54 protein-coding genes (2 of these 54 cut by a window edge) are annotated in these 57028 nt (G+C 62.9%); 29 read left to right on the top strand and 25 right to left on the bottom strand.

The annotated features are described in order from the left end of the window. On the bottom strand, nucleotides 1-898 hold the 5' portion of the coding sequence (locus RX331_RS23000) for a HAMP domain-containing sensor histidine kinase (RefSeq protein WP_317252189.1). It extends 707 nt beyond the left edge of the window; 898 of the gene's 1605 nt are visible here — the first part of the coding sequence; the start codon lies at nucleotides 896-898; its stop codon lies off the left edge, out of view. Nucleotides 899-1099: 201 nt separating this feature from the next. Continuing rightward, complete coding sequence (locus tag RX331_RS22995; protein WP_317252188.1) at nucleotides 1100-1972, bottom strand: NAD(P)-dependent oxidoreductase; 873 nt, start codon at nucleotides 1970-1972, stop codon at nucleotides 1100-1102. A gap of 173 nt (nucleotides 1973-2145) precedes the next feature. Here RX331_RS22995 and RX331_RS22990 point away from each other — a divergent pair, with 173 nt between their 5' ends. The 4 genes from RX331_RS22990 (at nucleotide 2146) to RX331_RS22975 (ending at nucleotide 6428) form a co-directional block, all read left to right on the top strand. After that, nucleotides 2146-2583, top strand: coding sequence for a VOC family protein (locus RX331_RS22990; protein ID WP_317252187.1), 438 nt, complete (start codon nucleotides 2146-2148; stop codon nucleotides 2581-2583). 177 nt (nucleotides 2584-2760) lie between these two features. Further along, the gene (gene apbC / locus RX331_RS22985) at nucleotides 2761-3897 is read left to right on the top strand and encodes an iron-sulfur cluster carrier protein ApbC (protein WP_317252186.1); all 1137 of its coding nucleotides are present in this window, start codon (nucleotides 2761-2763) and stop codon (nucleotides 3895-3897) included. A 185-nt stretch (nucleotides 3898-4082) separates the two neighbouring features. After that, nucleotides 4083-5171 (top strand): TRAP transporter substrate-binding protein, encoded by a 1089-nt coding sequence (locus RX331_RS22980; RefSeq protein ID WP_317252185.1) that lies wholly within the window; start codon nucleotides 4083-4085, stop codon nucleotides 5169-5171. Between the two features lie 168 nt (nucleotides 5172-5339). Next, on the top strand, nucleotides 5340-6428 hold the full coding sequence (locus RX331_RS22975; protein ID WP_317252184.1) for a TRAP transporter substrate-binding protein: 1089 nt from the start codon (nucleotides 5340-5342) through the stop codon (nucleotides 6426-6428). 208 nt (nucleotides 6429-6636) lie between these two features. On the opposite strand, the gene RX331_RS22970 is transcribed toward RX331_RS22975, so the two are convergent. The 5 genes from RX331_RS22970 to RX331_RS22950 form a co-directional block, all read right to left on the bottom strand. After that, entirely contained in the window at nucleotides 6637-8238 is a 1602-nt protein-coding gene (locus RX331_RS22970) for a TRAP transporter large permease subunit (RefSeq protein ID WP_317252183.1), read from the bottom strand. Next, nucleotides 8235-8774 carry a TRAP transporter small permease subunit gene (locus RX331_RS22965; RefSeq protein ID WP_317252182.1) on the bottom strand — a complete coding sequence of 180 codons (540 nt, stop codon included), beginning with the start codon at nucleotides 8772-8774 and terminating at the stop codon, nucleotides 8235-8237. The genes RX331_RS22970 and RX331_RS22965 overlap by 4 nt, the downstream gene beginning before the upstream one ends. Before the next feature lie 381 nt (nucleotides 8775-9155). After that, complete coding sequence (gene moaA, locus RX331_RS22960) at nucleotides 9156-10184, bottom strand: GTP 3',8-cyclase MoaA (protein WP_317252181.1); 1029 nt, start codon at nucleotides 10182-10184, stop codon at nucleotides 9156-9158. A 117-nt stretch (nucleotides 10185-10301) separates the two neighbouring features. Next, nucleotides 10302-10727 carry a hypothetical protein gene (locus tag RX331_RS22955; protein WP_317252180.1) on the bottom strand — a complete coding sequence of 142 codons (426 nt, stop codon included), beginning with the start codon at nucleotides 10725-10727 and terminating at the stop codon, nucleotides 10302-10304. A gap of 144 nt (nucleotides 10728-10871) precedes the next feature. Then, entirely contained in the window at nucleotides 10872-11558 is a 687-nt protein-coding gene (locus RX331_RS22950) for an HAD hydrolase-like protein (RefSeq protein ID WP_317252179.1), read from the bottom strand. Nucleotides 11559-11678: 120 nt separating this feature from the next. Here RX331_RS22950 and rpiA point away from each other — a divergent pair, with 120 nt between their 5' ends. From rpiA to RX331_RS22930, 4 genes are all read left to right on the top strand, one after another. Then, the gene (gene rpiA / locus RX331_RS22945) at nucleotides 11679-12377 is read left to right on the top strand and encodes a ribose-5-phosphate isomerase RpiA (protein ID WP_317252178.1); all 699 of its coding nucleotides are present in this window, start codon (nucleotides 11679-11681) and stop codon (nucleotides 12375-12377) included. Nucleotides 12378-12401: 24 nt separating this feature from the next. Further along, nucleotides 12402-12950: a DUF2059 domain-containing protein gene (locus tag RX331_RS22940; RefSeq protein ID WP_317252177.1), complete on the top strand. Its 549-nt coding sequence runs from the start codon at nucleotides 12402-12404 to the stop codon at nucleotides 12948-12950. Nucleotides 12951-12984: 34 nt separating this feature from the next. After that, on the top strand, nucleotides 12985-14370 hold the full coding sequence (gor, locus tag RX331_RS22935; RefSeq protein ID WP_317252176.1) for a glutathione-disulfide reductase: 1386 nt from the start codon (nucleotides 12985-12987) through the stop codon (nucleotides 14368-14370). Nucleotides 14371-14504: 134 nt separating this feature from the next. Continuing rightward, on the top strand, nucleotides 14505-15356 hold the full coding sequence (locus RX331_RS22930) for a 3-hydroxybutyryl-CoA dehydrogenase (protein WP_317252175.1): 852 nt from the start codon (nucleotides 14505-14507) through the stop codon (nucleotides 15354-15356). A 101-nt stretch (nucleotides 15357-15457) separates the two neighbouring features. On the opposite strand, the gene RX331_RS22925 is transcribed toward RX331_RS22930, so the two are convergent. Next, nucleotides 15458-16534: a flavodoxin family protein gene (locus RX331_RS22925; protein WP_317252174.1), complete on the bottom strand. Its 1077-nt coding sequence runs from the start codon at nucleotides 16532-16534 to the stop codon at nucleotides 15458-15460. Between the two features lie 70 nt (nucleotides 16535-16604). Next, nucleotides 16605-17195, bottom strand: a complete 591-nt coding sequence (locus RX331_RS22920) for a cysteine hydrolase (protein ID WP_317252173.1) — start codon at nucleotides 17193-17195, stop codon at nucleotides 16605-16607. A 254-nt stretch (nucleotides 17196-17449) separates the two neighbouring features. Here RX331_RS22920 and RX331_RS22915 point away from each other — a divergent pair, with 254 nt between their 5' ends. Beyond that, nucleotides 17450-17806 carry a hypothetical protein gene (locus RX331_RS22915; protein WP_317252172.1) on the top strand — a complete coding sequence of 119 codons (357 nt, stop codon included), beginning with the start codon at nucleotides 17450-17452 and terminating at the stop codon, nucleotides 17804-17806. Nucleotides 17807-17944: 138 nt separating this feature from the next. Here RX331_RS22915 and RX331_RS22910 read toward each other — a convergent pair whose 3' ends face one another. Beyond that, a complete protein-coding gene (locus RX331_RS22910) occupies nucleotides 17945-18850 on the bottom strand; it encodes an alpha/beta fold hydrolase (RefSeq protein ID WP_317252171.1) in 906 nt (301 codons plus the stop codon). A gap of 166 nt (nucleotides 18851-19016) precedes the next feature. On the opposite strand from RX331_RS22910, the gene RX331_RS22905 reads away from it, so the two are divergent. The 3 genes from RX331_RS22905 to RX331_RS22895 are packed head-to-tail and all read left to right on the top strand — an operon-like array spanning nucleotide 19017 to nucleotide 22557. After that, nucleotides 19017-20405 carry a class II 3-deoxy-7-phosphoheptulonate synthase gene (locus tag RX331_RS22905; protein WP_317252170.1) on the top strand — a complete coding sequence of 463 codons (1389 nt, stop codon included), beginning with the start codon at nucleotides 19017-19019 and terminating at the stop codon, nucleotides 20403-20405. Nucleotide 20406: 1 nt separating this feature from the next. Continuing rightward, on the top strand, nucleotides 20407-20760 hold the full coding sequence (locus RX331_RS22900) for a diacylglycerol kinase (RefSeq protein ID WP_317252169.1): 354 nt from the start codon (nucleotides 20407-20409) through the stop codon (nucleotides 20758-20760). 45 nt (nucleotides 20761-20805) lie between these two features. Continuing rightward, entirely contained in the window at nucleotides 20806-22557 is a 1752-nt protein-coding gene (locus RX331_RS22895; protein ID WP_317252168.1) for an NAD+ synthase, read from the top strand. Between the two features lie 102 nt (nucleotides 22558-22659). On the opposite strand, the gene RX331_RS22890 is transcribed toward RX331_RS22895, so the two are convergent. The 7 genes from RX331_RS22890 to RX331_RS22860 form a co-directional block, all read right to left on the bottom strand. Then, nucleotides 22660-23199, bottom strand: a complete 540-nt coding sequence (locus tag RX331_RS22890) for a cytochrome c (protein ID WP_317252167.1) — start codon at nucleotides 23197-23199, stop codon at nucleotides 22660-22662. Continuing rightward, a complete protein-coding gene (gene soxC / locus RX331_RS22885; protein ID WP_410708304.1) occupies nucleotides 23186-24346 on the bottom strand; it encodes a sulfite dehydrogenase in 1161 nt (386 codons plus the stop codon). The genes RX331_RS22890 and soxC overlap by 14 nt, the downstream gene beginning before the upstream one ends. A 375-nt stretch (nucleotides 24347-24721) precedes the next feature. Beyond that, nucleotides 24722-25120 carry a cytochrome C oxidase subunit IV family protein gene (locus tag RX331_RS22880; protein ID WP_317252165.1) on the bottom strand — a complete coding sequence of 133 codons (399 nt, stop codon included), beginning with the start codon at nucleotides 25118-25120 and terminating at the stop codon, nucleotides 24722-24724. 9 nt (nucleotides 25121-25129) lie between these two features. Further along, entirely contained in the window at nucleotides 25130-25852 is a 723-nt protein-coding gene (locus RX331_RS22875) for a heme-copper oxidase subunit III family protein (protein ID WP_317258215.1), read from the bottom strand. A gap of 11 nt (nucleotides 25853-25863) precedes the next feature. After that, nucleotides 25864-26568, bottom strand: a complete 705-nt coding sequence (locus RX331_RS22870) for a cytochrome c oxidase subunit 3 (protein ID WP_317252164.1) — start codon at nucleotides 26566-26568, stop codon at nucleotides 25864-25866. Next, nucleotides 26565-28340 carry a cbb3-type cytochrome c oxidase subunit I gene (locus tag RX331_RS22865; protein ID WP_317252163.1) on the bottom strand — a complete coding sequence of 592 codons (1776 nt, stop codon included), beginning with the start codon at nucleotides 28338-28340 and terminating at the stop codon, nucleotides 26565-26567. The genes RX331_RS22870 and RX331_RS22865 overlap by 4 nt, the downstream gene beginning before the upstream one ends. 96 nt (nucleotides 28341-28436) lie before the next feature. Further along, a complete protein-coding gene (locus RX331_RS22860) occupies nucleotides 28437-29270 on the bottom strand; it encodes a cytochrome c oxidase subunit II (RefSeq protein WP_317252162.1) in 834 nt (277 codons plus the stop codon). Between the two features lie 520 nt (nucleotides 29271-29790). On the opposite strand from RX331_RS22860, the gene RX331_RS22855 reads away from it, so the two are divergent. After that, nucleotides 29791-30705 carry a DUF2189 domain-containing protein gene (locus RX331_RS22855; protein ID WP_317252161.1) on the top strand — a complete coding sequence of 305 codons (915 nt, stop codon included), beginning with the start codon at nucleotides 29791-29793 and terminating at the stop codon, nucleotides 30703-30705. Between the two features lie 51 nt (nucleotides 30706-30756). Here the strand turns inward: RX331_RS22855 and RX331_RS22850 are convergent, their stop codons facing one another. Together RX331_RS22850 and RX331_RS22845 are read right to left on the bottom strand one after the other, a co-directional pair. Next, nucleotides 30757-31920, bottom strand: coding sequence for a DUF2865 domain-containing protein (locus tag RX331_RS22850; protein WP_317252160.1), 1164 nt, complete (start codon nucleotides 31918-31920; stop codon nucleotides 30757-30759). A 189-nt stretch (nucleotides 31921-32109) separates the two neighbouring features. Then, nucleotides 32110-32421, bottom strand: coding sequence for a hypothetical protein (locus tag RX331_RS22845; RefSeq protein ID WP_317252159.1), 312 nt, complete (start codon nucleotides 32419-32421; stop codon nucleotides 32110-32112). A gap of 466 nt (nucleotides 32422-32887) precedes the next feature. Between RX331_RS22845 and cysS the strand changes: the two genes are divergently transcribed. The 4 genes from cysS (at nucleotide 32888) to RX331_RS22825 (ending at nucleotide 37033) form a co-directional block, all read left to right on the top strand. Continuing rightward, entirely contained in the window at nucleotides 32888-34303 is a 1416-nt protein-coding gene (cysS, locus tag RX331_RS22840) for a cysteine--tRNA ligase (RefSeq protein WP_317252158.1), read from the top strand. 118 nt (nucleotides 34304-34421) lie between these two features. Beyond that, a complete protein-coding gene (locus tag RX331_RS22835) occupies nucleotides 34422-34934 on the top strand; it encodes a GNAT family N-acetyltransferase (protein WP_317252157.1) in 513 nt (170 codons plus the stop codon). Beyond that, a complete protein-coding gene (cimA, locus tag RX331_RS22830) occupies nucleotides 34931-36529 on the top strand; it encodes a citramalate synthase (RefSeq protein WP_317252156.1) in 1599 nt (532 codons plus the stop codon). Before RX331_RS22835 ends, cimA begins: the two co-directional genes overlap by 4 nt. Nucleotides 36530-36655: 126 nt before the next feature. Next, nucleotides 36656-37033, top strand: coding sequence for a VOC family protein (locus RX331_RS22825; RefSeq protein WP_317252155.1), 378 nt, complete (start codon nucleotides 36656-36658; stop codon nucleotides 37031-37033). A gap of 9 nt (nucleotides 37034-37042) precedes the next feature. Here RX331_RS22825 and RX331_RS22820 read toward each other — a convergent pair whose 3' ends face one another. Beyond that, nucleotides 37043-37648, bottom strand: coding sequence for a TIGR00730 family Rossman fold protein (locus RX331_RS22820; RefSeq protein ID WP_317252154.1), 606 nt, complete (start codon nucleotides 37646-37648; stop codon nucleotides 37043-37045). 213 nt (nucleotides 37649-37861) lie between these two features. Here RX331_RS22820 and RX331_RS22815 point away from each other — a divergent pair, with 213 nt between their 5' ends. From RX331_RS22815 to RX331_RS22760, 12 genes are all read left to right on the top strand, one after another. After that, nucleotides 37862-39856, top strand: coding sequence for an ABC transporter ATP-binding protein/permease (locus RX331_RS22815; protein ID WP_317252153.1), 1995 nt, complete (start codon nucleotides 37862-37864; stop codon nucleotides 39854-39856). A gap of 57 nt (nucleotides 39857-39913) precedes the next feature. Then, a complete protein-coding gene (locus RX331_RS22810; RefSeq protein ID WP_317252152.1) occupies nucleotides 39914-40612 on the top strand; it encodes a phosphatidylserine decarboxylase in 699 nt (232 codons plus the stop codon). Between the two features lie 75 nt (nucleotides 40613-40687). After that, nucleotides 40688-41572 carry a phosphatidylcholine/phosphatidylserine synthase gene (locus tag RX331_RS22805; RefSeq protein WP_317252151.1) on the top strand — a complete coding sequence of 295 codons (885 nt, stop codon included), beginning with the start codon at nucleotides 40688-40690 and terminating at the stop codon, nucleotides 41570-41572. Between the two features lie 262 nt (nucleotides 41573-41834). After that, nucleotides 41835-42506: an RraA family protein gene (locus RX331_RS22800; protein ID WP_410708303.1), complete on the top strand. Its 672-nt coding sequence runs from the start codon at nucleotides 41835-41837 to the stop codon at nucleotides 42504-42506. A gap of 37 nt (nucleotides 42507-42543) precedes the next feature. Next, entirely contained in the window at nucleotides 42544-43512 is a 969-nt protein-coding gene (locus RX331_RS22795) for a Bug family tripartite tricarboxylate transporter substrate binding protein (protein WP_317252150.1), read from the top strand. A 341-nt stretch (nucleotides 43513-43853) separates the two neighbouring features. Next, complete coding sequence (locus RX331_RS22790) at nucleotides 43854-44627, top strand: motility protein A (RefSeq protein ID WP_283028368.1); 774 nt, start codon at nucleotides 43854-43856, stop codon at nucleotides 44625-44627. A gap of 37 nt (nucleotides 44628-44664) precedes the next feature. Further along, entirely contained in the window at nucleotides 44665-45492 is an 828-nt protein-coding gene (locus RX331_RS22785) for a flagellar motor protein MotB (RefSeq protein ID WP_317252149.1), read from the top strand. Nucleotides 45493-45651: 159 nt separating this feature from the next. Beyond that, complete coding sequence (locus tag RX331_RS22780; RefSeq protein WP_317252148.1) at nucleotides 45652-47550, top strand: potassium transporter Kup; 1899 nt, start codon at nucleotides 45652-45654, stop codon at nucleotides 47548-47550. Nucleotides 47551-47703: 153 nt separating this feature from the next. After that, nucleotides 47704-49629, top strand: a complete 1926-nt coding sequence (locus RX331_RS22775) for a potassium transporter Kup (RefSeq protein WP_317252147.1) — start codon at nucleotides 47704-47706, stop codon at nucleotides 49627-49629. Between the two features lie 274 nt (nucleotides 49630-49903). Further along, entirely contained in the window at nucleotides 49904-50494 is a 591-nt protein-coding gene (locus RX331_RS22770; protein ID WP_317252146.1) for a hypothetical protein, read from the top strand. A 107-nt stretch (nucleotides 50495-50601) separates the two neighbouring features. Further along, nucleotides 50602-51525 carry a complex I NDUFA9 subunit family protein gene (locus RX331_RS22765; RefSeq protein ID WP_317252145.1) on the top strand — a complete coding sequence of 308 codons (924 nt, stop codon included), beginning with the start codon at nucleotides 50602-50604 and terminating at the stop codon, nucleotides 51523-51525. Nucleotides 51526-51955: 430 nt separating this feature from the next. Continuing rightward, nucleotides 51956-53464 carry an amidohydrolase family protein gene (locus RX331_RS22760; RefSeq protein ID WP_317252144.1) on the top strand — a complete coding sequence of 503 codons (1509 nt, stop codon included), beginning with the start codon at nucleotides 51956-51958 and terminating at the stop codon, nucleotides 53462-53464. Between the two features lie 81 nt (nucleotides 53465-53545). On the opposite strand, the gene RX331_RS22755 is transcribed toward RX331_RS22760, so the two are convergent. From RX331_RS22755 to RX331_RS22735, 5 genes are all read right to left on the bottom strand, one after another. Next, the gene (locus RX331_RS22755; protein ID WP_317252143.1) at nucleotides 53546-54262 is read right to left on the bottom strand and encodes a hypothetical protein; all 717 of its coding nucleotides are present in this window, start codon (nucleotides 54260-54262) and stop codon (nucleotides 53546-53548) included. Beyond that, a complete protein-coding gene (locus RX331_RS22750) occupies nucleotides 54190-55485 on the bottom strand; it encodes an alpha-amylase family glycosyl hydrolase (protein WP_317252142.1) in 1296 nt (431 codons plus the stop codon). The genes RX331_RS22755 and RX331_RS22750 overlap by 73 nt, the downstream gene beginning before the upstream one ends. A gap of 93 nt (nucleotides 55486-55578) precedes the next feature. Continuing rightward, complete coding sequence (locus RX331_RS22745) at nucleotides 55579-56385, bottom strand: substrate-binding periplasmic protein (RefSeq protein WP_317252141.1); 807 nt, start codon at nucleotides 56383-56385, stop codon at nucleotides 55579-55581. Beyond that, nucleotides 56378-56587, bottom strand: coding sequence for a cytochrome c (locus RX331_RS22740; RefSeq protein ID WP_317252140.1), 210 nt, complete (start codon nucleotides 56585-56587; stop codon nucleotides 56378-56380). Before RX331_RS22740 ends, RX331_RS22745 begins: the two co-directional genes overlap by 8 nt. A 210-nt stretch (nucleotides 56588-56797) precedes the next feature. Continuing rightward, on the bottom strand, nucleotides 56798-57028 hold the 3' portion of the coding sequence (locus tag RX331_RS22735) for a pyrroloquinoline quinone-dependent dehydrogenase (protein ID WP_317252139.1). Its footprint extends 1506 nt past the window's final position; the window shows 231 of its 1737 coding nt (coding positions 1507-1737); its start codon lies off the right edge, out of view; the stop codon is at nucleotides 56798-56800.

Below are 57028 nucleotides of genomic sequence, written 5' to 3'. Positions count from 1 at the left end.
CCACCGCATGCGCGCCGAAGATCTCGCTCTTCATCACTTCGGAGAAGCCGAGGATCGCATTCAGCGGCGTGCGCAGCTCATGGCTCATCTGCGCCAGGAAGCGCGACTTGGCGACGTTGGCGGATTCGGCCCGGTGCCGCGCCTCGTCGGAGATCGCCTTGGCCTGCTCGAGTTCGCCGATCAGCGCATCCTTTTCGGCGCGCGCTTCCAGCGTCTGCAGTGTCGTCGAATGGAGCTGGTGCGCGAGCAGGGCGAAGTAGGCTTCGGCGGCGACCGCCAGCAGCGCCAGCGCGTAATTGTCGAAAGTGCCCCCCATCACGAAGTTGAGCGCGATCGCCGCCGTCACCGGTGCGGTCGCGGCCACCGCGGCTATCGGCAGCGTTGCCGCCAGCATGCTCGACACTGCGATCACCAGCAGCATCAGGAACATCATCATCGTGTTCGAGACGGTGTCGAGGCCGGCCGGGTGCAGCAGGATCGCGGTCCAGCACAGGCCGTAGAGCAGGTCGAGCAGGACGAAGCGGGTCTGCCATTTCTTCGTCGCGGCAAGCGACGGCTGCTCGTTGAGGAAGCGCCGGCAGTTGCGGATGATCGCGGCGTGGATGCAGAGCATGCCGCAGGTCCAGACCGCGGCGGGCACGGCATACTTCCAGAGGCCGAACAGCACGCCGGTCGAGACCACCAACAGTATGATGACGAAGGAGGCCGATACCCGGGTCGTGGCGTATTGCCGGAGCAGTTCGGTGTCGAAGGCGGGGCGCGTTCCGCTGGTTGATGTTAACCGATCCCGCGCCTCGCGCACCCGTTGTGCCGCCACGCGCCGCGTATTCACCGGTGGCGTCACCGGCGCCTCGGCCGGAAGCTGGACAACCTCGGGCTTTTCTGCGGGGTTACTCATCAAACAACACAAATCCTGCCCGCGAACTGCGCGGGCTTTTGCATTGTCTATCTGTGCCGCTAAATCATTAAGCGATGACTTAAAGAGCTAAAAATTCTCGTTAACGGGAGGTTAAAATTAACCAGCCCGTGGATGGAACCCCCGCTCCTGACGAGACATGAAGCGGGGGCCGTCGTGGTGGCCTTAACCTGTTTCCTTAACTCACCGCTCCAGGCGGGCGAGCAGGCTGGAGGTATCCCAGCGCTTGCCGCCCATCTTCTCGACCTCGGCATAGAACTGGTCGACGAGCGCGGTCACCGGCAGGTTGGCGCCGTTGCGGCGGGCCTCGGCGATACAGATCGAGAGGTCCTTGCGCATCCATTCCACCGCAAAGCCGAAATCGAACTTGCCCTCGTTCATGGTCTTGTAGCGGTTCTCCATCTGCCAGGACTGCGCCGCGCCCTTGGAGATGGTCTCGATGACAGCGGAAACGTCGAGGCCGGACTTCTTGGCGAAATGAATGCCTTCCGACAGGCCCTGGACGAGACCGGCGATGCAGATCTGGTTGACCATCTTGGTGAGCTGGCCGGCACCGGCCGGCCCGAGCAGCTTGCACATCCGAGCATAAGCGCCGGAAATGATCGGCTCGGCAGCGGCATAGGCGTCTTCCTTGCCACCGCACATCACCGTCAGCACGCCGTTTTCCGCGCCGGCCTGGCCGCCGGACACAGGTGCGTCGATGAACTTGAAGCCGGCCTTGACGGCGGCGGCGTCGAGCTCGCGGGCGACCTCGGCGGAGGCGGTGGTGTGGTCGACGAAGATGGCGCCCTTCTTCATGCCGGCGAAGGCGCCGTCAGTGCCGATCGTGACCGCGCGCAGGTCGTTGTCATTGCCGACGCAGCACATCACGAAATCCTGCCCCTCGGCCGCGGCCTTCGGCGTCGGCGCGGTGCGACCGCCGAACTTGTCCGCCCACTCCTTCGCCTTGGCTCCGGTCCGGTTGTACACGGTGACCTCGTGGCCGCCTTTTTTCACCAGATGTCCTGCCATGGGGAAGCCCATAACGCCGAGACCGAGAAAAGCGACTTTAGCCATGTGTGTTACCTTGGAGTTTTCGCCGGCGACGTTGGGCCGGCCGGACGGTGTTTTTGGACGGAGCGCACCATAACCGCTGCGCAGGGGAGGGCAACGCCTTCGTTTGGCCTGCAGGTCTCGATTTGTGCTAGGATTGGGGTTCAATAACCTCACAAAAAAGGGAGAGACATCGTATGGGCGTCAGCGTGGGCGTGCTCGACCATTTCAACATCCGGACCCGCAACCTTGCCGATACGGTCCGGTTCTATGAGGACATTCTGGGCCTGGAAAAGGGCGCCCGGCCGAACTTCGCCTTCCCCGGCGCCTGGATGTACAGCGAGGGCAAGGCGGTGGTGCACCTCGTCGATATCTCCAAGACCGATGAGGCCCAGAAGCCGGATTCCGGCGTCGTCCACCATGTCGCCTTCGCCAGCTACGGCTTTGATGGCATGAAGCGGCGGCTGGAACAGAAGGGCATGGCCTATGATTCCCGCCAGGTTCCGGGCGGCGACCTCTGGCAGATCTTCGTCAACGACCCCAACGGCGTCATGATCGAGCTGAACTATGAGGCGGCCAAGGAGCAGTCCGCCGCAGCCCCCGCCGAGCGGCGGGGTGATGTGGGAGCGCGGTAGCCTTTTGCGCTGAACCGCTCTATTGGGTCGCATCGGACTGGCATCGCGTTCTGCCACGAGGCCTTGCGCTTTCGGAGTGGCTCCGAAGCCAAACGGCCGCGCCACGAAAGCGCGCCAATACAAGCGAGTAGGGCCCGGTTCTTGAGTTGAACCGCAAGGGCTTCAGGAGATGCGCGAGTGAGCGTTACGCAGCAACAGATTCTCGATTCCCTCAAGCAGGTGGCATCCCCGCGCGGCGTGCCCCTGACGAACGCCAATGTGCTGTCGGCGATCTCGGTCACCGACGGCAAGGTGTTCTTTTCCATTAACGTCGATGCCGCCGAAGCCCGCGCCTGGGAAAGCGTGCGCGCGCAGGCCGAAGCCGCGGTGCGCGCGATCCCCGGCGTCACCACGGCAATGATCGCGCTGACGGCCGAGCGCAAGCCCGGTTCGCCGAGGCCGGAAGCTGCCCCCGCGCCACACCGGCATGCCCATGGCGTGCAGCCTGCATCCGCCCATCGGCCGCCGCAGGGACCGTCGCCGATGTCGAAACAGACGGAGATTCCCGGCGTTGCCGCCGTCATCGCGGTCGCTTCGGGCAAGGGCGGCGTCGGCAAGTCGACCACCGCGCTCAACTTGGCGCTCGGCTTGCGCGATGTCGGCCTGCGCGTCGGCCTGCTCGATGCTGATATTTACGGCCCGTCGGTGCCGCGGCTGACCGGCATCAACGAGAAGCCGCAACTCGACGACAACAGGAAGATGATTCCGATTCAGCGCTTCGGCCTTTCCATCATGTCCATCGGCTTCCTGGTCGAGGAAGACACCGCGATGATCTGGCGCGGGCCGATGGTGATGTCGGCGATCACGCAGATGCTGCGCGACGTCGCGTGGGGCACGCTCGACATTCTCGTCGTCGACATGCCGCCCGGCACCGGGGATGCGCAGCTGACGCTGGCGCAGAACGTGCCGCTGAAGGGCGCCGTGATCATCTCGACCCCGCAGGATCTGTCGCTGATCGATGCGCGCAGGGGCCTTGCGATGTTCAAGAAGGTCAATGTGCCGGTGCTCGGCATCGTCGAGAACATGAGCTACTTCCAGTGCCCGGAATGCGGTACGCGCTCGGACATCTTCGGCCATGGCGGCGCGCGCCATGAAGCTGAGCGGCTGGGGGTTCCGTTCCTGGGCGAGATCCCCTTGCACATGTCGATCCGAACCACCTCGGATGAGGGTAATCCGGTGGTCGTCAGCGAGCCGAACGGGCCGCATGCGGCGATCTACCGGGCCATCGGGACCAACGTGCGCGACCAGCTCCAGGGCGCCATTGCCGCGGCGTAAAGGCGGGCTTATCAGCCCCATAAGACTTTGGTTTAATCAGTGCAGTCATGCCTTTGTCGCGTTTTCGAGCGGCAACTTCCGTGTTAAAGCGCCCCCCGCCAGAGCCCCCGGATGACCTTGGAATTCGCCCGCCGGAGGACATGCTCGCGGAATAATGGGAAACGTCCCGTCTTAAGGAGACTTGAATGAAGCGTCGTGATTTTTTGAAGGTTTCAGCGGCCGGTGCTGCCGCGACAGCCGTTGCCTCGCCGGCGATCGCGCAATCATCGCCTGAGATCAAATGGCGCCTGACGTCGAGCTTCCCGAAGTCGCTCGACACCATCTATGGCGGGGCCGAGCAGGTGGCGAAGTACGTCGCCGAAATGACCGACAACAAGTTTCAGATCCAGGTGTTCGCGGCCGGCGAAATCGTCCCCGGCCTGCAGGCACTGGATGCGACCTCCAACAACACCGTCGAGATGTGCCACACCGTCTCGTACTATTATGTCGGCAAGGACCCGACCTTTGCGATCTACGCCTCGGTCCCGTTCGGCCTCAATGCGCGCCAGCAGAATTCCTGGTGGTACCAGGGCGGCGGCGAGGCGCTCGGCAACGAGTTCTTCAAGAAGTTCGGCGTGATCGGCTTCGCCACCGGCAACACCGGCACCCAGATGGGCGGCTGGTTCCGCAAGGAGATCAAGACCGTTGCCGATCTCTCCGGCCTCAAGATGCGCATCGGCGGCATCGCCGGCCAGGTGCTGCAGAAGGTCGGCGTGGTGCCGCAGCAGCTCGCCGGCGGCGACATCTATCCGGCGCTCGAAAAGGGCACCATCGATGCGGCCGAGTGGGTCGGTCCGTATGACGACGAGAAGCTCGGCTTCCAGAAGGTCGCGAAGTATTACTACTACCCCGGCTTCTGGGAAGGCGGCCCGATGGTCCACGCCTTCGCCAATCTCGAGAAGTGGAATTCGCTGCCGAAGAACTATCAGGCGATCCTGACCAACGCGACCGCGCACGCCAACACCTGGATGAATGCGCGTTACGACATGCAGAACCCGTCCGCGCTGAAGCGGCTGGTCGCCGGCGGCACGCAGCTGCGCCCGTTCACCAACGAAGTGCTGGAAGCCTGCCTGAAGTCGACCAACGAACTGTGGGGCGAAATCTCGGGCAAGAACGCCGACTTCAAGAAGTCGATCGACGCGATGCAGGCCTACCGCTCCGACCAGTATCTGTGGTGGCAGGTCGCCGAATACACCTATGACAGCTTCATGATCCGATCGCGCACCCGCGGCTGATTACGTCTTAAGTCGTAGAAAGCGCAGCCCGGCCTTCGCAAGAAGGCCGGGCTTTTTCGTTGCCCCGTAGCATCCGGGATGGAAATCGGGAACCGGTTGTTCCATGCTGCCCGACGAAAAGGCCTCGCCAAGAAGGCCACGACACGTTCACCAACAGGGATGGATTCGATGAAAAGAAGAGATTTTCTCAAAGTGACCGGCATTGGCGCGGCGGGCGCGGCAACGCTGGCGGCGCCGGCCATTGCTCAATCGATGCCGGAGCTGAAATGGCGCCTGACGGCCAGCTGGCCGAAGTCGCTCGACACCCTTTGGGGCGCCGTCGAGGTGATGGCCAAGCAGGTGGCCGAAGCCACCGACAACAAGTTCCAGATCCAGACCTTCGCCGGCGGCGAAATCGTTCCCGGCCTGCAGGTGCTCGATGCCGTGCAGAACGGCACCGTCGAGATGGGTCACACGGCGTCCTACTATTATTTCGGCAAGGACCCGACCTTCGCGTTCGGCACGGCGGTGCCGTTCGGACCCAACCAGCGCATCAATCAGGCCTGGTACATGCTGGGCGGCGGCAGGGAGCTGCTCAATCAGTTCTACAAGAGCTACAACGTCACGTCGTTTCTGGCCGGCAATACCGGCTGCCAGATGGGCGGCTGGTTTCGCAAGGAGATCAACACCGTCGACGACCTCAAGGGGCTGAAGATGCGCATCGGCGGCTTTGCCGGCCGCGTGATGGCGAAGCTCGGCGTCGTGCCGCAGCAGCTTGCCGGCGGCGACATCTATCCCGCGCTCGAAAAGGGCACGATCGACGCAGCGGAATGGGTCGGCCCCTATGACGACGAGAAGCTCGGCTTCAACAAGGTCGCACCGCATTACTACTATCCCGGCTGGTGGGAGGGTGGCCCGATGCTGCTCGGCATCGTCAACCTGGATAAGTGGAATTCGCTGCCGAAATACTACCAGAGCGCCATCGAGCAGGCGGGCCAGGTCGCCAATAGCTGGATGATGGCCAAATACGATCAACTCAATCCGCCATCGCTGAAGAAGCTGCTCGCAGGTGGCACCAAGCTGCACAGCTTCTCGCCGCCGATCATGCAGGCCTGTCTGAAGGCGACCAAGGAGCTGTATGCCGAGACGTCGGCTAGCAATCCCAACTTCAAGAAGGTGCTGGACTCCATGAACGCGTTCACGACCAACGGATACCAGTGGTTCCAGGTCGCCGAGCTCGGCTACGACAGCTTCATGGCGCGCAATCCGCAGGGCTGATCGCGCGACGGCTGTCTCGAAAAAATAAACCCCGGAGCGAAAGCACCGGGGTTTATTGATTCTCTTGGCTGTCATCGTCCGCCTTGTGCGCAATTGCGCACTGGGGCGGACGATCCAGTACGCCGGGGCAGTGCGGCTCAATCGCAGCTGCCGGTGAATACTGGATGCCCCGCTTTCGCGGGGCATGACAGGGAGGGAGTTTTACTCGCTACTGCTTCGGTCCGCCGAAATCCAGTGGCGGCAGCTCGATCTGCGGCACCTCGATCTTGACCTTGCTGAGATCGACGTCGAGCGGCTTGTCGAGCAGGCCGGTCACCACAGAGGGGAATGCGATCACGATCGCCACCATGGCCGCCTGCAGACCAATCCACGGTAGCGCTCCCCAATAGATGTCGGAGCTCTTCACTTCCTTGGGCGCAACGCCGCGCAAATAGAACAGCGCAAAGCCGAACGGCGGATGCAGGAACGAAGTCTGCACGTTGACGCAAATCATCACACCGAACCAGATCAGCGCTGCGTCTGGTCCGACGACCGGTGCCAGCACCTTCTGCGCGATCGGCGCCACCATCGGCAGGATGATGAAGGCGATCTCGAAGAAGTCGAGGAAGAACGCCAGGAAGAAGATGAAGAGGTTGATAAAGATCAGAAAGCCCCAGACGCCGCCGGGGATCGAGGTCAAATGGTGCTCGAGCCAGACGCCGCCGGAAACGCCGAGGAACACCACCGAGAAGCAGGTCGAGCCGATCAGGATGAACACCACCATGGTGGAGAGGCGCATCGTCGATTCATAGCCCTGCTTGATCAGGTCGCGCAGGTCGGGAATGCGGACGGCTTCCAGGCAGAGCCAGACGACGGCTAGATAGAGCACGGCGAAGGTCAGCTTGAGCACTTTGCCTTCGCCGAGGAGCATCCCGACGATCACCGCAACACCGGTAGCGGCAATGCCGAGCAGGAGCATCTTGTGCCCCTTGTCGCTGAGATCCTTGTGATGGATCGCGGCAAGAACGATCGCGCCGATCGCACCCATCGCGCCGGCTTCGGTCGGCGTTGCCAGACCGAGCATCATGGTGCCGAGCACCACGAAGATCAGCACTGCCGAAGGAATGATGCCCATCAGGCATTTTTTCCATAGCGCCCAGCCGGTCAGCGTGCGTGCTTCCTTCGGAACCGCCGGCACGTGATGCGGCAGGAAGATACCGAGGAAGAACGTGTAGCCGGCGAACAGGACGATCTGCATGATCGACGGTCCCCAGGCGCCGAGATACATGTCGCCGACCGATTTGCCGAGCTGGTCGGCCATCACGATCAGCACCAGCGAGGGCGGTACCAATTGCGTGATGGTGCCGGATGCGGCGAGCACGCCGGTGATGTAGCGGGTGTTATAGCCGTAGCGGAGCATCACCGGCATCGAGATCAGCGCCATGGCGATGACCTGGGCCGCCACCGTGCCGGTGATCGCGCCGAGGATGAAGCCGACGATGATCACGGAATAGCCGAGGCCGCCGCGGACCGGGCCGAACAGCTGGCCCATCGAGTCCAGCATGTCCTCGGCGAGACCGCACCGCTCGAGCACCGAGCCCATGAAGGTGAAGAAAGGGATCGCCAGCAGCAATTCGTTGGAAAGCACGCTGCCGAAGATGCGGCCCGGGATCGCCTGCAGGAAGTTGAGATCGAAAAATCCGAGATAGATCGACAGGAAGCCGAACGACAGGCCGAGCGCGGCCAGCGTGAAGGCGACCGGGAAGCCAATCAGCATGGCCAGAATCAAGCCGCCGAACATCAGCGGCGGCATCATCTCCAGCGTGATCATTGGGTGGGCCTCTCATACTTCGCATCGATCACGACATAACCCTGCAGCGCCGCAATGCGCTTGATCACTTCAGAGACGCCCTGCAGCGCCAGGAACACGAAGCCCACGGGCACGACGAGCTTGATCGGCCAGCGCAACAGGCCGCCGGCGTTGCTCGACGTTTCGCCTACATCGTAGGCCTGCATGAAGAACGGCCAGGACAGATAGCTGAGGAGCAGGCAGGACGGGATCAGGAAGAACAGCGTGCCGATCAGATCGAGCTTGAGCTGCCCGCGCTCGGACAGCATCAAATAGAGGATCTCGACCCGCACATGCTCGTTCTTCTTGAAGGTGTAGGAAGCGCCGAACATCACGAAGACGGCGAACATGTACCACTGCAGTTCGAGCCAGGCGTTGGAAGAGTAGCCGAACGCATAGCGGATCATCGCATTGGCGGCGCTGACCACGCAGGCTGCGAGCACAAGCCAGTTACAGATGCCGCCTAGTTTCTCATTGAGCCAATCGATTGAATTACTCAGTGCCAACAATGGGCGCATTACGCTCTCCTCGACACGTCAGTGGCGCGTGCCGGATGACTTCATTGATCTTGCGTTGCCATCGTGCGCCGGAGGCCTGGAGCCGTCGTCATGCATTCCCCACGCATGTCCGCTCCCGCGCGAAAAACGCGCGAGCCCGCAGCTCATTCGCAGATGCGATTGCAACGATACGTCCTCCCCCGTCTTGCGCTACCGCCGTCTTGTCTGCAACCCTTGGGTTGTAGCGGCCTGTTCCCGGCCGTGCTGGCGTGAAAGCAGGCGCACCATTTCAGCGCACCGCGGCGCCGTCAATCGGAAAATGGACAAATTGACGCGGCGGCCAATTGGTTGGTTGGCCTGAAAAATCCGCGTTTTTACGGGCGATAAGTTAGTAAGCGGACACTAGCCGCCGGTGACGCTCATATGGCGCGAGACGCTCGGGCGGTTATGCCGGCGGTCGATGATGAAATCATGCCCCTTGGGCTTCAGCCCGATCGCGCGATCAATCGTAGCAGACAGCAGGTCGTCGTCGGCGGAGGCCCGCAACGGCTTGCGCAAATCGGAGGCATCCTCGTGGCCGAGGCAGGTGTGCAGCGTGCCGGTGCAGGTGATCCGTACCCGGTTACAGGATTCGCAGAAATTATGCGTCATGGGCGTGATGAAGCCGAGCTTGCCGCCGGTTTCACCGACGCGCACGTAGCGCGCGGGGCCGCCGGTATTCTCGTCCAGGTCGGTCAAGGTGTAGTGCTGGGCGAGGCGGGCGCGCACCAGCGACAGCGGCACATACTGGTCGATCCGGCCTTCGCCGATCTCGCCCATCGGCATCACTTCGATCAGCGTCAACGCCATGCCCTTGCCATGCGCCCATTCCATCAGCGAGGGGATTTCCTCCTCGTTCATGTTCTTCAGCGCCACGGCGTTGATCTTGACCGCAAGGCCGGCCTCGCGTGCCGCCTCTATGCCGGCGAGCACCTTGTCGAGATCGCCCCAGCGCGTGATGGCGCGGAACTTTTGCGCATCGAGCGTGTCGAGTGAGACGTTGATGCGGCGGACGCCGCAATCGCTGAGCTCGGCGGCGAAGCGCGCCAGTTGCGAAGCGTTGGTGGTGAGCGTCAACTCATCGAGCGCGCCGCTGCCAAGGTGCCGCGACAGCGAGCGCACCAGCGACATCACGTTGCGCCGGACCAAGGGCTCGCCGCCGGTGAGACGGATCTTGCGCACGCCCTTGGCAATGAAGGCCGAGCAGAGACGGTCGAGTTCCTCGAGCGTCAGGAGGTCCTTCTTCGGCAGGAACGTCATGTCCTCGGACATGCAGTAGAAGCAGCGCAAGTCGCAGCGATCGGTCACCGATACGCGCAAATACCGGATGGTCCGGCCGAAGGGGTCGACCATCGGACGCAACAGCTGATCGGGTGACGGGGATCCGCTCATTCAAACTGCCTTGTAGCCACGCAGGAGGGGCCGCTTGTGCCAGTGTTGGCTAACATAATCTAGGCAGCTTGTGAGGGCTCCACAATTGGCAACGTGACGGAGCGGCACGTAGCGGGGTCAGTGCGGTGCAGCAGGGGCCGGCGCCTCGGCGGCCTTCGGCTTCTTCTTTGGCCGCATCGGCTTGCGCGCCTTGGCGGGCGGTGCGGCCGGCCTGAGTTCCGCAAATACCGGGCTCGGCTCGATGATGGTGGTGGCCGGCGAGGCAATATCCCCGGGATTGCGGATCACCTGAACCGGCACCGTGACCGGCTCGAATTTGGGCATCGCGAAGGTAACGGAGAAACCGGCATCGGGCGCCGGCACCTGGACCGAGCAGGGGGTCTTGCAGGCCGGTCCGAGCGAGGTCGTGGCATCCGCCCCCGGCGGCACCGATTCCAGCGCAACCGGCACCAGCGGAGGCGCCGACTTGAAGGAATCGAGGGAAAACGATGAGCATCCGGCGAGACCCAGCCCGGCGATGGCAATCGCGATGACACGGCGCATGATCGAGCACTCTGGGTTGTGGCAATCCGCCACAAGGGAACCATAGGAGTGCAACAACATGGCTGCAACCGAGCTGGGCAAATTCGTTAAAGAATGGTTAATTTCGAAGAGTGGCGTTCCAGATAATTCATGCAAATCAATTGCTTATGAGCGCGACGCAATCCTGCTAAGGCTTTCCACCGCCGCCGGCAGGTCGCGCATATGGCCGATCAGGCGGTCGGGCATCAGTTCGGCGATCGGAACGTCGGTATAGCCGAACTCGACCCCAATCACGGGAACTCCGGCCCGCCGGGCCACGCCGACATCAGGGCCGGCGTCGCCGACCATGATGGTGGTGGCGATGGCCCCGCCAGCCCGCGCCACCGTCTGCTGCAGGATGATCGGGTCAGGCTTGGCGACGCCGAACGTGTCGGCGCCGCAGATCGCCGAAAATCGTCCGCTCAGGCCTAGCTGGTCGAGCAGCCGCTTCGACAACCATTCCAACTTGTTGGTGCACACCGCGAAGCGGCAGCCCAGCGCCTTGAGTTCGTCCAGGGCGACCTCGAGCCCCTCGAACGGCCGCGAGGCGTCGGCAATGTGGTCGGCGTAATAATCGATGAAATCCCTGGTCAGGCGGTTGAGGTCGTCCACACTCGTGACCCGGCCCTCGACCTCAAGCCCGCGCTCGATCAGCTTGCGCGCCCCGGCGCCGATCATGTTGCGTGCCGATTCGAAAGGGAGAGGCGGCAGGCCTTCACGGTCGAGCACGTAATTGAGCGCGGCAATAAGGTCCGGCGCGGTATCGACGAGGGTGCCGTCGAGGTCGAAGACAACGGTGCGGGGAAGGGTCATCGGAATTCGCTAGCGGCAGGTGAGCCGTCATGCAAGTCCCTGATAGCGCTGTTCCCAGGACCAAAACGACGCTAGACATGCGCCCGCAGATCGGCGGATTTCCGGGAGCATCGTCAGCACGTGAACATGGACCAATTGAAGCGCCAGGCGGCGGCGCAGGCGCTGGAGCAGGTACAGGACGGCATGAAGCTCGGTCTGGGTACCGGCTCGACCGCCAAACATTTTGTCGATCTGCTCGGCGCGCGGGTGGCGGGGGGCTTGCGTGTGATCGGCGTACCGACCTCGGAAGCGACGCGTGCCCAGGCCGAAGCCTGTAAAATTCCTCTGACCACGCTCGATGAAATCGACCGGCTCGATCTCACCGTCGATGGCGCCGACGAGATGGATCCCGCGCTGAACTTGATCAAGGGTGGCGGCGGTGCGCTGCTGCGGGAGAAGATCGTGGCGTCGGCGTCGGATCGCATGATCGTGATTGCGGACGATACCAAATGGGTCGATGTGCTCGGCCGCTTCCCTCTACCTATCGAAGTGATCCCGTTCGGGCTGGCCGCAACCCAGCGGGCCATGGCCGCGGCATTTGCCCAAAGCGGCGTTTCCGGGCAAATGGGGCTCCGCAAGGGCAAGGACGGCCACGTTTTTGTCACCGATGGCGGCCACTGGATTATCGATGCCCATCTTGAGCGCATCACGGATGCGCCGCGTCTGGCGGGCCTGTTGAGCCTGATCCCGGGTGTCGTCGAGCACGGGTTGTTCATTGGCCTGGCTACCACCGCCGTCCTGGCAGGTGCTCAGGGAATTCGCGTAGTTGAGCGGCGGTAACGCCGGAAATCGAGGAGAATCGGAATGAAGAGCCTTTCACGGATTTTGTCGGCGGCCGGCCTTGCAGTGGGCCTCGCCCTGACCGCCGTCCCGGCTGATGCGCAGCAGAAGAACGCGCCGGCGGGCGCGGCCGGCGCGCCGACGCTGAAGCCCGCCTCGCCCGCGGCGATCGCCGCTGCCAAGGAAATTCTGGCGATGAAGAATGCGAGCGCAATGTATGCCGCGGCCGTTCCCAACCTCGTCGAGCAGACCAAGAACGTGCTGATGCAGAGCAATCTCAACTATCAGAAGGACCTCAACGAGGTCGCGGTGATCGTGGCCAAGAATCTGGCCGGCCGCGAGAAGGAGATCGGCGAGGGCATGGCGCAGGTTTACGCCAACGAGTTCACCGAGCAGGAGCTGAAGGACCTCGTCACCTTCTACAAGTCGCCGCTCGGCCAGAAGCTGCTCTCGAGCGAGCCGCGCGCCATCCAGTTCAGCATGTCCTACATGAACCAGTGGGCGCAGAATTTTGCCGAGGTTGTCAACGGCCAGTTCCGTGCCGAGATGAAGAAGCGCGGCAAGGAAATTTGAGCTAATCCCGAACACGACTTCGGACGAGGATGACATGGCTGAGTTCGACGTCGATCTGTTCGTCATCGGCGGTGGTTCGGGCGGCGTTCGCGCCGCCCGCATCGCCGCCGGCTACGGCGCCAAGGTCATGGTCGCCGAAGAGTACCGGATGGGCGGCACCTGCGTGATCCGCGGCTGCGTGCCGAAAAAGTTGTTCGTGCTCGGCTCTCACGTCCGCCACGAGATCGCCGATGCCGCGGGCTTCGGCTGGACCATATCAGATGTTTCCTTCGACTGGCCGACACTGGTCGCCAACAAGGACAAGGAGATCGCCCGCCTCGAGGGCATCTACGCCGCCAACGTCGAGAAGACGGGCGCGCGCATCGCCAAGACCCGCGCGGTGCTGGAAGACGCCCATACGCTGCGCCTGATGACGGGCGAAAAGGTCACCGCGAAATACATCCTGATCGCGACCGGCGGCGCGCCGAATCACGGCCGCGAGATCCCCGGCATCGAGCACGTAATTTCCTCCAACGAGGCGTTTCACCTGACCGAGCTGCCGAAGCGCATCGTGATCCAGGGCGGCGGCTATATCGCGCTGGAATTCGCCGGCATTTTTGCCGGCTTCGGCTCCGATGTCACCGTGATCTATCGTGGCGACAACATCCTGCGCGGTTTTGACGAGGACGTTCGCAACCATGTCCGCGCCGAGATGGAGAAGCAGGGCATCACCATCATCACCGGCTGCACCATCGAGAGGGTCGACCGGCATGGCGACGAATTCACCACGCATCTGTCGAGCGGCTCGAGCATTGCCTCCGAAAAGGTGATGTTCGCGATCGGGCGGCACCCGAACGTCGCCAATCTCGGGCTGGAGAAGGCCGGCGTCGCCATCAACCCGGCCAATGGCGGCATCGCCGTCGACGAATGGTCGAAGACGTCCGTCGACAACATCTATGCGATCGGCGACGTCACCCACCGCCTCAACCTGACGCCGGTGGCGATCCGCGAGGGCCACGCCTTCGCCGACACCGTGTTCGGCAAGCGTGCGGTCAAGGTCGATCATGCCATGATTCCGACGGCCGTGTTCTCCCAGCCTGAAGTCGGCACGGTGGGGCTGACGGAGGCGCAGGCGCGCGCTGAATTCGATCAGGTCGACATCTACAAGGCCGATTTCCGCCCCATCAAGGCGACGATGTCGGGCCGCGACACCCGCGTGCTGATGAAGCTCGTCGTCGACGGTGCGAGCGACCGCGTGCTCGGCTGCCACATCGTCGGCGACACCGCCGCCGAAATCGTCCAGGCGGTGGCGATCGCGGTGAAGATGAAGGCGACCAAGGCCGATTTCGATGCGACGATTGCACTGCATCCGACCGCCGCGGAAGAACTGGTGACGATGCGGACGCCGACGGCACGGCATGTGCGGCAGGCGGCGGAGTAAGCAGGATCGTAGGATGGGTAGAGCGAAGCGAAACCCATCGATTGCTTTCGCGGAGCGATGATGGGTATCGCTTCGCTCCACCCATCCTACAGGCTGACGTGACCCCATTACTTAAGAACAAAGGCAGACAAACAATGATTGAGCAGATCGGCATTATCGGCGCGGGCACGATGGGCAACGGCATTGCGCAAGTCTGCGCCGCCGCGGGGCTTCCGGTCGTCATGACCGACATAGCCGATGCCGCACTGGCGCGGGGCATGTCCGTCGTCTCGAACAGCCTGGAGCGCCTCGTCAACAAGCAGAAGATGACTGACGCCGACCGGCAGGCGGCGATTGCGCGCATTACCACGACCACGGACACCGCAAAGCTCGCCACCTGCGATCTCGTGATCGAGGCGGCAACCGAGAACGAGGATTTGAAGGTCAAGATCCTGAAGGACCTTTGTACGAAGCTGCGGCCGCAGGCGCTGCTCGCGACCAATACCTCATCGATCTCAATTACAAAACTTGCCGCGGCGACCGACCGTCCGGACCGCTTCATCGGCATGCACTTTTTCAATCCGGTGCCGCTGATGGCGCTTTTGGAATTGATCCGCGGCCTGCAGACCTCGGACGACACCCACGCCAAGGCGGAAGCCTTTGCCAAGCGCGTCGGCAAGGTCGCGATCACGGCGAAGAACAGTCCGGGCTTTGCGGTCAACCGCATCCTGTGCCCGATGATCAACGAGGCGATCTTCGCGCTGCAGGAGGGTATTGCGACCGCCGAGGACTTGGACGCCGGCATGAAGCTCGGCTGCAACCACCCGATCGGCCCGCTCGCGCTCGCCGACATGATTGGTCTCGACACCATGCTGTCGGTGATGGAAGTGTTCTACGAAGGCTTCAACGACCCGAAGTACCGCCCGGCGCCGCTGCTCAAGGAAATGGTCGCCGCCGGCCATCTCGGCCGCAAGACCGGGCAGGGATTTTACAGCTACGGGAAGTGAGCGTCGCTGCGTAGGGTGGGTTAGTAGAGCGCAACCCACCATCTTTGTTTCCGCACGGAAGGAACGGCGGGTTACGGCTTCGCCTAACCTACCCTACGCAGTCATTTCGGATCGGGCTGCACAAGTCCCGCCGCCGGATTTTGCAATTTCCCTGCGCGTGCGAGTTTCACCGCGTTGCCGAGCGCGCGGGCCGCGTTGCGCACTTCCTCCTGGAATTCGCGGTCTTCATCGAGCGCCTCGTGCGAGGTGGCATAGGGCTCCATGTAGCCGACATAGCCCTCGGCTTCCGCGGTGCGGCCGGCGGAGATCATCGCCATGTCGGTCAGCCAGTCCGACAGCGAGCGGCGCAGCGTCTCGGCACCGGCACTGTCGCCATGCACGACAAGCCCGAAATGCCGCCCGGCCAGATGCCGCGGGTAGGGCCATCCCTTCAGCTCGAGCGCCTTGGCCTGGTCGGCATGTTTGCCGTGAGTCGAGGTCGGATCGGGATTGCCGCCGTCGGCGCAGACCAGGCGGTCCATCATCGCCTTCAGCGGCGTCGGAGCGTGATACCAGTTCACCGGCGCCACGATCAGGATGCCATGGGCCGCGACCCACAGCGGATAGATCTCGTTCATCCAGTCATCGGTCTGGCCGAGCGAATAGTTCGGATAACAGCTGCAGGGCCAGTGGCAGAGCGGCATCGCGGTAGCGACGCAGGACTTGCAGGGATGAATCTGCCGGCCGAACTCCGACGTCAGCCGCGACAGGTCGAGAATGTCGACGCCAAATCCCATACCGGCAAATATCGGCTCGGTGAGCTTGACCAGCCGCCACGTCTTCGACGATTCGCCGGGGCAGGTGTGCTCGCTACGCGCCGAGCCGTTGATGACGAGAATGCGCGGCACTGCTGCCATATCGTCGTGGCGCCGCTGGGCCTCAAGAATGGCCTCCCGCGCGGCGAGCCAGTCGACCGAGACTTCATATTCGGGATCGGCAAAGCCTGGCCCCGCCTTGCGCGTATGCGGGGCTTTGCGCGACTGGCTGTAGGCGTCCCATGCGGCCGCGACGATGGCATCGAGCTCGCGTTGCAACGGCTGGAAAGCCGGATCGACAAACCGGCTGCGATAGCGCTTTTCGAATTCCCCGCGCGGCAGTTTGACGGGCGGCATTTCCTTGCGAATATCCGGCGCCGCCATGGATCGATCCTCGCGTGATGGGGGTGCTGGAGGGCAACTCCGGAGCGGGAGCGGCGGTTCCAGCAGGCGCCTAATCCGGACGCCAGAGTTCGAACAGTTCTGCGGCGCTGATCAGGTCGATCTGCGCGTTGAACCGCGTCCGGTACATCGTCATCAGCGCATCGTGGCCGGTGTCGGAGGAGCTGCACAGCGCGTCCTGAACGATGACGACGCGGAAGCCGAGATCGACGGCGCTCAGCGCGGTCGAGAGCACGCAGACGTCGGTTTCCGCGCCCGACACGATCACCGTTCCAACATGCCGTTCGACCAGGAGATGGCCGAGCCTCGAGCCGAAGAAGGCCGAATAAGCGGGCTTGTCGACCACGAGCGCCGGCGGCGTGTAGCGCGCAAGCTCCGGCACCAGATCAAGCGCGTTCGGCGGAAGACTGCCGCGCGTCGCGCGCTGCCATTTGGTGAAATAGACTTGCCACTGGCCGCGCCGGTCTTCGGGTTTTTCCGGCGTGACGAAGCGCGTGAATACCGTCCGTTCGCGATAGCGCGCGCAGATCTCCGAGATCACCGGCAGCACGCGCTCCATCCACGGCGTTTCCCACACGCCGCCCTTGGCGAAGACGTTTTGCATATCGATGCACAGATGCGCCGCGTCGCTGATGGCTTGCATCGAGGGCCTCTGATGGTTTGTTGGCTAATTCGGCAAACGGGAACTGGTTTCAGCACCGGGCGCGAAACGTTTGCATCGACGCCTGCGCCCAAAACGTGCGCGCCGTGACCGATGTCCGCAAAGCCCGCCAAAAATGCTGTCCGATCGACGGTTTTCAGTGGCACGAAATGGCAGCCATGCAGGAACAATCCGTGGGGAAAGCTGTTGGGGGCGCGTTTGTACCCGCCCAACCCCCAGCCATCTGTGGAGTATTCATGCTAAAACCCCTCGCTGTCGCGTCGACGGTTCTGCTCGTATTTTCCGTTCAGGCCGAGGCCCGTCCCCATCACCGGCATCACGGCCATCGCGCACATGCCTGGTGCGGAAGCTACTTAAGCAAATATCTCGGCAAACCAGATCGGCGTCTCGCGCTTGCGCGGTCGTGGGCGAGCGAGGGCATGAACGCCGGCGGCCCCGGCATCGGTGTCGTGGTGGTCTGGCGGCACCATGTCGGGATCATCACCGGACAGACGCCCGATGGCCAGTGGATCGTTCACAGCGGCAATGACGGCGGCGCGGTTCGCACGCGGCCGCGCTCGCTCGCCGGTGCGATTGCGTTCAGGCGGGTATAGCGGATACTGCCGTCATTGCGAGCCAACCGGCCGCGCGAATGCGCGTCCGATGACAGCTCCGCGAAGCAATCTATCTCTCGACTTGCGGCACTATGGATTGCTTCGTCGCGATCGCTCCTCGCAATGACGGCGGCAACTCTATCCTTCCGCCTCGATCCATTCCGCCGCGCCGCGCCACAATGTGTCGCGGTGCTCGGGCCTGAAGAAGCCCATATGCCCGATTCTCGCGGCACCGGTCTCTGCCGGCGTCACCGTGATGATCTCCGGCGTGATCGATGTGAAACCCGCGCACAGAAGTTCGACCGCGGGCCGTGTCGCCCAGGGGTCGTCGGCCATGCAGAGCGCGCGCAGCGCGCCCCGGTATTTTGGAAAATTCTGCAAGGCATCGAGCCCGTCGTCGTCGAACAGATAGCGCGGGCTCATCACCCAGCCGGTCCATTGCAGGAATGCATCCTTCGGCAGGTCCATGCCGAGGCCGACATTGCCCGGCATGTAGCCGAGCAAGTGGGTGAGGGGGCGCCCGACAAAATTTAGCAACGCATAGACGCGGTAGCGCTCGGGCGCCGTCATCAGTTTCCAGTAGCCGGCCTGCGCTGCGATCAGAAGCGCGCGCTCGATCTTCGCATTGTTCGGCAACAGGCCGAGCGCCTGGCCGCCGAAGGAATGCCCGACATAGGCAAACGGCAGCGTCTTGTAGCGCTCGCGCATCCAGGTGACCGCCGCGGTGATGTCCTGTGCTGCCCAGTCCGACATCGAGGCCTTGAAGCCGACCAGTGATTTCGGCTGGTTACGGCCGGTCAGCGCCTGCGGTCGGCTGTCGCCGGTGCCGCGGTAATCGTAGGTCAGAACCGCGCAGCCGCGCCCGGCGAGGTAGCCGGCAAAGCCGCGGTACAATCTGCGGGGGACGGCGGTCGCCGAATTGATCAGCACGGCATGGCGCTTGGCCCCGCGGGGCAGGAACAGCGTCGCGGCCAGGGGATATCCGTCCGTCGCGGGCAGCGTGATATCGTCGCTAAAAACGTCGTCCAGCCCCGGCCCGGTCACTGCTTGTCCTCCTCAGCTTCCGCGAGCGCCCTCAAGCAAATGCGAATTCAGCTTTGACCGCAAGGGCTTGTCAGGAGGACCTGAAATCCAACTGGCGGTCGGCCGAAGGCCTGTGTATAACGCGGCCCTTCCGATAAGTTGCGGTTTTTGCTCAGGAGTTAACGTCATGTCCGAGCGGTGGACGCCCGACAGCTGGCGCACCAAGCCGGTGCTGCAAGTGCCCGATTATCCCGATGCCAAGGCATTGGCCGACGTCGAGGCGCAGCTCGCCACGTTCCCGCCGCTGGTGTTCGCCGGCGAGGCGCGCAACCTGAAAAAGGCGCTGGCGCGGGTGGCGAAGGGCGAGGCGTTCCTGCTGCAAGGCGGCGATTGCGCGGAGAGCTTTGCCGAGCATGGCGCCAACAACATCCGCGACTTCTTCCGCGTGTTGCTGCAGATGGCGGTCGTGCTGACCTATGCCGGCGCGCTGCCGGTAGTGAAGGTCGGCCGCGTCGCCGGTCAGTTCGCAAAACCGCGCTCCTCGAACACCGAGAAGGTTGATGGTGTCGAACTGCCGAGCTATCGCGGCGACATCATCAACGACATCGCCTTCACGCCGGAAGCGCGTATCCCCGATCCGCAGCGCCAGATGATGGCGTACCGGCAATCGGCCGCGACGCTGAACCTGCTCCGCGCGTTCGCGACCGGCGGCTTTGCCAATCTCGGCAGCGTGCACCAGTGGATGCTCGGCTTCCTCAAGGATTCACCGCAGTCACGGCGTTACAAGGAACTGGCCGACCGCATTTCGGATGCGCTGAATTTCATGCGCGCCTGCGGCCTCGACCTCGAGAGCCATCCGGAGCTGCGCGCGACCGATTTCTACACCAGCCACGAGGCGCTGCTGCTCGGCTACGAGCAGGCGCTGACCCGGGTCGATTCCACCACCGGCGACTGGTACGCCACCTCTGGCCATTTCATCTGGATCGGCGACCGCACTCGCCAGCTCGATCACGGCCATGTCGAATATTTCCGTGGCATCAAGAACCCGATCGGCCTGAAATGCGGGCCGTCGCTGAAGCCGGACGAGCTGTTGAAGCTGATCGACGTCCTCAATCCCGACAACGAGCCGGGACGGCTGACGCTGATTGGCCGCTTTGGCTCCGACAAAGTCGCCGACCATCTGCCTGGCATGATCCGCGCCGTACATCGGGAAGGGCGCGTCGTCGTCTGGTCCTGCGATCCCATGCACGGCAACACCATCACTTCGACATCAGGCTACAAGACCCGGCCGTTCGACCGGGTGCTGGCGGAAGTGAAGTCGTTCTTCGCGATCCATGCCGCGGAGGGGACGCATGCCGGCGGCGTGCATCTGGAGATGACCGGGCAGGACGTCACCGAATGCATCGGCGGCGCCCGCGCCATCACCGACGAGGATCTCAACGACCGCTATCACACGGTCTGCGATCCCCGCCTCAATGCCGAACAATCGATCGATATGGCTTTCCTGATCGCCGAACTGCTCAAGCAGGAACGCGCGGGCAAGGAAAAGCCGCTGCCGGCCGTAGCGGGACTCTGATTTGCTGCGACTTTGGCGGGCTACCATCAATACGCGTAACGGCCTCGCCTTTGCGATCCGTTCGGAGCAGGCCGTCCGCGAGGAGCTGTTCGCGCTGCTGCTGTCCGTGCCGCTTGCCTGGCTGGTCGGCGCGACTGTGATGCGCCGCGTGGAACTTGTTGCGGCCGTCGCCTTTGTCCTGGTCGTCGAGCTGCTCAACACCGCGATCGAGAAGCTTGCCGACCGCCTGACTATGGATCACGACCCGAAGATCGGCCAGGTCAAGGACATGGGATCGGCGGCGGTCGGCGTCGCATTGTTGATGGCCGGCGCATTTTGGCTGTTTGCCCTCGGCGAACGCATAGGCGTGTTCTAAAGCGAGCAATTGCGGTTTGCTCTTGTGCAAGGCACCATCGCTCCCATGACCGAACCAACTTTCAAGATCACGCTGGCGCAGCTCAATCCGACGGTCGGCGACGTCACGGGAAATGCCGCCAAGGCCCGCGCCGCACGCGACAAGGCTGCGGCTGACGGCGCCGATTTGCTGCTGCTGCCGGAACTGTTCATCTGCGGCTACCCGCCGGAGGATCTGGTGCTCAAGCCCGCTTTCCAGGCCGCTTGCCGCGCGGCCGTCGAGGAGCTGGCGCGCGAGACCGCCGGCGGCGGACCGGCCGTCCTGATCGGCACGCCCTGGGTCGAGGACGGCAAGCTCTATAACGCCTGCGCGCTGCTCGATCAGGGCCGCATCTCAGCCCTTCGTTTTAAGGCTAATCTGCCGAATTACGGCGTGTTCGACGAGAAGCGGCTGTTCGCGCGCGGCCCTGCCGCCGGGCCGGTGACGATCAAGGGCATCCGGGTCGGCGTCCCCATCTGCGAGGACATCTGGCTCGAAGAATCGGAGGAATATGAGAACGTCGTCGAGTGCCTCGCCGAAACCGGCGCGGAAATTCTCGTCGTGCCGAACGGCTCGCCTTACGCCCGCGACAAGAACGATCTCCGGCTGTCAATCGCGGTCGCCCGCGTCACGGAGAGTGGCCTGCCGCTCGTCTATCTCAACCAGATCGGCGGGCAGGACGAGCTGGTGTTCGACGGCGCCTCGTTCGCGCTGAACGCCGATTTTTCGGTCGCGGCGCAACTGCCCGCGTTCGAGGAGCACACCACGACCCTGAGCTGGACCAAAGGCACTGACGGCTGGCGCTGTTCGGGTCCGGTGATGCCGCTCATCGAGGGTGACAAGGCCGATTACGCGGCCTGCGTGCTCGGCCTGCGCGACTACGTCCGCAAGAACGGATTCCCGGGGGTCCTGCTTGGCATCTCCGGCGGTATCGATTCCGCGCTGTGCGCGGCGATCGCGGTCGATGCGCTCGGCGCCGACCAGGTGCGCGGCGTGATGCTGCCGTTCCGCTTCACCGCACAGGTCTCGCTCGACGATGCCGCCAAACTCGCAAAGGCGCTTGGCATCCGTTACGAGGTGCTGCCGATTGCGGATGCGGTCAACGGCTTCGAGAAGATTCTGGCCGGTCCATTCGCCGGCCTGCCGCGCGATATCACGGAGGAAAACCTGCAGGCGCGTACCCGCGGTACGCTTCTGATGGCGATTTCCAACAAAACAGGCGCGATGGTGGTGACGACCGGCAACAAGTCGGAAATGTCGGTCGGCTATGCCACGATCTATGGCGACATGAACGGCGGCTTCAATCCGATCAAGGACATCTACAAAACCGAAGTGTTCCGCCTCTCCAGCCTGCGCAACGAATGGAAGCCGGACGGTGCGCTCGGCCCGTCAGGGGAGGTGATCCCGGTCAACATCATCACGCGCCCGCCGACCGCCGAGTTACGCGAGAACCAGACCGACCAGGATTCGCTGCCGGCCTACGAGATGCTCGACGGCATTCTGGAACGGCTGGTCGAACGCGAGGAGCCGCTCGCCACGATCATTGCCGCCGGCTTCCCGGCCGAGGTGGTGACGCGGATCGACCGGCTGCTCAACGTCGCCGAATACAAGCGGCGGCAGGCGGCACCGGGCGTCAAGGTGACGGAGAAGAACTTTGGCCGCGACCGCCGCTATCCCATCACCAACCGCTTCCGCGACAATGGCAAGGCGCTGCCCGCGCCCGACGAGAAGCTGGTCGCCCGCGCCGGAAAAGCCTCAGCCGACGCGTTTGAGGGATAGACGCTAGAGTTTTCTTTGCCGTGTACCATAAACCGTTAGCGTGATGCGACGAAGGCTTCGCCCTGCTGGCGACCAAGCTCGTCCGGCGGCGCAATCCCGAAGCTACTTCGGATTGCGCGGAAACGGAATAAACCCGTCCCGGTTCGGCATTCTCACCTTGGGCAGCGACTGCGCGTCGATCACATCGTTCGATCCGACTATCCCGTTGAGATTGAGAATATAGGCCGATACGGCGTAGAGCTCGTCCGCAGTGAGTGATTTCGACTCCTGGAATGGCATCGCGCGACGGATGTAGTCGAACAGCGTCGTTGCGTAGGGCCAGTAACTTCCCACAGTCTTTATCGGTGTCTTATCCGGCGCCAGTGTACCCATGCCGCCGACGAGTGCTCCAGCGAATGCGACACTTGGGTTGATTCCTTTCTCGCCGTGACACACCTGACACTTCGCAACATAGATGCCTTCACCCTCGATTGCCGTGCCGCGACCAGGCGGCAGACCTGCGCCATCCGGTCCGATGCTAATGTCCCATGCTGCGACGTCGGCGGGCGCGATCGGTTGCCCGAACCGCGGGGCTTGGGCCAGGGCCGCCGGTGCGACGGCCAGCATAGATGCGCAGACTGCAATGGGTTTAAGCGTAGACATTGCTGGCCTCCCCCATCTCGTCGATGCGCCAGCTTGCGATGGCGTTGTAGTGGTAGACCCCTCGAAAGCCGCGCTCGTCGGCGAACTGCGCACGCGTTGGCTGCACCATGCCCGTGTCGTCAGTGGCGCGGCTCTGCAGCACGGCGGGACCGCCGTTCCATTGCCACGCTGCGCGGAAGCGCACGGGCGCCTTTGGGAGGATCGGGCCCTGCAAAGCCGCCGGCGCCCAGCTTTGTCCGCCGTCAGCCGACACGTCGACCTGCCGGATGCTACCGTTACCCGACCAGGCTAGCCCGGAAATCTCGTAGAATCCTGGTCCCGTCAGCGCGAGTCCCGGCGATGGACGTGTAATGACGGATTTCACTTCGATCGGGAATACAAACTGCCAGGCTTTTTCATCCTTGAGCAGGATCGTGTATTTCGATGTTTCGTCTTTGGTCATGGCCGGGCCGGCGGTCAGCTTGAGCCGACGCAGCCATTTCACGTTCATGTTGCCCTCGAAACCGGGCAGCAGCAGCCGTACCGGATAGCCGTTCGAAGGCCGCACTCGCTCGCCATTCTGGTAGAGACAGAGGAGCGCATCATCCATCGCCTTGGAAAGAGGGATGCTGCGGCTCATGGCTGCAGCGTCAGCGCCCTCGGCGATCACCCAGCGCGCCTCAGGTTCGATGCTGGCTTCATCGAGCAACGTGGAGAGCCGCACGCCGGTCCATTCCGAGCAACCCAGCAGACCATGAATAGCCGACACATTGAGTGGCTGGGCCTGAGGCGCGTTGAGCGCCTGGCTGTTGCCGCCACACTCAATGAAGGCGATGCGCGACTGCATCGGATAGCGCGATAACGCTTCGACCGTAAACACCAGCGGGCGCTTCACAAGTCCATGGATCACCAGCCGGTGTTGATCGGGATCGATTTCCGGGACCCCGGAATGGCTACGCTCGAAATGCAGCCCGGACGGCGTGATCATTCCCTCGAGCATGTGCAGCGGCGTGCGTGATGCGCCGACGCCGGCCGGGTTGGGGGGCGGCGGAAAGATTTTGACGACCTTGCTCTCGAACGGTGAGGGCTGGCCGTAGCCCGCAAATCCCGGACCCGGCACCTTCATCCAGGGCTGCACCGTGAGCGGTTCTGCCGATCCGCAGGACAGGCCCCCGCCGGTCGCACCGACAACGAGCGCGCCTTCAAGAAAGATGCGGCGGCTTAGAATTCCATTGCCGGCCGCTGGATCACCTGGTTTGGGATGTGTTTTTCTAACCATGAGCGGCACTCCCTCGTTGCAATCAAATTAGGCATTTCGCGCGCCTGTCCGCACGGCGAGTGCTCGGTGAGAGCCGGCCTGAAAGGACGTTGGATATGAGAGTACGAGGCCCGCCTACGGCATTCTCCGCTGCCATTCGACTAGAACGGAGACGTGGCACGTCTCAAAAAGCAGCTCTAGAGAAGCCTACAAGATCCCACGCCGCTTCAAAAGACCTGCAGGTTGGCCAGGATGTCGCACGGTCCCGTCGTGAGACGGCAGTACTCAAGTCGGCGACCCGAAGAATAGGACCCGCACGAGGTGCGTGTACTCGGATTCGAACACCATGATGGCAACGAACACCAGCACCGCGACTGGAGGCAGCAGGATGGCATAGGCCAGCGCCAGCCGCTCCCAGGCCATGTGCATGAAGACGGCGACGATCAAGCCGGCCTTCAGCACCATGAACAGCAGAATCAGCGACCATCGGAGATAGCCGTGAAGGCCAAAATAATCGACGAGATAGGAGCCGGTGCTGAGGACGAACAACCATCCCCATACCACGAGATAGAGTTTGATCGGGTGCTGCTGCCCCTCTGCATGCGTGGCTGCAACGGCGATTGCGTCATGCGCATGGGTTTGCCGTAGAGGTTGTCGTTCGTCTATTACTGCTGTGCTTGTCATGCGCCGACCTCACCAAAGATAAAAGAAGGCAAAGATGAACACCCAGACGAGATCGACGAAGTGCCAGTAAAGGCCCATGATTTCGACGTTCTCGTATTGTCCTTTCCTGCTCGTGAAAAAGCCGCGCCTTTCGACGTCGAAGTCGCCGCGCCAGACCTTTCGTGCAATCGCGATCAGGAAAATCACACCGATCGTCACGTGGGTGCCGTGGAAGCCGGTGATCATGAAGAAGCTTGAACCAAACTGCGCTGCGCCCCACGGATTTTCCCAGGGCCGTACGCCCTCCATGATCAGCTTGGTCCATTCAAACGCCTGCATTCCGACGAACGTTGCGCCAAAGGCCGCCGTGACAAGCATCAAGACTGCGGTTTTGACGCGATCGCGGCGGTAGCCGAAATTGACGGCCATCGCCATCGTTCCGCTGCTGCTGATCAGGATGAAAGTCATGATGGCGATCAGGATCAGCGGAATATGTTGGCCTGCGATGTTGAGGGAGAATACTTCGCTCGGATTCGGCCACGGCACGGTCGTGGACATTCGCGCGGTCATATAGGACAACAGGAAACAGCTGAAGATGAAGGTGTCGCTCAGGAGGAAGATCCACATCATGGCCTTCCCCCAGGACACATTCTTGAAGGCGCGTTGATCCGAAGACCAATCGGCCGCGATACCTCTCCAGCCCTCAAGCTGTGCAGGCGGTTGTATGGAATTTGTCAGCACAGTCTCCGCCATCTGGCTTCTCCCTAGGTGAGCAACCGGCGACAGATATCGACGAAATTGTCCGTCCAGCCCGTCAGCAGCCCCAGCAAGGCCAACCAGACCAACAGCAGGAAGTGCCAATAGATGGCGCAGAGTTCTACACTCAGGCGCATCTGAGCCATTTCGACGCCACGCCATGCCTTGGTCGTCGTTCTGCTCAGGGCCACCAGGCCGCCGACCAGATGCAGTCCATGTGCTGCCGTGATCAGGTAGAAGAAGGAGTTGGCTGGGTTGGACGCGACGAAATAGCCGGCTGCCCTCAGCTGCTGCCACGCCAATAGTTGCCCAACAAGGAACGTTACGGCAGATGCCGCCCCCACGCACAGGCCGAGGACGACATTCTCGATATCGTCCCGCCGCGTGGCTACGTATGCCCATTGCAGCCCAACGCTGCTGATGACCAGAACGCCCGTGTTGAACCAAAGCAGCCTGGGCACGGGCAGCGTCCGCCAGTCCACCATGTTCATGCGCATGGAGTAGGCGCTGATGAAGAGCGCAAACAGCGAGCCGGCGACGGCGAGAAAGACGCCTAGTCCGATTTTCGCTGCGGGCCAGGTCATCCCGCCCGTGCCGGGGAAGTCACCGACCGGCCCTTCTTCCAGCCAAGGTTTGGACGCCAGCCGTTGCTGCGAAAGCCACCATCCTGCGATGACCGCAATCACCGCCATGAACAGGACAATGGCGCTCACGGCGCAGCTCCCTGCATGGCTGGTATCGCGCGTGGCTGGTTCTGCGGAATGAAATCCTGCGCCGCACCCGGTACGCTGTAGTCATACGCCCATCGATAGACCACCGGAAGCTCCTTGCCCCAGTTGCCATGCCCGGGCGGCGTCTCCGGCGTCTGCCACTCCAGCGTTGTCGCCTGCCATGGATTGCCACCAGAAGGCCTGCCCTTGAAGTAGCTCCAGGCAAGATTGAACAGGAACACCATCTGGGCGAAGCCGACGGTCAAAGCCATGATGGAGATAAAGGCATTGAGCGTATGGGTCGATGAAGGGATAAACGCCGCCTCACCGATGTCATGGTACCGCCGCGGAACCCCGAGCAGTCCAATGTAGTGCATGGGGAAGAAGATGAGATAGGCGCCGAGAAACGTCACCCAGAAATGAAACTTGCCCAGCGCATCGTTGAGCATCCGTCCCGTTACCTTGGGGTACCAATGATAGATCGCGCCCATCACGACCATGATCGGGGCCACACCCATCACCATATGGAAATGCGCGACGACGAACATGGTATCCGATAGCGGTACGTCCACGACCACGTTGCCGAGAAACAGGCCAGTGAGCCCGCCGTTCACGAACGTAATGATGAAGCCGAGCGCAAACAGCATCGGGACGGTGAGATGGATGTCGCCGCGCCACAGCGTCAGCACCCAATTGTAGACCTTGATGGCGGTCGGGACGGCGATGATGAGCGTCGTGGTGGCGAAGAGGAACCCGAATTTCGGGTGCATGCCGCTGACGTACATATGGTGCGCCCATACGACGAAGCTGAGTGCGCCAATTGCAACAATAGCCCAGACCATCATGCGATAGCCGAAGATGTTCTTCCGTGCATGGGTGCTGATCAGATCCGAAACGATCCCGAACGCCGGAAGTGCGACGATGTAGACTTCGGGATGGCCGAAGAACCAGAACAGGTGCTGGAACAGGATCGGGCTGCCGCCGCCGTACTTCATCTGCTGCCCCATCTCGACCAGAGAGGGCATGAAGAAGCTCGTTCCCAGCAGGCGGTCGAACAGCATCATGACGGAGGCGACGAACAGCGCCGGGAAAGCCAGCAGCGCCATGATGGTTGCTGTGAAGATGCCCCATACCGTCAGCGGCAAGCGCATCAACGTCATGCCGCGCGTGCGCGCCTGCAGCACGGTCACGACATAATTCAGGCCGCCCATGGTGAAGCCGATGATGAACAGGATCAGGGAGGCCAACATGAGAATGATGCCCCAATCCTGTCCGGGTGTGCCGGAGAGAATCGCCTGCGGCGGGTACAAGGTCCAGCCCGCGCCGGTGGGCCCGCCGGGTACGAAGAAGGTCGACGCCAGCACCAGGACTGCGAGCAGGTAGACCCAGTAGCTCAGCATATTCACATAGGGGAAGACCATGTCCCGGGCGCCGACCATCAGCGGGATAAGGTAGTTGCCGAAGCCTCCCAGGAACAACGCCGTGAGCAGGTAGATCACCATGATCATGCCGTGCATGGTGATGAACTGGAGATATTGATTTGCGTCGATGAAGGAGAATGTGCCGGGAAATCCCAATTGCAGCCGCATCAGCCAGGACAGCACCAAGGCGACCAGGCCGATTGCGGTCGCTGTGAGCGAGTACTGGATGGCGATGACTTTGGCGTCCTGCGAAAAGACGTACCGCGTCCACCAGCTCCTGGGATGATAGAGATCAACCTCCGCCACTTCGGCAGGCGGGACTTCTGCGACTGCATCATAGGGAACATCGACCATAGAAATTCCTCCTCGGTCGTTTCCATCGGGGCGATGAGTTCGTGCTCCCGATTTATCTTCGCAGCGGCATTTTCCGGTTCTTGCAAATCCTTGTCGTTACTTGCCGCCGGATTTGTAGGTCGCCTTCATAACGGCGCTTCGGCCTGATAATTCCGCAAACGTTTTCTGCTTCTCGAGCCAGGCCTGATAGTCATGCTCTTCATCGACGATAACCTTGGCGCGCATCTGCGCGTGGGCCGCGCCGCATAGTTCGGCGCAGAGAACATCAAACGTTCCGGTCCGGATCGGGGTCATCCAGAAATAGGTGACCATGCCCGGGACCATGTCCATCTTGGATCGGAACTCGGGCACATAGAAATCGTGCAGCACATCGAGCGAGCGGAGCAGAACCTTGACCGGCTTGCCAACCGGAAGGTGCAGGTCGTCACTCGCAATGACGACATCGTCTTGCCCGTTCTTGTCGTCGGGGTTCAAACCCATCGGGTTATCCGCGCTGATGTAGCGGACGTCGGTCGTGCCCATCCGGCCGTCTTTTCCGGGGAGGCGGAAGCTCCACTGCCACTGCTGGCCCATGACCTCGATCTCGGTGGCATCAGCCGGAACCGTGACGAACTGGTGCCAGACAAAGAGGCCCGGCGCCAACATCGCGGCTACGCCGATCGCCGTCCCGATGCTGAGCCACCATTCGAGCTTCTTGTTTTCGGGATTGTAGTGTGCCTGCCGTCCTTCCCGGTGGTGAAAGCGGAAGACGCAATAGGCCATGAAAGCAATCACCGCGAAGAAAACGATACCGGTGATCCAGAAGGTGATGCTGATGGTATGATCGATGTAGCTCCAATTAGTGGCGATCGGCGTCCACCACCACGGGCTGTAGATGTGAAACAGCACCGAGCCGATTGCGACCAGAAGCAGTATGATGGCGACAATCATCCCTCATTCCTCCTTGCCACCAAAGGCAACGGAGACGAATCAGAGGGCGGAGCTCGCACCTATGTTGATGGCCGACTTCACATGCGCCATCGCAGTGCGTCTTGCCTCGCCCAACTTTGAACCGGTCGCGACATCCAACGTGGCACCGAGCTCACGTTACGACCGCAATTCATCGGATCCGGGCGTCAGAAAACAGGATGATACGCGTCGAGGACGGCGTCAATAGATCACTTGAGCCTCGGGAGGTGCGCCGACGCCGTGGGTTGGTGAGCGCGAGGCGATTGCTTGATGATGACGCAATGCACCTAATGACCGGGAACGTGCACACTCACCGAACCGTGAGCGCCGCCTGCGCTTTTTAGCGCTAAAGTTCTTGGGCAGGTCGCGACAGGTTTCGTCCGGCTAAGCTCCTTTCGATGCATTTGCCGTGCTCGGCTCGACCGCGACTCTCGCACACCAGGGCGGAGACGCGCAGCTTGCGGCGTGTCGTTCGACCGCTGCAGCATGGGAGGGTGCGTCCATGGCCACTCTGTATTCCGAAAACATCGCAAAAGTAGGACGGCACGTATTCGGCGAGGCTGCCCGAGTTCCGATTCGTAAAATCGAACTGTCCGACCTGGGCGAGGCGCTGCGCCTGGGGTGGGAAGATTTCAAGGCAATGCCGAGTCACGCGGTTGTGGTGTGCGTGATTTATCCCGTTCTCGGTATTGCCCTGTTCAGAATGGTCCTCGGCTACTCGGTGCTGCCGCTGCTGTTTCCGCTGGCTGCCGGGTTTGCCTTGATTGGACCTTTTGCCGCGATTGGCCTTTACGAGCTCAGCCGTCGTCGCGAACGCGGCGAGGAGGTCAGCGTATCGGATGCGCTTCACGTCCTGCGCGCTCCGGCTTTCGGCGCCATGCTCGAGCTCGGCGTGCTCCTGCTCGTTCTGTTCGGGGCCTGGATCGGGGTAGCGAATGCCATCTACGTTGAAATCTTCGGTCACGCTCCGGCTGCAAGCATCCCCGATTTTGCGAGGCGCGTACTGACGACGCGGGACGGATGGTTGCTCATCATCGTCGGTTGCGGCGTTGGCTTCCTGTTCGCCGTGGCGGCGCTCTGTGTCAGCGTTGTGTCGTTTCCGTTGATGCTCGACCGCCATGCGACGGCGATCGATGCGATCCGCACGTCAGTGTGGGCTGTGATGAAAAATCCGGTTGCGATGGCCGGGTGGGGGCTGATCGTCGCCGCGCTGCTAGTGATCGGTTCGCTGCCGCTCTTCGTCGGCCTAGCCGTCGTTCTGCCGGTGCTCGGTCACGCCACTTGGCATTTATACCGGAAAGTCGTGGAGCCGAATCCCAACCCGCCGGAGGATCACCCGCACCTGCGGAAGGGACATCGCTACGCGGCGGATTTTCCGGCCGTTCTCTTCCCGTGGAGCCGTGAACGCGAACCGTAGCGACGAAACGCGAACCCGGGATCGCGCCTGCCGCCGGAATGATGGCCGGCGCTACTGCTTTGGCGGGATGAAGGTCGGACCGACGGTGCGGATCCTGTCCTTCTCGCCGGTCGCGGTGGCGGCCGTATCGACCGGAGGCGCTGCGGGAGCCGGCGCTCCGGCGGTGCCGACGGGTGCGGTGCCCTTCTTGGCGGACGGGGGCGGGGTGCTACCCTTCTGCCCGCGCTGCTGCATCCGCTTCGCGCTTTCTTCGGTGACGATGATGTCGCCCTGTTCGACCCCGGCGCGGTCGTCGACCGACTTCAGCGCTTCCGACCAGGTCTGGCCTGCAGCCTTGCAGGCGCAGGAGGGATTGAACTCGGTGCGGAATTTGAAGGCGTTCGGCAGCGACGAATAGGGCTGGCCGCTGATCGAGACCGCTTGGTTGATGTCCTCGCCGGGGTTGCGATAGGTGAACAGCATCGCTTCGGTCGCCGGGCAGAGCGCCTTGCAGGTCCGCTCGTCGTCCTGAAACCGCTGTTGATAGGTGGCGAACGACACCGGGAAATAGCCGCCGTCGCAGGTGCGGACGCAGACGGTCCGGAAGGTGCCGGACGGCGCCCCGAGATCGGCGCTCGGTGGCGGTAGCGTCGCGTTGTTGTTGCCGAACAGGCTGTCGATGAAATTGCCGGGGCCGCGCGCCGCCGCGGCATATTGCGGGCCGCAATTATTCTGCGCGAGCGCGAGCAACACCGAGCGGCGCTGGTTTTCGCGCTCATTGCCGCCGATCCCGCCGCTGCGCAGCCGCTCCAGGCTGGTGGTGATCTGGTCGAGATTGGCGCGCATCTGCTGAATCTGATTGTTCACGGGCCCGCACTCGGCGGAGCGGCCGCTGAACAGCGAGAAGAAGCCGGAGCTTTCGCAGCCCATCCGCTTGGCCTGCAGCGTCACGCGATCAAGCTCGGCCTGCTGTCTGCCCTGGGTTTCCTGATAGCGGCGGATCTGTTCATCCTTGGCGGGATCGCCGGTGCCGGCGCCGCGGTCGATTGTCGCCAATTGTCCTTCGAGGCGGATGCAGATCGGGTTTCCTTGCGCGTTCGGCGGCGGGTCCTGGCTCATCTGTGCCATCGCGTCCTGGGGCGACTGCGCCGCAGCGGGGACGCCCGTGGCGACACCGAGCAGGAGGGCGCAGGTCAGGACCCGAAGGGAAGGGGAAATGTTGCGAATTCGAGACATGTCCGGCCATTGAGGGCTGATCCGCGCGGCTAACCCAGCCAGATGGCGCGGCCATGGCAGCATTCTGCGGCCAAGGCTGCATCCAATAGCTGCTTCTCAGGGCAGCGTCACGTCGTTTCCACGGCACGGATGTGGCAAACGGGCCGTTGATTCTACGGACGATTCAGCCTTCGGCCGACCCGGCACGCGCTAGCGCTGGCAGGTGATCGCCACATATTCGCCGCATGACGGGCCCGTGCAGCGCTCGCCGCCGTCGGCTGGAACCGCGGCGGTAACCTCATTGGGCTCGACGCGGCGGTAGGCACTGGCCTGCGCAAATTCCCGTGACTGGCAAAAGGAGCGCGCGGCGTGGGCGCCGCATTTGTGCCCTTCGGCGAGGCACTCGTCGACGCCGTAACCGTCGGCCTGGTTGGCCACGATGAAGACACGGCTATCCGCGGAAGCGGCCGAACTGGCGGCAAGCAGGAAGGCACTGGCAAGGAGTGCGGAGGGAAGTCGCATGGGGAGACACCGGCAGGAGATGGGACTGCGCCAGAACTAGGCCCAAAGTGTTAATAATGATTAACCATGAGAGCCTTGGGACGGCAGCGATTGGCGGGATTTCGCGACCTGTTCGGCCCCAAATCAGGCACGAGCAAGGCCTTGACGGCGTCCCTCCGATACCGCAATGGTGGAACCATGAACGGCCTCCTCGCCATCTGCAGCATTTGCCGCGAGATTATTAGCTAGCGATTCGCTGGCTGAGGCCGTCTTTTCTCAAAAATTGAGATCATCGGACGCCCGGCCGGCAGCGTACCGGCTCTCGCATTCGCATGTTCTTGCGGCGAATGGGGGTGCGAATGCGAGAGCCGGTACGCTGCAAGAAATTAAAGTTTTAGTGCCGCCTGCGATTTGAAGTTCCTGAACGATCTCGCTGCTACTACTGCAGGAACTTCAAATCGCCCGCGGCACTGGGATGGGTTTTCCAATGGAACTGCGCCTCTACGATACGTTGACCAAGGAGAAGCGGCCGTTCGTGCCGCTCGATCCGAAGAACGTGCGCATGTATGCGTGCGGACCGACGGTCTACGACTTCGCCCATATCGGCAACGGCCGCGCGGCGATCGTGTTCGACGTGCTGTTCCGTGTGCTGCGCCATCGCTACGGCGCCGCTCACGTGACCTATGTCCGCAACATCACCGACGTCGACGACAAGATCAACGTCCGCGCCGCGCGCGACTATCCGGGCGTGCCGCTCAACGAGGCGATCCGCAAGGTCACCGAAGAGACCTACCAGCAGTATCAGGACGACGTCACCGCGCTGGGCTGCTTGCCGCCGACGGTGCAGCCGCGCGCGACCGAGCACATTCCGGAAATGCGGGCGATCATCGACAAGCTGGTCGCCGGCGGCTTTGCCTATGTCGCCGAGGACCACGTGCTGTTCTCGCCTTCAGCGATGAACGAAGCCAATTCGGTGATGCCGCGCTATGGCGCGCTGTCGAAACGTTCGCTCGACGAGATGATCGCCGGCGCGCGGGTCGACGTCGCCCCCTACAAGCGCGACAACACCGACTTCGTGCTGTGGAAGCCGTCGAAGCCGGGCGAGCCGTCATGGCCGTCGCCCTCCGGCATCAAGGTCGAGGGGCGTCCGGGCTGGCATATCGAGTGCTCGGCGATGGCCTGGAAGCATCTCGGTGAAAAGTTCGACATTCATGGCGGCGGCATCGACCTGGTGTTTCCGCACCATGAGAACGAGCTCGCGCAGACCTGCTGCGCCTTTCATTCCGACCGCATGGCGAATGTCTGGATGCACAATGGCTTCCTGCAGATCGAGAGCGAGAAGATGTCGAAATCGCTCGGCAACTTCTTCACGATCCGCGACATGCTGGCCGATTGGCCGGGCGAGGTGCTGCGTCTCAATATGCTGAAGACGCATTATCGCTCGCCGCTCGACTGGACGCTGAAGGGGGCGGAAGAGAGCGCGAAGACGCTCGACGATTGGTACGCGGTCGCGGCTGACGCCGGGAACGGCGCGCCGTCGGCGGCCATGGTCGAGGCGCTCTATGACGACCTCAACACGGCGCAGGTCATGGCGGTCTTGCACGGCCTGCGCCATGCGGCGGCCTCGGGCGGTGAGCGCGAGCGGAGCGAGTTTGCCGCCTCGCTTCGGCTGCTCGGCTTCCTCTCGGTGAGCGCGGCCGAATGGAAGGGGCGCAAGCAGCAGGCGAGCGGTATCGATGCGGATGAGGTCGACCGCCTGATCGCGGAACGCACGGCTGCTCGGGCGCGAAAGGACTTCAAGGAATCCGACCGCATCCGTGATCAGCTTGCTGCGATGGGCGTTGCGATCAAGGACGGCAAGGATGCCGATGGAAAACCCGTGACCACGTGGGAGATCGCGTGATGGACAAACCCGATACGCCGTTCCCCAAACATTGGCTCTATTATATCGCGCTGAAGATCGCACTGATTGCCGGCGCCGTGGCGCTGGTGACCAGACTGTATGGATTGTGGTAGCGACGATGGGACAGGCATTGCCCAAACCCGGCCTGCGGCCGTTTCTGCCGGCGGATGTGCCGATGCTGGCGGCGATCTTCGTTGCCGCCATCGAGGGGCTGACCGGCGACGACTACGGCGAGGCGCAGCAGGAAGCCTGGGCGGCGGCCGCCGAGGACGAAGCCGCCTTCGGCAAGAAGCTCGCCGGGCAGTTGACGCTGATCGCGACCGTTCAGAACGCGCCGGTCGGCTTTGCCTCGCTGAAAGGGGCCGACCATATCGACATGCTGTTCGTCCATCCGAGCGTGGCCGGGCAGGGCGTTGCGACCATGCTGATCGATGCACTTGAGAAGCTTGCCGGCGCGCGAGGTGTCAAAACCCTGACGGTCGACGCCAGCGACACCGCCGAGCCGCTGTTCCGCAAGCGCGGCTATACGCCCAAGCAGCGCAACACCGTTTCGCTCAATGGCGAATGGCTCGCCAACACCACGATGCAGAAGGTGCTGGCGACGAACGCCGCGCCGGGAGCGCCACAATGAGCCGCGAACGCCTCTATCTCTTCGACACCACGCTGCGCGACGGCGCGCAAACCAACGGCGTCGACTTCACGCTGCACGACAAGCGGATCATCGCCCAGATGCTCGACGAGCTCGGCATTGACTATGTCGAGGGCGGCTATCCCGGCGCCAATCCGACCGACACGGAGTTTTTTTCTGCGAAGCCGAAGTTCGGACACGCCAAATTCACCGCTTTCGGCATGACGCGGCGTCCAGGCCGCTCGGCCTCGAACGATCCGGGGCTGGCGGACCTGATCGCGGCCAAGGCCGATGCGATCTGCTTCGTCGCCAAATCCTCGGCCTATCAGGTGCGGGTGGCGCTCGAGGCCACCAACGAGGAAAACCTCGCTTCGATCCGCGACAGTGTCAGCGCGGCGAAGGCCGCGGGGCGCGAGGTGATGGTCGACTGCGAACATTTCTTCGACGGTTACAAGGAGAACGCCGATTTCGCGCTCGCCTGCGCCAAGGCGGCCCATGAGTCCGGCGCGCGCTGGGTGGTGCTGTGCGACACCAATGGCGGCACCATGCCGCATGAGATCGAAACCATCGTCCGCGCTGTTACAGAACACATCCCGGGCAGCCATGTCGGCATCCACGCCCATAACGACACCGAGCAGGCGGTGGCCAATTCGCTGGCTGCCGTGCGCGCCGGCGCGCGGCAGATTCAGGGCACGCTGAACGGGCTTGGCGAGCGTTGCGGCAACGCCAATCTCTGCTCGCTGATCCCGACGCTCAGCCTGAAAAACGAATTTGCCGACGCCTTCGAGATCGGCGTCACGCCGGAGAAGATGGCGACGCTGATGACGGTGTCGCGCACGCTCGACGACATGCTCAACCGCGCGCCGAACCGTCATGCGCCTTACGTCGGCGAAAGCGCCTTTGTGACCAAGACCGGCATTCATGCTTCGGCGGTCATGAAGGACCCGCAGACCTATGAACACGTATCGCCTGAATCGGTCGGCAACCACCGCAAGGTGCTGGTCTCAGATCAGGCCGGTCGCTCCAACGTGATGGCCGAACTCGACCGCGCCGGCATCCCGTACGAGAAGAGCGATCCAAAGCTCGCTCGGCTAGTCGAGGAACTGAAGGAGCGGGAGGCGGCGGGCTACGCCTATGAGTCCGCCAACGCCTCGTTCGACCTTTTGGCGCGGCGCACGCTCGGCAAGGTGCCGGAATATTTTGAGGTCGAGCAGTTCGACGTCAATGTCGAGCAGCGCTACAACGCCAACGGTCAGCGCGTCACGGTGGCGCTTGCGGTGGTGAAGGTCGACGTCGCCGGCGAGCGGCTGATCTCGGCGGCGGAAGGCAATGGCCCGGTCAACGCGCTCGACGTCGCCCTGCGCAAGGACCTCGGCAAGTACCAGAAGTATATCGATGGGCTGAAGCTGATCGATTACCGCGTCCGTATCCTCAATGGCGGCACGGAGGCGGTGACGCGGGTGCTGATCGAGAGCGAGGACGAAAACGGCGACAGCTGGACCACCGTCGGCGTCTCACCCAACATCATCGATGCCTCGTTCCAGGCGCTGATGGATTCGGTGGTCTACAAGCTGGTGAAGTCAGGCGCGCCGGCGTGAGTGATTGAGGCAGTCATTCCGGGGCGCGAAGCGAATTATGGTGCGCAGGTGCGCACCTGAGAATCTCGAGATTCCGGGTTCGATGCTACGCATCCGGAATGACGGGGAAAGAGCAGGGGCCACTCCATGATCGATCACATCTCCGTCGGCGTCGCCGATCTCGAACGCGCCGCGCGCTTCTATGAAGCCACCCTCGCAGCGCTCGGCCTTACGCGCCTCGTCACTCGTCCGGCCACCGTCGGCTTCGGTAAGGCATATCCCGAATTCTGGATCAACCTGCGCGCCGGCATGGCGCCGGTGCCGCCCGAGAGCGGCACCCACATCTGTCTGCGCGCGAAAATGACCGGCGAGGTCGACGCTTTTCATGCCGCCGCACTCGCCGCCGGCGGCCGTTCCGACGGCACGCCGGGCATTCGGCCGCACGACCGCGTGAAATATTACGCCGCCTTCGTCATCGACCCCGATGGCAACCGCATCGAAGCCGTGACGTTTCCGAGCGAATGAAATCGTAGGCTACAGCTTCTGCGCCAGCTCCGGCGCCATCTCCTTGGTGCCCGCCGGCGCCCGTGCTGCGGCGGCGCGCAGGCGCGGCAGCACGTCTTCGATCCGGTCGGCCTTGAGAACGTCGACCTCGAACGGCGGACGGATGAATTTGGTCTCACGCATATGCGCCAGCAGCGCGAACAGCGGTTCCCAGAAGCCGTCGATATTGGCGAGCAGTACCGGCTTGGAGTGACGGCCGAGCTGCTGCCACGTGACCTGCTCGACCAGCTCTTCCAGCGTGCCGACGCCGCCGGGCAGCGCCACGAACGCATCGGAATGCTCGAACATCAGCCGCTTGCGCTCATGCATGTCAGGCGTGACGATCATTTCCTGGACATGCGTCAACATATGTTCGCGAGATCGCAAGAAATCCGGAATGATCCCGGTGACCAGGCCGCCGTGATTGAGCGTGGACTCGGCGACAGCGCCCATTAGGCCGACCGATCCGCCGCCATAGACGAGGCGGATCTTGTTCTCGGCAAAGATCTTTCCCAGGGCTTGGGCAGCTTCGACAAAGCGGGGATTGGAACCAGGGCCGGAGCCGCAATAGACACAGACAGTTTTGATTTGATCCATCCCCTTCATGTGGCACCGCACCCAATAAACCTCAAGTCCGACTACCTTACGCTGGTGCAGCAGAAATAGGCCCGAAATCCAACCAAACGGGGGAAAGATTTATCTTTCAAGGCTGTACGGGAGAGGTAAAGGCTTTATATGACGGGCCTATGCAGACTACCGAAACTTCCCCAGGGGTGACCGCTACGCCGCCTCGCCGTGGGCGCGACGCCCATGGCTGACGTTGATTCGCACCCGCATGCCACCGCCCCGTCAGGCGTTTCCCCTGATGAAAAGGCGACCCTGATCGGGACGCTGGCGCATCTGTGGCCCTATATCTGGCCCGGCGACCGCACCGATCTGAAGATGCGCGTGGTCTGGTCGATGGTGCTGCTGCTTGCGGCCAAGCTCGCGACGCTGACGGTGCCCTTCACCTTCAAATGGGCGATCGACGCGCTGAACGGCATGGGCAGTGCGCCGGTCGAGCCGTCGAACTGGATGCTGTGGCTGATCGCCTCGCCCTTGCTGATGACCGCGAGCTATGGCGCGGTGCGCGTGCTGATGGCGGTGCTGACGCAGTGGCGCGACGGCATCTTTGCGCGCGTCGCGATGCATGCGGTGCGCAAGCTCGCTTATATCACCTTCGTCCACATGCACGAATTGTCGCTGCGCTTTCACCTGGAGCGCAAGACCGGCGGCCTGACGCGCGTGCTGGAGCGCGGCCGCACCGGCATCGAGGTGATCGTGCGGATGGTGATCCTGCAACTGATCCCGACCATCGTCGAGGTCTCGCTCCTGATGGCGGTGCTGCTCTGGCAGTTCGACTGGCGCTACGTGCTGGTCACCGCCGTCACCGTCGTGATCTACATGTACTACACATACCTCGCGACCGAATGGCGGATCGAGATCCGCCGCAAGATGAACGATTCCGACACCGAAGCGAATACCAAGGCAATCGACTCGCTGCTCAACTACGAGACAGTGAAATATTTCAGCGCCGAGGCGCGCGAGGCCGAACGCTACGACCGCTCGATGGAGCGCTACGAGCGCAACAGCGTTAAGACCTATACCTCGCTCGCCGTGCTCAACACGGGGCAGGCGATCATCTTCACCTTCGGCCTCACCGCGACCATGCTGATGTGCGCGCTCGGGGTGCGCCATGGCACCAACACGGTCGGCGATTTCGTCATGGTCAATGCCATGATGATCCAGCTCTACCAGCCCCTGAATTTCATGGGCATGGTCTATCGCGAGATCAAGCAGGCGATCATCGACATCGAGAAGATGTTCAATGTGCTGTCGCGCAATCCGGAGATCAAGGATGCGGAAGGCGCTGCGCCGCTCGTGGTCAGCGCGGGGGCCGTGCGCTTCGACGATGTGCGCTTTGCCTATGATCCAGAGCGGCCGATCCTCAAGGGGCTGAGCTTCGAGGTGCCGGCCGGCAAGACGGTCGCGATCGTCGGGCCCTCCGGCGCCGGCAAATCGACGATCTCGCGGCTATTGTTTCGGTTATACGACGTCTCCGCGGGCCGCATCCTGATCGACGGCCAGGATATCCGGGATGTCACGCAGGCGAGCCTGCGCGCCTCCATCGGCATGGTGCCGCAGGATACCGTGCTGTTCAACGACACCATCCGCTACAACATCCGCTATGGCCGCTGGGACGCCAGCGATGCCGAGGTCGAAGAGGCGGCGCAGCTGGCGCAGATCGACAGTTTTATCCGCCATTCGCCGAAGGGCTATGAGACCCAGGTCGGCGAGCGCGGCCTGAAATTGTCCGGCGGCGAGAAACAGCGCGTGGCGATTGCGCGCACCGTGCTCAAAGCGCCGCCGATCCTGGTGCTGGATGAAGCGACGTCTGCGCTCGACAGCCACACCGAGCACGAAATCCAGGAGGCACTGGAGCGCGTGTCGCGCGGCCGGACCTCGCTTGTGATCGCGCACCGGCTGTCGACCATCGTTGGCGCCGACGAAATTATCGTGCTGGATCAAGGGCGCATCGCCGAGCGCGGCACCCATGTCAGGCTTCTGGCCGCTGGCGGGCTGTATGCCAGCATGTGGAACAGGCAGCGGGAAGCCGAGGCCGCGCGCGAAAAACTCGCGCAGATCGACGACGAGAATGCGGCGCCGAACCGCGCCCCGCCGCAGGTCGAAGATCCGCTCGACGACGGGCCGAAGGGGCCGCCCGGAGGCGGACCCAAAGATTCCTTGGCAACCGCCGCGGAATAATCCAAAACCAGCGCCATTTCCTTGAGTAGCCAAGCAGCCAGCCAGCAGTGAGCCTCGATGTCGATTGCGAATTCCATCCGCGCGCAGATCCCGCCGATCCATCCCGAAGGCTATCCCTTCATCGGCGGCTTTGCGCTGGTCAGCCTGATCCTGTTCTGGATCTGGACGCCGCTCGGCTGGATCGGCACCATCCTGACCGTCTGGTGCGCACTGTTCTTCCGCGACCCCGTGCGCGTGACGCCGGTACGCGACGGCATCGTGGTGTCCCCGGCCGACGGCCGCGTCTCGATGATCGCGCAGGTGCTGCCGCCAGCCGAGCTCGGTCTCGGCGACCGGCCGCTGCCGCGCGTCTCGATCTTCATGAGCGTGTTCAACTGCCACGTGAACCGCAGCCCCGTGGCGGGCCGCATCGACCGCATCGCCTACCGGCCCGGCGCCTTCATCAATGCCGAACTCGACAAGGCCAGCGAAGACAATGAGCGTAATTCGCTTGTCATCTCGACCACCAACGGGCGGATCGGCGTGGTCCAGATCGCCGGCCTGGTGGCGCGGCGGATTGTCTCATTCGTGCGCGAGGGGCAGTCGATCGGTGCCGGCGAGCGGTTCGGCCTGATCCGTTTCGGCTCACGGCTGGACGTCTACCTGCCCGAGGGCACCAAAGCGCTGGTTTCCGAGGGCCAGACCGCGATTGCCGGCGAGACGATTTTGGCCGATTTCGGGCTGAACGAGCACGGCCGGACGTTCCGCGCCGATTAACCGCCATTGTGCGTTGCCCAGGGGAAGCCGCCACCAATGGCGAAGCGGGTCGCCGCTTGCTATATAATGGCTGGCATGCTGATCCCGGATCCCAAATACCCTGAACTGCGCCGCCGCCGGTTTCGCCCGATCCCGGTGCGGATGCTGGTGCCCAATGTCATCACGCTGCTGGCGATCTGCGCCGGCCTGACGGCGATCCGCCTGTCGATCGAAGGGCGGATGGAGCTTGCGGTCGCCGCGATCGTCTTCGCGGCGGTACTTGATGGCGTGGATGGGCGCGTCGCGCGCATGATCAAGGGCCAGTCGAAATTCGGCGCCGAGCTCGACAGCCTGGCGGACTTCGTCAATTTCGGCGTCGCCCCGGGCCTGATGCTGTATTTCTGGCAGCTGCACGAATTGAACAATGGCGGCTGGATCGCGGCCATGGTGTTTGCGATCGCCGGCGGCCTGCGGCTGGCGCGCTTCAACGCCTCGATCGACGATCCGAACAAGCCGGCCTTTGCGGCGAATTATTTCACCGGCGTGCCGGCGCCGGCCGGCGCCATCCTGGCGATGCTGCCATTTTATCTGGCGTTTCTCGGCGTCCCAAAGCCGCCGGCCATGCTGACCGCCGGCTACACGCTGCTGATCGCGTTCCTGATGGTGTCGCGCCTGCCGGTGTTCTCCGGCAAGACGGTGAAGATGCGGGTGCCGCCGGAATTGGTGCTGCCGGTCTTCGTCTCCGTCGTGTTCTTCGTCGCGCTACTGATCGGCTATCCCTGGCACATCCTGTCGATCGGCTCGGTCCTCTATCTCCTGAGCCTGCCCTGGGGCTGGAAGTCCTACCGCGACCACGAGCGCAACGCTGCCGCCACGCAGCCGGCCGCAACAGCCGATGCTGCCGCGCCGTCAGCGCCGGCGCAGGCCTTTGCGCCGTCTTCCGGTGATGGCGAGGACGAGCGGCCGGCGCGGCTCAACTAACCTCCGACATAGCTGCAGAGAACCACCGTCCCTCATGTCCCGGACGCGGTGCGACACGAAGTGCTGCGCCGCGTCCGGGGCACGAGCTCGCAGCCGGGGATCGCCCGCAAACCTGCATTCCATTTTTTGCTGATCGCGCTCTTCTCGGCTATACGGCATGCTGACGCGCGGCTTTCCAACATGGCCGGCACAAGAACAATCAGGAGAGAACGCCGTGAACAAAGCCGTTACCGCACCATTGCCTGCTCCCGTCCTCGAGGCGCTGGCGCGCTATGACACCCCGACCATCTGCAATGCGATGGAGATCGTCGCGCCCGAGCGCCGCCTGATCGGCTACACCACCAAGCCGCTGGTTTGCCCGTTCCCGGACCTGCCGCCGATGGTCGGCTACGCCAGAACCGTGACGATCCGCTCGGTGCTCAAATCCACGCTGCCGCCCGCCGAGCAGGCCAAGCGCCGCATCGACTATTACGAGTATGTCGGCACTGGCTTCGGCCCGCGCATCACCGTGATCCAGGATATTGATGGCGCCGACGTCGGCTACGGGGCGTTCTGGGGCGAGGTGCAGAGCAACGTCCACAAGGCGCTCGGCTGCCTCGGCGTCATCACCGACGGCTCGATCCGCGACATCCCGCAATGGGCGCCGGGCTTCCAGGCGCTGGCCGGCTCGATCGGCCCGTCGCATGCCTGGGTCCACGCCGAACACTGGGGCGGTGAAGTGCGGGTCGCCGGCATGACCGTGCATTCCGACGATCTCATCCACGCCGATCAGCACGGCGCCATCGTGATCCCCATCGACATCGCCGCGAAGATCCCGGAAGCCGCCGAACTCTGCGGCAGGCGCGAAACGCCGATCCTGGAAATCGCGCGCAGCCCCGACTTCTCGCTCGAAAAACTGAAAGAGGCGCTGAAGCGCTCGGCGGAGATCCACTAACGAGAGGCTGAATTCAGCAACAGGCAAGGGGGATGCCATGAGAGGATTTTGGGCGGCGTTGTCGTTGTTGATCCTCTCAGGCATTGCGGTTGCGGAAGCGCAAACCTTTCCCTCCCGCCCGCTCACGCTGATCGTGCCGTTCCCGCCGGGCGGTTCGACCGACACCGCCGCCCGTATCATGGGCGAGCGGATGCGCACCACGCTCGGCCAGTCCGTCGTGATCGAGAATGTCGGCGGCGCCGGCGGCAGCATCGGGGTCGGCCGTGTCGCGCGCGCGGCGCCCGACGGCCACACCTTCGACATCGGGCAATGGGACACCCATGTCGGCAGCATCATCTACAAGCTCGACTACGACCTTGAGAAGGATTTCGAGCCAATCGCACTGATCTCGAACAATCCACAATTGATGGTCGCGAAGAAGGACCTGCCGGCCAACACGCTTGGCGAGCTGGTCGCTTGGATGAAGGACAACCCCGGCAAGATCAACTTCGTCAACCAGAACGCCGCGGCGCACGTCACCGGCGTGCTGTTCGAGAAGTTGACCAAGCAGAAGGTGCAGTTCATTCCCTATCGCGGCGCGGGACCTGCGATGACCGATCTCGTCTCCGGCACGGTCGATCTTCTGGTGGTGCAGGGTGCCGTGGCGCTGCCGCAGATCCGCGCCGGCAAGATCAAGGCGCTCGCCAATCTCTCGGCGGCGCGCTCGGCTTCGATGCCCGATATTCCGACCTCGGACGAGAGCGGGATTGCCGGCCTCTATATGTCCGGCTGGTTCGGCTTCTGGGCGCCGAAGGGCACGCCGAAGGACGTCATCGCCAAGCTCAATGCGGCGACGACGGAAGCGCTGGCCGATCCCGCGATCCAGAAGCGCTTTTCCGAACTCGGCCTCGACGTAGCTCCTCGCGCGCAGCAGACCCCGGAGGGGCTGACCGCTTTCCAGAAGGCCGAGATCGAAAAATGGTGGCCGATCATCAAGTCCGCGGGCATCGGTGCGCAGGCGCAGTAGGTAGCCACTCGCAAGGTTCGGGCCCCGGACGCAGTGCAGCGCGCAAGCGATGCACTGCAGAGCCGGGGCCTACGCGGTGAGCTGGGTCCCGGCTCTGCGCAGCAGCGTGAAGAACGCTGCACCGCGTCCCGGACAAGATGCGAGACCCGCGCACTTCCTCCTGGTTAGCAAATCCTGAAGCCGCGCCTTCCGTGGCCCCGCAATTTTACGATCCCTGTTTGAGTTTAACCTTTACGGCTCTTTAATCGCGCCGGTCGTAGGGTGCCTTCTGCGCAAGTTCCGGAATGGGCTGCGCGCCCGGTCAGGATGGCGGGCAATTCGCGTATGCGTTGGAGTTCAGAATGGATATCACCACGCTCGTTGGCCTGATTGCCGGCGCCATCGTATTGTCGACGCTGATCCTGATGGGCGGTGACTTCCGGATGTTCTACGACATCCACGCCGTCATCATCATCTTCGGCGGTTCGTCGGCGGCGACACTGATCCGCTTCCCGCTCAGCGCGATCCTGCACGGCATGCCGCTCGGCGCAAAATTCGCCTTCACCATGAGCCGGCTTTCGGCCCGCGACCTGGTCGACGAGCTGGCGCGTATCGCCGAGATCGCCCGCAAGCAGGGCCCGGTCGGGCTGGAAAAGGTCGAGACCGACGAGCCGTTCCTCGCCAAGGGCATCCGCTACGTCGCCGACGGCTACGACCTCGAATTTATCAGGGACAATCTGGAGCGCGATCGGGACAACTTCCTGATGCACCTCAACGAAGGCTCGAAGATCTACCGCGCGATCGGCGACTGCGCGCCGGCGTTTGGCATGATCGGCACGCTGCTTGGCATGGTGCAGATGTTCTCCAACATGTCGGACCCCTCCAAGCTCGGCCCCTTCATGGCGGTGGCGCTGCTGGCGACGCTCTACGGCGCGCTGGTGGCGAACCTGATCTGTCTGCCGATCGCCGACAAGCTGCACGGCAAGCTGATCGACGAAGAGACCAATCGCACGCTGATCATCGACGGCATCCTGATGATCCGCGATTCCAAGAGCCCGGCGCTGGTACGCGAAATGCTGCTGGCCTATCTGCCCGAAAAGCATCGCCACGAGGAAGGTGAACTGGTCGCGGCCTGATCGGCCGGGTCGCATCTGAGGCGCGGACGTAAAACGCATGGCCAAGAAAAAACGCGAAGAGGCACATGGCGGTCACGGTTGGTTCGTGACCTTCGCCGACCTGATGGCGCTGCTCCTGTCGTTCTTCGTCATGCTGGTGGCGTTCTCCAGCCAGGACCAGCAGAAGCTCAAGATCGTCGCCGGCTCGATGCGCGAAGCATTTGGCGTGCAGACCGAGTCGCGGCATTCGGGCATCGTCGAATCCGATGGCCTGCCGACGCGGCCGAAGCTGAAGAACGTCGCGCATATCCCGCCTGAGGAAGCCTCCAATACGCCGACGCCTGATGACAAGGACCATCAGAAGGAAACGGGCGCCCGCCTGAAGGTCGACCGCGAGTTCGCGCTCGCCGCCGCCTCGTTGCGCCAGGCGCTACAGGACATGCCGGAACTGACCGAAATGTCCAAGCACATCATGTTCGAAGAGACCAAAGAGGGCCTCAACCTCGAAATCGTCGATCAGGACGGACGATCGATGTTCGCCGACGGCTCCAAGGTGCCGTTTGACCGCACCCGCCGCTTGATCCAGAAGCTGGCGATTCCGCTGAAGGCGACGCCGCTGCGGATCAACATCATGGGCCATACCTCGGCCGGCTTCGTGCCGTCGCGCGGCGAATATGGCGCGTTCGACCTGTCGGCCGACCGTGCCAACGTGGTTCGCCAGATCCTCGAGCGCGAAGGCCTGCCCGCATCCCACATCTATGCGGTCGGCGGCCGGGCCGACAGCCAGCCGCTGTTTCCCGACGATCCGACCCTGCCTGCCAACCGTCGCGTCACCATCACACTGATGCGCGAAAATCCGCCGCTTCCGCCGAATCTGAAGCCGTAAGCGTAGTTACCATAATACCATCTTGCCAATTCGATGGAATCTGTTTTGCGTAAGCTCCGCGTCGCCAGCGGTGCTATGCTTGCCCGATGATTGACAGGCCGCACGGAAGCGTCGATAGCCGCGCGGATCAATTCAACGACGAGAACGTTCTCTTCCACCATGACTGTCAGCGTCACATCCACCGAGGCCCATGAGGGGCACGCGACCTCAGGCTTTTGGGCCCTGACGCTGGGCAGTATCGGTGTGGTGTTCGGCGATATCGGTACCTCGCCGCTGTACGCGTTTCGCGAAGCCGTCACCCACGCCGCCAACGGCGAGGAAGTCACCCGCACCATCGTCCTCGGCGTGCTTTCGCTGATCCTGTGGTCGCTGTTCATCGTCGTGACTGCCAAATATGTGCTGCTGCTGTTGCGCGCTGACAACAATGGGGAGGGCGGCACGCTGTCCCTGATGGCGTTGGCACATCGGGCGCTCGGCCACCGGAGTTGGGTGTTGCTGGCGCTCGGCGTCGTCGGCGCCTCGATGTTCATCGGAGATTCCATGATCACGCCGGCGATCTCGGTATTGTCGGCGGTCGAAGGTCTCAAGCTGGTCACGCCGGCGCTAGAACATTACGTCGTGCCGCTGACGATCTTCATCCTGGTCGTGCTGTTCTCGGTGCAGAGCAGCGGCACGGCGCGCGTCGCCTCGGCCTTCGGCCCGGTCATGGTGATCTGGTTTTTCACACTGGCGACGCTGGGACTGATTCACATCAGCGACGATCCGACCGTGCTCTACGCGATCAATCCGTTCTACGCGATCCAGTTCATGCTTTCCCACGGAACCATCGGGCTGGTGACGATGGGCCTGGTGTTTCTGGCCGTGACGGGCGGGGAGGCGCTCTACGCCGATCTCGGCCATTTCGGGCGCAAGCCGATCCAGGTCGGCTGGCTCTATTTCGTGATGCCGGCGCTGCTGATCAATTATTTCGGGCAAGGCGCGTTGGTGCTGTCCGATCCGGGAGCGATCGAAAATCCGTTCTACCGGCTGGTGCCGGAAATGCTGCTGCTGCCGATGGTGGTGCTCGCGACCGCGGCGACGGTCATCGCCAGCCAGGCGGTGATTACCGGCGCGTTCTCGCTGATCCGCCAGGCCGTGCAGCTCGGTCTCCTGCCGCGCTTCGAAGTGCGCTACACCTCGGAGACGCATGCCGGCCAGATCTATCTGCCGCGCGTCAACCGCCTGCTGCTGATCGGCGTCGTGCTGCTGGTGCTGCTGTTCCGCACCTCGAGCGGCCTTGCCTCGGCCTATGGCATCGCCGTTTCAACCACCATGGTGGTCGACGGCATCATGGGCTTCGTCGTGATCTGGAAGCTGTGGAACTGGCGCGCGGCGACCGCGGCGGCCGTCATCCTGCCGCTCGTCGTCGTCGACATGAGCTTCTTTGCGGCCAACCTGTTAAAACTGTTCGAGGGCGCCTGGGTGCCGCTGTTGTTCGGCGTCGCCGTGGCAGTGATGATCTGGACCTGGCGCCGCGGCGCCGGGATTCTCGTCATCAAGACGCGGCGCATCGAGGTGCCGCTCGCGGATCTGATCAAGAGCCTGGAAAAGCGGCCGCCCCACATCGTCAAGGGTACGGCGGTGTTCCTGACGTCGGACCCGAGCTTCGTGCCGACGGCCTTGATGCACAATCTCAAGCACAACAAGGTGCTGCACGAGCACAACGTGATCCTGACCATCGAAACCGCGCAGACGCCGCGCGTCGATCTGACCGAACGCGTCAAGATGGACAAGATCAGCGAGAAGTTCTCGACCGTGCGGCTGCGGTTCGGCTTCATGGAATCGCCCAACGTGCCGAAAGCGCTGGTGATCGCGCGCAAGCTCGGCTGGCAGTTCGACATCATGGCGACCTCGTTCTTCGTCTCGCGGCGGTCGCTGAAGCCCTCGGCGCAGTCCGGCATGCCGCTGTGGCAGGATCACCTGTTCATCGCCATGAGCCGCTCGGCCAACGACGCCACCGACTATTTCCAGATCCCGACGGGGCGGGTGGTCGAGGTCGGAACCCAAGTAACCATCTGATATTTCTTAAAAAATATGAGTTATGGCGGTCGCGCATCTATGCGATCGGCGCATACCAGGAGACCTGGAATCCGGCTAACCTGCATGGCGACGGCGGGAGTATAGCGCTGCCGGTCTGCATTGTGCAGTGCGGCATACGAGGCCCAAACCCCCATGTCAGTCCAGTTTGTGGTCACCGCGGCGGAAACGCCCGCGGCCAACGATCATGGCGAAGCGCATTCCACCGCCACCTTCAAGGCGCTGATGCTCGGCAGCATCGGCGTCGTCTATGGCGACATCGGCACCAGCCCGCTTTACGCGCTGCGCGAGGCCGTGGTGGCGGCGAGCGAGGCGTCGGCTGCCGCGACGCCGCAGGCCGTGCTCGGCGTGCTCTCGCTGATTCTGTGGGCGCTGATCGTGGTGGTGACGCTGAAGTACGTCGTCATCCTCTTGCGCGCCGACAACAATGGCGAGGGCGGAACGCTGGCGCTGATGGCGCTGGCGCAGCGGGCGGTCGGCAAGGGTGGGGCTGTGATCGTGTTGCTCGGCATCATCTCCGGCGCGCTGTTTTACGGCGATGCCGTGCTGACGCCCGCTTTGTCGGTGCTGTCGGCGATCGAAGGCATGAAGCTGATCACCGTCACTTTCGAACATTACGTCGTGCCGCTGACCTTGATCATCCTCGTCGCGCTGTTTGCCGTGCAGTCCCGCGGCACCGCGCGCGTGGCTGCATTCTTCGGGCCGATCATGTGCGTCTGGTTCGCGGTGATCGCGGCCGCCGCCGTGCCGCAGATCGCGCGCCATCCCGAAGTGCTCGGGGCTTTCAATCCGCTCTACGCCGTCTCCTTCATGCTCCATCACGGCCTGATCGGCTTCGTGACGCTGGGCGCAGTGTTTCTCGCCGTCACCGGCGCCGAGGCGCTCTATGCCGACCTCGGCCATTTCGGCAAACGGCCGATCCAGACGGCCTGGCTTTTGCTCGTGCTGCCGTCGCTGGCGATCAACTATCTGGGGCAGGGTGCGCTGTTGATCGCCGACCCCAAGGCGATCGAGAACCCGTTCTTCCTGATGTTCCCGGATTGGGCGCTGATCCCGATGGTGGCGCTCGCCACCGCGGCGACCGTGATCGCGAGCCAGGCCGTCATCACCGGCGCCTATTCACTGACGCGCACGGCGATTCAGCTCGGCCTGCTGCCCCGGTTCGAAATCCGCCATACCTCGGAAGCCCACTCCGGCCAGATCTACATCCCGCGCATCAACCTGCTGCTGTTCCTGGCGGTGATCTTGCTGGTGGTGCTGTTCCGCTCGTCGAGTGCGCTGGCCTCGGCCTACGGCATCTCCGTGACCGGCACCATGGTTGTTACGGCGATGATGGGCTTCGTCGTGATGTGGCGGGTCTGGAAATGGTCGCCGGCCGCGGCTGCCGCACTGATCGCGCCGTTCCTGTTCCTCGACATCACCTTCCTCGCCGCCAACCTCCTCAAGGTGTTCGAAGGCGGCTGGGTACCGCTCGCGCTCGGCGGTGTCGTGATGCTGCTGATGTACACCTGGCGCCGCGGCAGCCGGCTGCTGTTCGAGAAATCGCGCAAGCTGGAATTCCCGCTCGCCGATCTCGCGGCGATGTTGGAAAAGCGTCCGCCGCAGCGTGTTTCCGGCACGGCGGTATTTTTGACCTCGGACCCCGAATGCGCACCGACCGCGCTGATGCACAGCCTCAAGCACTACAAGGTGCTGCATGAGAAGAACGTCATCCTCACCATCGAGACCGCGCCGACGCCCCGGATCGACGATGCCGAGCGGGTGCGGATGGAGCAGCTCAGCGAGACCTTCTCCCGGGTAACGCTGCGCTTCGGTTTCATGCAATCGCCCAACGTCCCGAAGACGCTGGCGATCGCCCGCAAGCTCGGCTGGCAGTTCGACATCATGGCGACGTCGTTCTTCCTGTCTCGCCGCGCGCTCAAGCCTGCCGCCCATTCCGGTATGCCACGCTGGCAGGACCTGCTGTTCATCCGTCTCAGCCGTTCGGCCAACGACGCCACGGATTATTTCCAGATTCCGACGGGGCGGGTGGTGGAGGTGGGCACACAGGTCACGATCTGACGTCACGATCCAGGGCGGGCCCCAAGGAGGCACTGGCGTTGTCGCAGGACGGCAACAGCCGCACTGTTTTTTGGCCGGAACGGAACATCTGACTCCACACGCATCCCGGTTTGGATCAGTCTGGAGTTGGGGGCGGATCGAAGTTTTTTACCCTGCCAAGGCAGGGCGCGAATGCGTTCGGCATTTTATGTGGGACCGTGCTCGGAAGCCGGGTTGAAGCCTTGCGTGGCCAATATTCCGATGCGATGGTGCGACATTGTAAGGAGTAGCGCAAATGCGTTTCGTCGGCGCGAACAACCATCCCGATCCCCATAGTCCGGATGACCCGCTGTATTATGCCCCGCGCTCGCAGCGTGGCATGGCGGATCCCCGATCCGGAATGGCGCCGCAGATGAGACCGGACGATTTGCCTCCGATTCCGCTGTCTCGCTCCGATGAGATGCGCGAGGAAGCCTTCGCCAAATTCGCCCGACCGCTGGAGTCCCAGTTCGCCTACGAACGCCGTCCGTCACGCGGGTGGCTCGCCACCGCGGGCGCGATCGCCGCGGCGATCGGTATCACCGCGACCTTGGCGGTCGTTCTGTTCAACGTGTTTCCGAGGTCAAAAACCGATCCCGCTGAGCTCGCCGTTTCCATTTCGACGCCAGCATTGGCGACGCCGGCACCGGTGACGCCGGCCCCGGCGGCGTCCGAAGACTCCCAGGCCCTGCTTCAAGGATTCCAGCGGTTCCAAGGGGGGCAGGGAAGCGAAGACCCGCAGCGGGCTGCTTCTGGTGACCCCGCCCGCGCTGGGACGGCCAAGGAAGCGCCGGATAAATCCCAAGCCCTGCTCGACAAATTCATGCAGTGGCAGCAAGGGAAATAGTGCCGAGAAGAGGTCGGGTCAGCCGGATCGGCTTGCAGTTATTTCCCGCAGCCGGGTTCGAGCCCTGCTATAACGGCAACGTTGCGACATGAATTGGCGAATGAGCCATGGTGGCAACGGACGCTCAAGCCATTACCGTGTTCGGCGGAACCGGCTTTCTAGGCCGCCGCATCGTTCAACATCTGCGCTCTCACGGATTTTCCGTACGGATCGCGTCAAGGCACCCGGATCAAGGGTATGCCCTGCCTGGTGCCGATGATCCGCAACTTCAATCCGTAGAAGCCGACATTCACGACGAGCGGTCGGTCGCGGATGCGCTTGCTGGCGCTTACGGCGTTGTAAATGCGGTCAGTCTTTACGTCGAGCGCGGGCCGGAGACGTTTCATTCCATTCACGTCGAGGCTGCCCGGCGCGTTGCAGTTCAAGCGCAAAAGGCCGGGGTCAAAAAGCTCATCCACCTCTCAGGAATAGGGGCCGATGCTGCCTCACCATCACGCTACATCCGAGCGCGCGGCGAGGGCGAACTGGCGGTTCGCGACGCATTCGCCGCGGCTACCTTCATCCGTCCGGCAGTGATGTTCGGCCCCGACGACGCGTTCCTGGTCGTTATCCTCAAGCTCCTCCGCCAGCTTCCCGTCTATCCGATGTTCGGCCGCGGTGTGACCCGGTTGCAGCCGGCCTATGTGGAAGATGTCGCGGATGCGATTGGCCGGATCATGCAGCGCGTCGAGACATCGGGAATTTTCGAGTTGGGCGGACCTCGCGTGTATTCCTACGAGGAGCTTCTTAGAATGGTGGCGCACCAGACTGGCGTAGTGCCCCGACTGATTCCAGTCCCGTTTGCCGCCTGGCATGCCCTGGCATGGGCTGCCGAAATGCTCGGGATTCCACTTCTCACGCGCAACCAAGTGGAGCTGATGCAAATCGACACCGTCGCATCGCCAGATATGCCCGGATTTGCTGAACTCGGGATCTCGCCGCATTCGGTCGAGGCAATAGTCCTGAAGATGGGGACAAACTCCGAAGGATGACGTTGCGCTCACCATCCGCAAGCGATGATGCTTCATTTGCAAGGGGCGCCTCGCAAGAGCGCCAGGCCATGCCTTTGCTCGAACTCCACGGCGGTGACTTGCGCCTTTACGGGCAACCTGCCTCATCGGATTGAGGCGCATTGGGACAGTGTGACTGCCGGATAACATTGCTTGCGTCAATCGAAGTTTGAGCATTGAATTCGGCGGAGATGGGCCACTACCGCAAGTAGCTTTTCAAGTGTGTCCGTACCTCGCAGCATGAACTGACGGAGAGACTCGCCTGGCCGTGAGGCGAGTGCGATTCCTCGTGCATAGCTGAATGGGAGGGGACCCTATTTCGACCTCTGGCTAATCGGCAGTGGCCAAGCGCACAGCCTCATGCGTGCGAGCGACCAGCACCGTCGACGGCCTAACCAAGGGAGGAAGAACAATGAGCACCTGGCTTAGTGAGCGAGAGCAACGTCTTGTCGCGGGCGCAGAGGGGGCTTCGGCGGCCACGCCGATCCCGACCCAGATTGTTTCCAATGGCGAGTATTTGCCGCCGCCGCAGAGCGCTGTACAAAAGAAGGTCGAGGCTCGGATCAACGAGCTCGCCGAGGTAAACGGCAAGCACCTCGGCTTGAGCCGCAGGCAGTTCCTGCACACGAGCTGCGGTATGGCGACGGCATTCCTCGCCATGAACGACGTCTACGGCGACGTCTTCCAGGTGGCGCCCGCGGAGGCTCGAGAGCCCGAACTGATGCAGGCGCGCGCGCAAGGCCTCGCCGGCCAATTTATCTTCGACGTTCAGACCCACTTCGTGCGCGACGACTTCGATCACAAGGAGCTGTTGGGGCTGGCGGACTTTGCCAGCCAGCACTGGAATCCGAAGATGAAGGAGGAGGGCGTCTCCTCACTCGCCCGCTACAAATTCCAGAATTATGTGAAGGAGATCTATTACGACAGCGACACGAACGTGGCGCTCTTGAGCGGTGCGCCGTTCGACGATCCGAGCTGGTGGCTCCTTTCCAACGAACAGATTGTCAAGGCACGCGAACTCATCAACGACTTCGCCGGTTCGCGACGTCTGCTGGCGCACAGCGTCATCACCCCAAAGCAGCCGGGCTGGATGGAGGAGGTCGACAAGGCGATCGAGGTCTACAAGCCGGATTCCTGGAAGTCCTATACGATCGGCGACCCGCTAGCGCCTTCCAAATTCCCATGGCGTCTCGACGACGAGCAGGTGATGTATCCGTTTTACGAAAAAGCGGTGAAGGCCGGCATCAACACGCTATGTATCCATAAGGGGCTTCTGCCGCCTGATTACGAGAAGTCGTTTGCCGGCGTGTGGGAGTACGCAACCGCATGGGACATCGGCAAGGCCGCCAAAGATTGGCCGCAGATGAACTTCGTGATCTATCACTCGGCACTACGGGCGTTTCTCGAGTTGCCTGATAAGGCGTGGGCGGAGTTCGAGCATACCGGCCGTATCCAGTGGGCCTCGGAGCTCGCGGAGATCCCGCAGAAGTTCGGCGTCACCAATGTATATGCCGAACTCGGTACGTCCTTTGCCAACTCGGCAGTGGCGCATCCCAAGTTCTGTGCCGCGCTCGTTGGCACCCTGATCAAGGGTATGGGCGTAGACCACGTGATGTGGGGTACCGACTCGGTCTGGTACGGCTCGCCGCAGTGGCAGATCGAAGCGCTGCGCCGGCTCGAAATCCCCGATGATATGCAGAAGAAGTACGGCTTTTCGCCGCTCGGCGACGCCAATAGCCCGGTGAAGCAGCTGATCTTCGCAGGCAACGCGCTCAGGTTCTACAAGATCAAGCTCAAGGCGGCTGACAACACGAGGATGCCGGCCTATTCGCAGGACCGCCTCGCTTCGCTCAAGAATGAGTATACGTTGGCCGCAAAGGAGCCCTCGAACCTGCGTTACGGTTACGTTCGCGCGGCATAGGTGCCGGCGGCCGCGGCGCCGGAGTGGGTAAGCTTCGCCGGCGCCGTTCGCTTGCCGTCCACGGACCGGCAGCGGATGCGCTCAGGCCAGTGCATAGACCTTGGCTTCCCAGGGAAAGATCGGCTCCCGGCCGATCCATTCGGGCGGCACGTCGCGATCCTGCGTGATCTCGCGCCAGCGCATGCCGGCTGGCGTTGCAGGCCAGTTGGGCACACTGTATTCGGACGTGGAGGCGAAGGGCCGCGCGGTCTCGAAATTCGAAAAATTGGCGAGGACGACGACGGGATGGTCGATGCGCGGCCGGCCCCGTCGCCACACCAGCACCCGTTTGCCGTCCTCGAAATCGACATGGATGAACGCGGTGTCGTTGACGGAAAGCGCGTCCGACCTCGTGCGAAGCCGGACGAGGCGGGCGCAATATTCGAAGACGCGCCGGCGCCAGGGGTCTTGCAGGCGATCGAAATTCACGGGATCGATTTGCTTTTGCGGATGGACGACGGCGAGATCATGCTGGTCGGCGAACTCCTCGCCGGCGAAGATCATGGGGATGCCGACCGCCGTCATCAGGCAGACAAAGGCGAGCTTGATGCGCCGCTCCGTATTCGAGACGCCGTTGTTGTTGAGAAAATCGTACAGGCGCTCGTTACGAAAGCCCTCGACGTCGTGCGAAGTCACGTAGTTGATCGCCTGGGAGCTGTCGGCAAAGCCAAGCAGGCGGCAGTCGATCAGTTTGCGCACCGTCCATTCAAAACTTGGCTCCTTCTGGTCGTTCTGTCCCAGGACGGCGTAGCGGACCATCCGCTTGAACTCTTCGTTCCAGAGGCCGTCGAGGCGGTTCTGACGCAGAAGATCGATCGGAAGCGCTCGTCGGCGCCCGATGCGGGAAGGCCCTGCGCCTGCCAGCGCGAGCGCCATATACTTCGGGCAAGATCCTTGTACTCCTGCACGAAGTCAGAGTTCATGATGTTCGGCACGCCGTCCATCCGGATGCCGTCGATCCGAAAGTCGAGCATCCAGCGCGCCAGACAGGTCAGCATGAGGCGGCGCGCCGGCACGAGGCGCGCAGCCGTACCTTCGAGCGGGTCGTAGGCGTCGGTCAGGAAGTTGTATTTGAACAGGTCGCCGCCGAAGTCGTCGCGGGCATCTTCCTCGGGATCGCCTGTCGCACGGTGGACGTGAAAGTCGGGAAAATTGACATAGCGATAAGAGTACCGTGTCGCGAACGCCATCACGACGTCGGCGAAGAAGCGGAGACGGTGCCGATGGCATGCGGCCACCAGCGCCGCGAGATCGGCGGACGCTGTCGGCGAGGCATTGCCCCTCGGAAATCCCAGATCGAAATCGGCAGCGAAATAGTTGCTCGTGGCGTAGCCCCACTCACGGCCGACGAAGCTGTCGGCCGGCGGCAGCAATTCGAGCGCGTTGACGCCGAGATCCTCGAGATAGGCCTCGCCGGGCGCGAGCGCGGCGACGCCTTCGAAATTGACCGGCGCCGCGGTCCGCTCGATCAGCGCAAGAACATCCCGGAATGTGCCGCCGGCGATGCTGATGGTCCCTTCGGTCTCGCTCCGGCTCCACCGCGTCGGCAACTCGTAAATGACGAGGCGGTTGTTGCCGGGAAGCGTGTCGAGCCGGGCGTCGTTCTGCCAGTCCGCCTCGTCGCCGGCGGGATCGCAGGGCACCAGCTCGTTGTCCCGCCACTTCACGACCGAAGCCGGTCCGCGGTCGTCGTCGGTGAAGGGGAGCGGCAGCGCCGGCGCGCGCAGCCGCCAGTCCACCGTCCAGGCGGTCGGGTCCGTGCACTGGATGCGCACAGGCACCGGCGTCTTCGGGTTAGCGTTGGTGACTTCGAGCCAGTAATGATAGACGCGGTCGTTGGCCAGGTCGCAGACAGCGGCCGCGATCTCCCATAGATCGGCCGCAACAGGTGAAGCGACCAGATCGAACCTGTTGAGCAAGTCGAAGGCCGGCGGGTTGCCTTCGCGGAACGTGCCGATGACGAGGACAGGGGGCGGATTCACGCTTGCCGGGCGCCAAAGCACGAAATGGGTTCGTTTCCTCTGAAGCAGACCAAAAGGCATCGGGCTCTCCCCGGATGTCTGCGGCACCGCGCCTCACTGCGGAGGTCGCAGCTCGATGCCGTAGCGTGCGTAGATCCGCGCGATGGTGCCGTCGGCGAGCAGAGTTTCGATCGCAGCATCGACACGCTGCCGCAGCTTGTCGTCGGGACGAAGCAGGCCCGCCGCGATATTCCAGTTCAAATCCTGATCGCTGTCGAACGCCGGGATCGTGCGTAGCGGCTTGTCGGCGTGCTGCAGGTTGAACCAACCGACTGTCATCGGCGTGACGGCGGCCGCCTCGATCTCGCGGTTGGCCAGCGCGGCCACAATGTCGTCTTCATAGACGAACGGGGACGTGATGGCGCCGCCCTTGCCGAGTGTCATCGAGACCAGCGAGCCGACCTGGACGCCGACGCGCTGATAGGAATCGAGGCTTGCCAGCGAGGTCGCCTTTGAATCGCCGCGCACGGCGAGCACGACACCGCTGCGATGATAAGGGCGCGTAACCCGCACGCCCCCGGCAGGCTCGGTATCCTTGCGGGAGATAACATCGAGCACGAGGTCGCAATCGGCGCGGCGATACTGGATCGCACTGACCACCCACTCCCGCGTCAGCTTGACACCGAGCTGCTCGGCAATCTTCTCGCCGAGCTCGATCTGAAATCCCGGCACCGGCCCGTTCTTGCTGGCAAACGGCAGCGCATTGGGGCTGGCGCAAAGCGTCAGCGCGCCGCGCTCGATGACGGCCTCCAGCGAGCGGGCGTCCGCGGGCGCGTCGCAGAGCATCAGCAGCGAGAGGCTTGCCGCGCATCTGACGAGCCGATGTCGCGGCTTGCACGCTGCAGAAAGTGCTCTAGTCATCCAGCCCCCTGATATAGGCCAGAAGCGCGCCGATCTGCGCGTCATTGAACACCCCGCCAAACGCAGGCATGGAGCCCGTCTTGCCCTTCTTGATCCGCTCGATGATGAACTCGTCACTTTTCTCGGACTTCGACAGCTTTGGACCCCGGCCAGCATGGCGGCCGCCATCCTGATGACAGAAGCCGCAGGTGCTTGAGAACATTTGCTTGCCATCGGGTTCGTTCGGCGAGGCCCCGGCTTGCGCCGGCGGACTCGCTGCGTCCGTTGGGGTGGATTGTTGTGCAAACGTGGCGGTCGACAGCCATGGCCAGACGATGGCCAGGGACGCCGCAATTACAAAGGGTATTCGCATTCAAGGATCCGTATTAGCCGGCACGGGCGGCGGGAGATCGGTTCCCGCCGCCCGTGCTCGTCACTGTCTGAGCGCGTAGACGATCAGCGCGCCGGTATTCTTCGACATGCTCTTGAAGGGCTCACCATAGAGCGCGACGTACTCGTCGGCCACCAGGCTCCCCCAACCTGCCGGGACCGCAATGTACTGCTTGCCGCCGGCCATATAGCTGATGATGCCGGCGTTGTGTCCCATGCCGTTGTTGCGCGTCCAGAGCTCCTGGCCGGTCTCCGCGTTATAGGCATGCACGAT

This window comes from Bradyrhizobium sp. BWA-3-5 (assembly GCF_032917985.1).
Lineage (GTDB): Bacteria > Pseudomonadota > Alphaproteobacteria > Rhizobiales > Xanthobacteraceae > Bradyrhizobium.
The sequence above is the reverse complement of the archived record's forward strand: the minus strand, read 5'-3'. Positions and strand labels throughout refer to the sequence as shown.

Excerpts from the sequence above, each read along its gene's own strand:
- RX331_RS22860 (WP_317252162.1), bottom strand. The coding sequence starts at position 29,270 with ATGATTGTCGCCATCATACTGCTTCTGGTCGCAATCGGCTCGGTGCTG.
- RX331_RS22805 (WP_317252151.1), top strand. The coding sequence starts at position 40,688 with ATGCTGATCCCGGATCCCAAATACCCTGAACTGCGCCGCCGCCGGTTT.
- RX331_RS22990 (WP_317252187.1), top strand. The coding sequence starts at position 2,146 with ATGGGCGTCAGCGTGGGCGTGCTCGACCATTTCAACATCCGGACCCGC.
- RX331_RS22780 (WP_317252148.1), top strand. The coding sequence starts at position 45,652 with ATGACTGTCAGCGTCACATCCACCGAGGCCCATGAGGGGCACGCGACC.
- RX331_RS22850 (WP_317252160.1), bottom strand. The coding sequence starts at position 31,920 with ATGTCTCGAATTCGCAACATTTCCCCTTCCCTTCGGGTCCTGACCTGC.
- RX331_RS22815 (WP_317252153.1), top strand. The coding sequence starts at position 37,862 with ATGGCTGACGTTGATTCGCACCCGCATGCCACCGCCCCGTCAGGCGTT.
- RX331_RS22790 (WP_283028368.1), top strand. The coding sequence starts at position 43,854 with ATGGATATCACCACGCTCGTTGGCCTGATTGCCGGCGCCATCGTATTG.
- RX331_RS22825 (WP_317252155.1), top strand. The coding sequence starts at position 36,656 with ATGATCGATCACATCTCCGTCGGCGTCGCCGATCTCGAACGCGCCGCG.
- RX331_RS22770 (WP_317252146.1), top strand. The coding sequence starts at position 49,904 with ATGCGTTTCGTCGGCGCGAACAACCATCCCGATCCCCATAGTCCGGAT.
- RX331_RS22950 (WP_317252179.1), bottom strand. The coding sequence starts at position 11,558 with ATGACCCTTCCCCGCACCGTTGTCTTCGACCTCGACGGCACCCTCGTC.
- RX331_RS22810 (WP_317252152.1), top strand. The coding sequence starts at position 39,914 with ATGTCGATTGCGAATTCCATCCGCGCGCAGATCCCGCCGATCCATCCC.
- RX331_RS22980 (WP_317252185.1), top strand. The coding sequence starts at position 4,083 with ATGAAGCGTCGTGATTTTTTGAAGGTTTCAGCGGCCGGTGCTGCCGCG.
- RX331_RS22890 (WP_317252167.1), bottom strand. The coding sequence starts at position 23,199 with ATGTCTACGCTTAAACCCATTGCAGTCTGCGCATCTATGCTGGCCGTC.
- cimA (WP_317252156.1), top strand. The coding sequence starts at position 34,931 with ATGAGCCGCGAACGCCTCTATCTCTTCGACACCACGCTGCGCGACGGC.
- RX331_RS22865 (WP_317252163.1), bottom strand. The coding sequence starts at position 28,340 with ATGGTCGATGTTCCCTATGATGCAGTCGCAGAAGTCCCGCCTGCCGAA.
- RX331_RS22970 (WP_317252183.1), bottom strand. The coding sequence starts at position 8,238 with ATGATCACGCTGGAGATGATGCCGCCGCTGATGTTCGGCGGCTTGATT.
- RX331_RS22905 (WP_317252170.1), top strand. The coding sequence starts at position 19,017 with ATGTCCGAGCGGTGGACGCCCGACAGCTGGCGCACCAAGCCGGTGCTG.
- RX331_RS22740 (WP_317252140.1), bottom strand. The coding sequence starts at position 56,587 with ATGTTCTCAAGCACCTGCGGCTTCTGTCATCAGGATGGCGGCCGCCAT.
- RX331_RS22820 (WP_317252154.1), bottom strand. The coding sequence starts at position 37,648 with ATGGATCAAATCAAAACTGTCTGTGTCTATTGCGGCTCCGGCCCTGGT.
- RX331_RS22915 (WP_317252172.1), top strand. The coding sequence starts at position 17,450 with ATGCTAAAACCCCTCGCTGTCGCGTCGACGGTTCTGCTCGTATTTTCC.
- RX331_RS22745 (WP_317252141.1), bottom strand. The coding sequence starts at position 56,385 with ATGACTAGAGCACTTTCTGCAGCGTGCAAGCCGCGACATCGGCTCGTC.
- RX331_RS22880 (WP_317252165.1), bottom strand. The coding sequence starts at position 25,120 with ATGACAAGCACAGCAGTAATAGACGAACGACAACCTCTACGGCAAACC.
- RX331_RS22895 (WP_317252168.1), top strand. The coding sequence starts at position 20,806 with ATGACCGAACCAACTTTCAAGATCACGCTGGCGCAGCTCAATCCGACG.
- RX331_RS22785 (WP_317252149.1), top strand. The coding sequence starts at position 44,665 with ATGGCCAAGAAAAAACGCGAAGAGGCACATGGCGGTCACGGTTGGTTC.
- cysS (WP_317252158.1), top strand. The coding sequence starts at position 32,888 with ATGGAACTGCGCCTCTACGATACGTTGACCAAGGAGAAGCGGCCGTTC.
- RX331_RS22995 (WP_317252188.1), bottom strand. The coding sequence starts at position 1,972 with ATGGCTAAAGTCGCTTTTCTCGGTCTCGGCGTTATGGGCTTCCCCATG.
- RX331_RS22955 (WP_317252180.1), bottom strand. The coding sequence starts at position 10,727 with ATGCGCCGTGTCATCGCGATTGCCATCGCCGGGCTGGGTCTCGCCGGA.
- moaA (WP_317252181.1), bottom strand. The coding sequence starts at position 10,184 with ATGAGCGGATCCCCGTCACCCGATCAGCTGTTGCGTCCGATGGTCGAC.
- gor (WP_317252176.1), top strand. The coding sequence starts at position 12,985 with ATGGCTGAGTTCGACGTCGATCTGTTCGTCATCGGCGGTGGTTCGGGC.
- RX331_RS22875 (WP_317258215.1), bottom strand. The coding sequence starts at position 25,852 with ATGGCGGAGACTGTGCTGACAAATTCCATACAACCGCCTGCACAGCTT.
- RX331_RS22845 (WP_317252159.1), bottom strand. The coding sequence starts at position 32,421 with ATGCGACTTCCCTCCGCACTCCTTGCCAGTGCCTTCCTGCTTGCCGCC.
- RX331_RS22965 (WP_317252182.1), bottom strand. The coding sequence starts at position 8,774 with ATGCGCCCATTGTTGGCACTGAGTAATTCAATCGATTGGCTCAATGAG.
- RX331_RS22930 (WP_317252175.1), top strand. The coding sequence starts at position 14,505 with ATGATTGAGCAGATCGGCATTATCGGCGCGGGCACGATGGGCAACGGC.
- RX331_RS22855 (WP_317252161.1), top strand. The coding sequence starts at position 29,791 with ATGGCCACTCTGTATTCCGAAAACATCGCAAAAGTAGGACGGCACGTA.
- RX331_RS22795 (WP_317252150.1), top strand. The coding sequence starts at position 42,544 with ATGAGAGGATTTTGGGCGGCGTTGTCGTTGTTGATCCTCTCAGGCATT.
- RX331_RS22775 (WP_317252147.1), top strand. The coding sequence starts at position 47,704 with ATGTCAGTCCAGTTTGTGGTCACCGCGGCGGAAACGCCCGCGGCCAAC.
- RX331_RS22835 (WP_317252157.1), top strand. The coding sequence starts at position 34,422 with ATGGGACAGGCATTGCCCAAACCCGGCCTGCGGCCGTTTCTGCCGGCG.
- RX331_RS22765 (WP_317252145.1), top strand. The coding sequence starts at position 50,602 with ATGGTGGCAACGGACGCTCAAGCCATTACCGTGTTCGGCGGAACCGGC.
- RX331_RS22760 (WP_317252144.1), top strand. The coding sequence starts at position 51,956 with ATGAGCACCTGGCTTAGTGAGCGAGAGCAACGTCTTGTCGCGGGCGCA.
- RX331_RS22940 (WP_317252177.1), top strand. The coding sequence starts at position 12,402 with ATGAAGAGCCTTTCACGGATTTTGTCGGCGGCCGGCCTTGCAGTGGGC.
- RX331_RS22755 (WP_317252143.1), bottom strand. The coding sequence starts at position 54,262 with ATGGTCCGCTACGCCGTCCTGGGACAGAACGACCAGAAGGAGCCAAGT.
- RX331_RS22920 (WP_317252173.1), bottom strand. The coding sequence starts at position 17,195 with ATGCAAGCCATCAGCGACGCGGCGCATCTGTGCATCGATATGCAAAAC.
- RX331_RS22925 (WP_317252174.1), bottom strand. The coding sequence starts at position 16,534 with ATGGCGGCGCCGGATATTCGCAAGGAAATGCCGCCCGTCAAACTGCCG.
- RX331_RS22975 (WP_317252184.1), top strand. The coding sequence starts at position 5,340 with ATGAAAAGAAGAGATTTTCTCAAAGTGACCGGCATTGGCGCGGCGGGC.